This window comes from Aliiroseovarius sp. PTFE2010, assembly GCF_049943335.1.
Classification (GTDB): Bacteria; Pseudomonadota; Alphaproteobacteria; order Rhodobacterales; family Rhodobacteraceae; genus JBNFVY01.
On sequence record NZ_JBNFVY010000006.1, the window covers coordinates 57305 to 113947 of the forward strand.

Annotated in this window: 53 protein-coding genes (1 of these 53 running past the window's edge); 20 read left to right on the top strand and 33 right to left on the bottom strand. The window is 61.0% G+C overall.

Annotation, left to right across the window (positions count from 1 at the left end; genetic code table 11):
- From ACP2AV_RS10655 to ACP2AV_RS10680, 6 genes are all read right to left on the bottom strand, one after another.
- A protein-coding gene (locus ACP2AV_RS10655) for a TRAP transporter small permease (RefSeq protein ID WP_426372692.1) crosses the window boundary here: on the bottom strand, positions 1–461 show its 5' portion. The gene continues 109 nt to the left of window position 1, outside the view; 461 of the gene's 570 nt are visible here — the first part of the coding sequence; the start codon lies at positions 459–461; the stop codon falls past the left edge of the window.
- Between the two features lie 12 nt (positions 462–473).
- Positions 474–1517 carry a TRAP transporter substrate-binding protein DctP gene (gene dctP / locus ACP2AV_RS10660; protein ID WP_426372693.1) on the bottom strand — a complete coding sequence of 348 codons (1044 nt, stop codon included), beginning with the start codon at positions 1515–1517 and terminating at the stop codon, positions 474–476.
- 606 nt (positions 1518–2123) lie between these two features.
- Entirely contained in the window at positions 2124–2927 is an 804-nt protein-coding gene (locus ACP2AV_RS10665; protein ID WP_426372694.1) for an IclR family transcriptional regulator, read from the bottom strand.
- Positions 2928–3066: 139 nt separating this feature from the next.
- Positions 3067–5139 carry an acetate--CoA ligase family protein gene (locus tag ACP2AV_RS10670; protein ID WP_426372695.1) on the bottom strand — a complete coding sequence of 691 codons (2073 nt, stop codon included), beginning with the start codon at positions 5137–5139 and terminating at the stop codon, positions 3067–3069.
- A gap of 65 nt (positions 5140–5204) precedes the next feature.
- The gene (locus ACP2AV_RS10675; RefSeq protein ID WP_426372697.1) at positions 5205–6371 is read right to left on the bottom strand and encodes an acyl-CoA dehydrogenase family protein; all 1167 of its coding nucleotides are present in this window, start codon (positions 6369–6371) and stop codon (positions 5205–5207) included.
- A 30-nt stretch (positions 6372–6401) separates the two neighbouring features.
- Entirely contained in the window at positions 6402–7610 is a 1209-nt protein-coding gene (locus ACP2AV_RS10680) for a CaiB/BaiF CoA transferase family protein (RefSeq protein ID WP_426372699.1), read from the bottom strand.
- Between the two features lie 165 nt (positions 7611–7775).
- On the opposite strand from ACP2AV_RS10680, the gene ACP2AV_RS10685 reads away from it, so the two are divergent.
- From ACP2AV_RS10685 to ACP2AV_RS10710, 6 genes are read left to right on the top strand one after another with little or no spacing between them, the layout of a single operon-like run.
- Positions 7776–9191 carry an acetate--CoA ligase family protein gene (locus tag ACP2AV_RS10685; protein ID WP_426372700.1) on the top strand — a complete coding sequence of 472 codons (1416 nt, stop codon included), beginning with the start codon at positions 7776–7778 and terminating at the stop codon, positions 9189–9191.
- Complete coding sequence (locus tag ACP2AV_RS10690; protein ID WP_426372701.1) at positions 9188–9859, top strand: acetate--CoA ligase family protein; 672 nt, start codon at positions 9188–9190, stop codon at positions 9857–9859. The genes ACP2AV_RS10685 and ACP2AV_RS10690 overlap by 4 nt, the downstream gene beginning before the upstream one ends.
- Positions 9856–10356 carry a MaoC/PaaZ C-terminal domain-containing protein gene (locus ACP2AV_RS10695; RefSeq protein ID WP_426372702.1) on the top strand — a complete coding sequence of 167 codons (501 nt, stop codon included), beginning with the start codon at positions 9856–9858 and terminating at the stop codon, positions 10354–10356. Before ACP2AV_RS10690 ends, ACP2AV_RS10695 begins: the two co-directional genes overlap by 4 nt.
- The gene (locus tag ACP2AV_RS10700; RefSeq protein WP_426372703.1) at positions 10353–11495 is read left to right on the top strand and encodes an acyl-CoA dehydrogenase family protein; all 1143 of its coding nucleotides are present in this window, start codon (positions 10353–10355) and stop codon (positions 11493–11495) included. The genes ACP2AV_RS10695 and ACP2AV_RS10700 overlap by 4 nt, the downstream gene beginning before the upstream one ends.
- 46 nt (positions 11496–11541) lie before the next feature.
- Positions 11542–12714 (top strand): acetyl-CoA acetyltransferase, encoded by a 1173-nt coding sequence (locus ACP2AV_RS10705; protein WP_426372704.1) that lies wholly within the window; start codon positions 11542–11544, stop codon positions 12712–12714.
- Positions 12715–12718: 4 nt separating this feature from the next.
- A complete protein-coding gene (locus ACP2AV_RS10710) occupies positions 12719–13123 on the top strand; it encodes a Zn-ribbon domain-containing OB-fold protein (protein ID WP_426372705.1) in 405 nt (134 codons plus the stop codon).
- A 91-nt stretch (positions 13124–13214) separates the two neighbouring features.
- On the opposite strand, the gene ACP2AV_RS10715 is transcribed toward ACP2AV_RS10710, so the two are convergent.
- From ACP2AV_RS10715 to ACP2AV_RS10735, 5 genes are all read right to left on the bottom strand, one after another.
- Positions 13215–15158, bottom strand: coding sequence for a TRAP transporter permease (locus ACP2AV_RS10715; protein ID WP_426372706.1), 1944 nt, complete (start codon positions 15156–15158; stop codon positions 13215–13217).
- 82 nt (positions 15159–15240) lie between these two features.
- The gene (locus ACP2AV_RS10720; RefSeq protein ID WP_426372707.1) at positions 15241–16212 is read right to left on the bottom strand and encodes a TAXI family TRAP transporter solute-binding subunit; all 972 of its coding nucleotides are present in this window, start codon (positions 16210–16212) and stop codon (positions 15241–15243) included.
- 43 nt (positions 16213–16255) lie between these two features.
- Positions 16256–17023 (bottom strand): hypothetical protein, encoded by a 768-nt coding sequence (locus ACP2AV_RS10725; RefSeq protein ID WP_426372708.1) that lies wholly within the window; start codon positions 17021–17023, stop codon positions 16256–16258.
- Positions 17020–17958, bottom strand: coding sequence for a CoA transferase subunit A (locus ACP2AV_RS10730; protein WP_426372709.1), 939 nt, complete (start codon positions 17956–17958; stop codon positions 17020–17022). Before ACP2AV_RS10730 ends, ACP2AV_RS10725 begins: the two co-directional genes overlap by 4 nt.
- A 172-nt stretch (positions 17959–18130) precedes the next feature.
- Entirely contained in the window at positions 18131–19540 is a 1410-nt protein-coding gene (locus ACP2AV_RS10735) for a hypothetical protein (protein ID WP_426372710.1), read from the bottom strand.
- A gap of 524 nt (positions 19541–20064) precedes the next feature.
- On the opposite strand from ACP2AV_RS10735, the gene ACP2AV_RS10740 reads away from it, so the two are divergent.
- The 3 genes from ACP2AV_RS10740 to ACP2AV_RS10750 are packed head-to-tail and all read left to right on the top strand — an operon-like array spanning position 20065 to position 23698.
- Complete coding sequence (locus tag ACP2AV_RS10740; RefSeq protein ID WP_426372711.1) at positions 20065–21495, top strand: MmgE/PrpD family protein; 1431 nt, start codon at positions 20065–20067, stop codon at positions 21493–21495.
- Positions 21495–22553 carry an acyl-CoA dehydrogenase family protein gene (locus ACP2AV_RS10745; protein ID WP_426372712.1) on the top strand — a complete coding sequence of 353 codons (1059 nt, stop codon included), beginning with the start codon at positions 21495–21497 and terminating at the stop codon, positions 22551–22553. The genes ACP2AV_RS10740 and ACP2AV_RS10745 overlap by 1 nt, the downstream gene beginning before the upstream one ends.
- Positions 22550–23698, top strand: coding sequence for an acyl-CoA dehydrogenase family protein (locus ACP2AV_RS10750; RefSeq protein WP_426372713.1), 1149 nt, complete (start codon positions 22550–22552; stop codon positions 23696–23698). Before ACP2AV_RS10745 ends, ACP2AV_RS10750 begins: the two co-directional genes overlap by 4 nt.
- 55 nt (positions 23699–23753) lie before the next feature.
- Here the strand turns inward: ACP2AV_RS10750 and ACP2AV_RS10755 are convergent, their stop codons facing one another.
- Both ACP2AV_RS10755 and ACP2AV_RS10760 read right to left on the bottom strand, forming a co-directional pair.
- The gene (locus ACP2AV_RS10755) at positions 23754–24581 is read right to left on the bottom strand and encodes an IclR family transcriptional regulator (protein ID WP_426372714.1); all 828 of its coding nucleotides are present in this window, start codon (positions 24579–24581) and stop codon (positions 23754–23756) included.
- 98 nt (positions 24582–24679) lie between these two features.
- On the bottom strand, positions 24680–25162 hold the full coding sequence (locus ACP2AV_RS10760) for a MaoC family dehydratase (protein ID WP_426372715.1): 483 nt from the start codon (positions 25160–25162) through the stop codon (positions 24680–24682).
- A 323-nt stretch (positions 25163–25485) separates the two neighbouring features.
- Between ACP2AV_RS10760 and ACP2AV_RS10765 the strand changes: the two genes are divergently transcribed.
- From ACP2AV_RS10765 to ACP2AV_RS10800, 8 genes are all read left to right on the top strand, one after another.
- Positions 25486–26598, top strand: a complete 1113-nt coding sequence (locus tag ACP2AV_RS10765; RefSeq protein WP_426372716.1) for an acyl-CoA dehydrogenase family protein — start codon at positions 25486–25488, stop codon at positions 26596–26598.
- Positions 26599–26614: 16 nt separating this feature from the next.
- Positions 26615–27841, top strand: a complete 1227-nt coding sequence (locus ACP2AV_RS10770) for an acyl-CoA dehydrogenase family protein (RefSeq protein ID WP_426372718.1) — start codon at positions 26615–26617, stop codon at positions 27839–27841.
- Between the two features lie 49 nt (positions 27842–27890).
- Positions 27891–29039, top strand: coding sequence for a TAXI family TRAP transporter solute-binding subunit (locus tag ACP2AV_RS10775; protein ID WP_426372719.1), 1149 nt, complete (start codon positions 27891–27893; stop codon positions 29037–29039).
- 68 nt (positions 29040–29107) lie between these two features.
- Positions 29108–31075, top strand: a complete 1968-nt coding sequence (locus tag ACP2AV_RS10780) for a TRAP transporter permease (RefSeq protein WP_426372721.1) — start codon at positions 29108–29110, stop codon at positions 31073–31075.
- A 1-nt stretch (position 31076) separates the two neighbouring features.
- On the top strand, positions 31077–31517 hold the full coding sequence (locus ACP2AV_RS10785; protein WP_426372722.1) for a PaaI family thioesterase: 441 nt from the start codon (positions 31077–31079) through the stop codon (positions 31515–31517).
- A gap of 33 nt (positions 31518–31550) precedes the next feature.
- Positions 31551–32327 carry an SDR family NAD(P)-dependent oxidoreductase gene (locus tag ACP2AV_RS10790; RefSeq protein WP_426372723.1) on the top strand — a complete coding sequence of 259 codons (777 nt, stop codon included), beginning with the start codon at positions 31551–31553 and terminating at the stop codon, positions 32325–32327.
- A gap of 1 nt (position 32328) precedes the next feature.
- A complete protein-coding gene (locus ACP2AV_RS10795; RefSeq protein ID WP_426372724.1) occupies positions 32329–32724 on the top strand; it encodes a Zn-ribbon domain-containing OB-fold protein in 396 nt (131 codons plus the stop codon).
- The gene (locus ACP2AV_RS10800; protein WP_426372726.1) at positions 32721–33866 is read left to right on the top strand and encodes a thiolase; all 1146 of its coding nucleotides are present in this window, start codon (positions 32721–32723) and stop codon (positions 33864–33866) included. The genes ACP2AV_RS10795 and ACP2AV_RS10800 overlap by 4 nt, the downstream gene beginning before the upstream one ends.
- 70 nt (positions 33867–33936) lie before the next feature.
- On the opposite strand, the gene ACP2AV_RS10805 is transcribed toward ACP2AV_RS10800, so the two are convergent.
- The 8 genes from ACP2AV_RS10805 to ACP2AV_RS10840 form a co-directional block, all read right to left on the bottom strand.
- The gene (locus tag ACP2AV_RS10805) at positions 33937–35070 is read right to left on the bottom strand and encodes a C4-dicarboxylate TRAP transporter substrate-binding protein (RefSeq protein WP_426372727.1); all 1134 of its coding nucleotides are present in this window, start codon (positions 35068–35070) and stop codon (positions 33937–33939) included.
- A gap of 65 nt (positions 35071–35135) precedes the next feature.
- Positions 35136–36443: a TRAP transporter large permease gene (locus tag ACP2AV_RS10810; protein ID WP_426372728.1), complete on the bottom strand. Its 1308-nt coding sequence runs from the start codon at positions 36441–36443 to the stop codon at positions 35136–35138.
- A 10-nt stretch (positions 36444–36453) separates the two neighbouring features.
- Positions 36454–36975 (bottom strand): TRAP transporter small permease subunit, encoded by a 522-nt coding sequence (locus tag ACP2AV_RS10815; RefSeq protein ID WP_426372730.1) that lies wholly within the window; start codon positions 36973–36975, stop codon positions 36454–36456.
- Between the two features lie 42 nt (positions 36976–37017).
- On the bottom strand, positions 37018–37794 hold the full coding sequence (locus ACP2AV_RS10820) for an enoyl-CoA hydratase/isomerase family protein (protein ID WP_426372732.1): 777 nt from the start codon (positions 37792–37794) through the stop codon (positions 37018–37020).
- Between the two features lie 29 nt (positions 37795–37823).
- Complete coding sequence (locus ACP2AV_RS10825; protein ID WP_426372733.1) at positions 37824–38978, bottom strand: acyl-CoA dehydrogenase family protein; 1155 nt, start codon at positions 38976–38978, stop codon at positions 37824–37826.
- 5 nt (positions 38979–38983) lie between these two features.
- On the bottom strand, positions 38984–40159 hold the full coding sequence (locus tag ACP2AV_RS10830) for an acyl-CoA dehydrogenase family protein (RefSeq protein WP_426372735.1): 1176 nt from the start codon (positions 40157–40159) through the stop codon (positions 38984–38986).
- 1 nt (position 40160) lies between these two features.
- Positions 40161–41351, bottom strand: a complete 1191-nt coding sequence (locus tag ACP2AV_RS10835) for a CaiB/BaiF CoA transferase family protein (RefSeq protein ID WP_426372736.1) — start codon at positions 41349–41351, stop codon at positions 40161–40163.
- Positions 41348–42118 carry an enoyl-CoA hydratase/isomerase family protein gene (locus ACP2AV_RS10840; RefSeq protein ID WP_426372737.1) on the bottom strand — a complete coding sequence of 257 codons (771 nt, stop codon included), beginning with the start codon at positions 42116–42118 and terminating at the stop codon, positions 41348–41350. The genes ACP2AV_RS10835 and ACP2AV_RS10840 overlap by 4 nt, the downstream gene beginning before the upstream one ends.
- A gap of 216 nt (positions 42119–42334) precedes the next feature.
- On the opposite strand from ACP2AV_RS10840, the gene ACP2AV_RS10845 reads away from it, so the two are divergent.
- Entirely contained in the window at positions 42335–43300 is a 966-nt protein-coding gene (locus ACP2AV_RS10845) for an NAD(P)H-dependent flavin oxidoreductase (RefSeq protein ID WP_426372739.1), read from the top strand.
- A 73-nt stretch (positions 43301–43373) separates the two neighbouring features.
- Here ACP2AV_RS10845 and ACP2AV_RS10850 read toward each other — a convergent pair whose 3' ends face one another.
- The 11 genes from ACP2AV_RS10850 to ACP2AV_RS10900 all read right to left on the bottom strand — a co-directional run bounded on the left by ACP2AV_RS10850 (position 43374) and on the right by ACP2AV_RS10900 (position 52042).
- Complete coding sequence (locus tag ACP2AV_RS10850) at positions 43374–44570, bottom strand: phenylacetate--CoA ligase family protein (RefSeq protein WP_426372740.1); 1197 nt, start codon at positions 44568–44570, stop codon at positions 43374–43376.
- Positions 44571–44597: 27 nt separating this feature from the next.
- Complete coding sequence (locus tag ACP2AV_RS10855; protein WP_426372741.1) at positions 44598–45407, bottom strand: enoyl-CoA hydratase/isomerase family protein; 810 nt, start codon at positions 45405–45407, stop codon at positions 44598–44600.
- A 33-nt stretch (positions 45408–45440) separates the two neighbouring features.
- Positions 45441–46592, bottom strand: a complete 1152-nt coding sequence (locus ACP2AV_RS10860; RefSeq protein WP_426372742.1) for an acyl-CoA dehydrogenase family protein — start codon at positions 46590–46592, stop codon at positions 45441–45443.
- The gene (locus ACP2AV_RS10865; protein WP_426372743.1) at positions 46592–47713 is read right to left on the bottom strand and encodes an acyl-CoA dehydrogenase family protein; all 1122 of its coding nucleotides are present in this window, start codon (positions 47711–47713) and stop codon (positions 46592–46594) included. Before ACP2AV_RS10865 ends, ACP2AV_RS10860 begins: the two co-directional genes overlap by 1 nt.
- Entirely contained in the window at positions 47700–48149 is a 450-nt protein-coding gene (locus ACP2AV_RS10870) for a MaoC family dehydratase (RefSeq protein ID WP_426372744.1), read from the bottom strand. Before ACP2AV_RS10870 ends, ACP2AV_RS10865 begins: the two co-directional genes overlap by 14 nt.
- The gene (locus ACP2AV_RS10875; protein ID WP_426372745.1) at positions 48146–48865 is read right to left on the bottom strand and encodes a transglutaminase-like domain-containing protein; all 720 of its coding nucleotides are present in this window, start codon (positions 48863–48865) and stop codon (positions 48146–48148) included. Before ACP2AV_RS10875 ends, ACP2AV_RS10870 begins: the two co-directional genes overlap by 4 nt.
- Positions 48866–48929: 64 nt before the next feature.
- Positions 48930–49148, bottom strand: a complete 219-nt coding sequence (locus ACP2AV_RS10880) for a hypothetical protein (protein ID WP_426372746.1) — start codon at positions 49146–49148, stop codon at positions 48930–48932.
- A gap of 233 nt (positions 49149–49381) precedes the next feature.
- The gene (locus tag ACP2AV_RS10885; protein WP_426372754.1) at positions 49382–49558 is read right to left on the bottom strand and encodes a hypothetical protein; all 177 of its coding nucleotides are present in this window, start codon (positions 49556–49558) and stop codon (positions 49382–49384) included.
- 70 nt (positions 49559–49628) lie between these two features.
- The gene (locus ACP2AV_RS10890) at positions 49629–50486 is read right to left on the bottom strand and encodes a MaoC/PaaZ C-terminal domain-containing protein (RefSeq protein WP_426372747.1); all 858 of its coding nucleotides are present in this window, start codon (positions 50484–50486) and stop codon (positions 49629–49631) included.
- 23 nt (positions 50487–50509) lie between these two features.
- Positions 50510–51661, bottom strand: coding sequence for a thiolase (locus tag ACP2AV_RS10895; RefSeq protein WP_426372748.1), 1152 nt, complete (start codon positions 51659–51661; stop codon positions 50510–50512).
- A gap of 3 nt (positions 51662–51664) precedes the next feature.
- The gene (locus tag ACP2AV_RS10900) at positions 51665–52042 is read right to left on the bottom strand and encodes a Zn-ribbon domain-containing OB-fold protein (protein WP_426372749.1); all 378 of its coding nucleotides are present in this window, start codon (positions 52040–52042) and stop codon (positions 51665–51667) included.
- A 104-nt stretch (positions 52043–52146) separates the two neighbouring features.
- Here ACP2AV_RS10900 and ACP2AV_RS10905 point away from each other — a divergent pair, with 104 nt between their 5' ends.
- Positions 52147–53292: a CaiB/BaiF CoA transferase family protein gene (locus tag ACP2AV_RS10905; RefSeq protein WP_426372750.1), complete on the top strand. Its 1146-nt coding sequence runs from the start codon at positions 52147–52149 to the stop codon at positions 53290–53292.
- 18 nt (positions 53293–53310) lie between these two features.
- Complete coding sequence (locus ACP2AV_RS10910) at positions 53311–54477, top strand: CaiB/BaiF CoA transferase family protein (RefSeq protein ID WP_426372751.1); 1167 nt, start codon at positions 53311–53313, stop codon at positions 54475–54477.
- An 11-nt stretch (positions 54478–54488) separates the two neighbouring features.
- Here ACP2AV_RS10910 and ACP2AV_RS10915 read toward each other — a convergent pair whose 3' ends face one another.
- The gene (locus tag ACP2AV_RS10915; RefSeq protein WP_426372752.1) at positions 54489–55646 is read right to left on the bottom strand and encodes an acyl-CoA dehydrogenase family protein; all 1158 of its coding nucleotides are present in this window, start codon (positions 55644–55646) and stop codon (positions 54489–54491) included.
- Positions 55647–56643: the final 997 nt, after the last annotated feature.

The following is a 56643-nucleotide window of genomic DNA, read 5'->3' on the forward strand; positions in this document are numbered from 1 at the left end:
GTGACGAGCGGCGCGTCGATGTCGCCAGATGTGCGATATCCGTAATCCCACGCCTTGAGCGCTTCGCGCGAGGCGCCGTAGCAGACCAGCGCGAAAAACGCGGCCGCCGCCAGTCGCAAGACCACGTTGAAACCCGCCCGCAACTTGTCGGGCAGAGCTTCGAACAGGATTCCCACCCGCACATGGCCATCGTACATTTCAAGATAGCTCAGGCTTCCGAACACGATGATCGGCATCAGATAAAGCTCTGTGGCGCCGATGACCCCTTCGATCGGGTCGTTCAGGATATAGCGGGTAAAGACCTGGATAAGGATCAGCACCAGCATGATCGTCATCGCAGCGCGCGACAGAAAGTTCGCCCAGGTATCTACCCGGTCCATCGCACGGCCCAGGGGGCCGTGCAATCCAACGCTTGGCGACAGCACGCCGTCCTCTTGCGGATCAAGATCATTCGGGGGCACGGTTAGGTACCCTTACTGCGCCTGGTGCTTTTCGATATTCGCGCGAAAAGCCTCCAGTACTTCGCCTGCGGGCAATCCACGATCTTCCAGGCCAGAGACCCAGGCATCAAAGACAGGCGCTGTGGCCGTCTTGACCTGTTCGCGCTGCGCTTCGTCCAGGACGATAACCTTGATACCACCTTCTCGCATCTTGCTTTCAAGCTCGGCTGCCGAGCGGTCGGTTTCTTCGGCCGAGCGCTGCATCGCCTCCTGCGAAGCTTGGTTGATGGCCTGCTGATGTTCGGGCGAAAGGCCCTGCCAGACTTCTTCGCGGATCACGTAGGGCGCCCAATACACAAAGACATCCAGCCCCAGCACGGCGGTATCGATCACCTCGTCGAGCTTGTATGAATAGACGCTGGTGGTGGGAAAGATGGTGCCGTCGACCGTGCCGGTGCGGATGGCCTGATAGGTTTCCGGGCTGGGAATGTCGACCGGCGCGCCGCCCAGGGCCTTGACCGATTCCGCCATGTTTCCAGCGATGGTTTTCAGCTTCAGCCCCTCGATGTCTTCAAGGCCATCAACGTCCTTGCCGCGGGTAAACAGGTTGTAGGTCGACGTCATCACACCCCAGACCGGGCGCATCCCGTTGCCCAGGAAATCGTTCTCCAGGATCGGGCCTGACGTCACCGTATCGAAAAAGGCCGGCGTTCCGACTGAGCTTTGCGAGAACAGACCGGGAAGCGTGTGGACGCCTGCCAACGGCATCGTGCCCCCGTTATAGGCCGGCGGAACATAGCCGACGTCGACGACACCCGTTTGCACCATCGAGAACATGTCGCGCAACGACCCCAGTTGCCCAGCGCCGAAATACTGGAACTTGATCTCTCCGTCGGTCAATTCGGTCACACGGTCCATCCAGTAGGCGGTGCCGGTCTCGACGATATAATGACCCGGCGGAAAGGTATCTGCGACCTTGAGCGTCACCTCGGCCATCACGACCTGCGGTGCCACTGCGCCCGCGATCACCAGCGCCGCGCCCGCGGCAATCCGATCCAATTTTGTGTTTATTGTCATGGCAGACTTCCTCCCTACGGCCTTTTTTGACCGTGCTCCCTTCGGCCTTGTTTGGCCTTGTTTGGCCTTGTTCGGGCAGCCGAGCATGGTGCCCCGAACCGGTCAACGCAATTGGACGGCCGAGCGCGCTTCTGTCGCCAGATCGCACATATATGCGATTTCGCGAACCGACACGGCGACGGCGCCCATGCGCAAATCGCGGGTCAATCGGATGTCGGAATCCGCAACGTATTTCCGGCTATGCGGAAGAGGCCCAGATGGGCAACTTGATCCATAAATGCTGGGAACGGCTATAGTCAGAACACGGGCAAACCTGTGAACCGAAAGGCGCGCCGGTCGAGAAAATCTGGCCCATCATAAACGGCCCGCAATTTTCGTTTGTATGCGCAGTGCGCGACGCAAACCAGGCCGTCAACTACTTCAAATCGCGCGCCCCGCGCCCGCAGTCAATCTTGCCCAAACACGGCGCAGCCGGGTGAACCCCGGCTGAAACCGCAGGCCATTGCCCTGCGTGACTTTTTATAGGGATTGGACAACAAACCTGCGCTGCCAATCCCCTTTGCGACCGATCAAACCATTGATCGTAACGCTTGCTGGACCTGTCGTTCAGCAGGCGACAGTTCGTTGGCCTATCTTGCTCAGATTTTGAACGATCTCTTCACGCATGATTTTCACGATCTCTTTTTCGGACCGCAGGATGACATCCGTGGGGGCGCCAACACCGACGGCAAAAAGCCGCGAACTCAAGTGATTAGGGAACGGCATTGAAATCAAGCCGCATCCTTTAACAACCTGATCGGTTGACAGGTAGTAGCCCTTGGCACGGGTTTCTGCCAGCGAGGCGACGAAGGCCTTCACGTCGACTGCCGGTTCGTCGGGCGCGCGATAGGCGTTGATCTTGCGGAACAGGCTGCACACCTCTTCGTCGCTGAAGCGACTCATCAGAACGCGCCCCACGCCCGAGTTGCCCAGCGGGCGACGTGTCCCGAGTGATATGTGGTGGATGGGCGATTTTTTCGGACGGATGACTTGCACATATTCGGCCTCGTCGCCGTTCTTTATTGCCAGCACCACCACGTGCTGCGTGCGCTGCGAAATCGTCTTGAGCAGCCGGTGGATTGTCCCTTCGCCAAACAGATCGGGATTCATCCACGACCCCAAAAGCGGCACGCGCTCGGTAGGAAAATAGTTCTTTTTGCGGGCATCGTGCGTCAGGAACCCAAGTTTGACCAAGCTTTTCAGCAGCGCCGAGGTGCTCGACTGTGGATACCCAAGTTCTTTAGAGACCTCGACGACAGATAGCGGTCGCCGCACCTCGTCGAAATACACCAACGTGTGACAAGTGCGCGCGACCGATTTCACGATGTGGTCCCCGCCTGCCTTCACCGAAGTCTGATGCGCGTCTTCCATGATCCCCTCCCTGCGTGCAATTATGTGAACAGTATTCATAAAGAAGAATGGCCGCGCACATAATTTCTGTCAACTCTTAGAAAATCGCAGAGGGCTTGCCGCACGCGAGTTGGGATCGGGACGATGTCTGGATCGGTTGTCAGTGACCTCCTGGCTTGGTGGGGATGATGACGCCGTCAGCGGCAACAGCGCCCTTGCCATTTGCGCCGACGATCAACGGATTGACATCGATGGCCTCAAGCGCTGCCCCATGATGGGCGGCAAAGGCTGACAGGCGCGCAAGCGCGTCGGCGAGCGCGTCGATGTCGCGTTCCGGCGCGCCCCTGAATGCGTCCAGCAATTTGCGGCTGCGGATTTCGTCGATCATGCGGCGTGCTTCGGCAGGCCCAAAAGGCGCGACGCGGAAGGACACGTCCTCCAGGGCCTCGACAAACACCCCGCCCAGGCCGAACATGACCACCGGGCCAAAGGCCGGATCCTGCGTCACGCCAAGGATGGCTTCCAGACCGGGTTCGGCCTGCTCGGCGACCACCAGCCCGTCAATCCGGGCGTCGGGCATTTTCTCGGACGCCAATTTCAGGATCTGCGCTCCGGCGGCGCGGACATCTTCGGCTGAACGCAGGTCCAGCGCGACGCCCCCGATATCGGATTTGTGCAGGATGTCGGGCGAAGCAATCTTCAGCACAACCGGAAAGCCCATCTCTTGCGCCGCCTCGGCTGCCGCCTCGGGCGTCTTGGCCAAGGTTTCACGTACGATCGCGATGCCGGCTTCTGCAAGCAGGGCCTTGGCCTCGATCTCATTCACCATTGCGTCGGGCAACGGCGACAAGTCAGATAGTTCGGGTATCGGATCATTTTCGCCAGCCCGTGCGAAGGACCGGGCGAAATAGCGCAACGCGGCCATCGCGCGCACAGCACGGGTCGGTTCTTCGAACACGATGAACCCTGAGCGTTCGTACGCCGCGCGGCCCTCAGGTTCCGTCAGCGAACAAAACAGCATCGGGCGGCCGGGGTACTTTTCGCGGATGCGCTCAAGACCGGTTCGAATGGCTTCGTTCAGGTCGGCGACAAGACCGACGGTAGACATAAAGATCACCGCCCCATCGATTTCGCCGTCACCAAACAACACATCCATGTTAGTTTCCAGCAGGTCGATCTGGTTGACCAGTTGCGCCGTCACATCAACCGGGTTGCGAACCCCTGCAAAAGGCAGCACCTCTTTCAACTTCTTCTGTGCATGATCGGGAAGGGCCGGTACGTCCAGGTTCAGCTTTTCGGCTTCGTCGGCCATCATAACTCCGACGCCGCCGGACACCGTCACAAGGCCCAGGCGATCGCCCTGCATCATCGAACCGGATTCGGCGCAGGCATAGGTCACATCGAACATTTCATCGACCGATTGCGCCCGGTAGACGCCGTACTGGCGAAAAGCGGCATCATAGACCGCATCGGCCCCCGCCAGCGAAGCGGTGTGCGACTGCGCGGCCTCGGCGCCGACCGCGCTACGCCCGACTTTCATCATGACCACCGGCTTTTCGCGCGCGCGCGCCAATTCCAGGGCTTCGACCAGCCTGTCGCGGTCGGTCGCGCCTTCGAGGTATCCCATGATCACGCGGGTATCGTCATCCTGCGCGCAATAGGCCACGGCATCGGCGAAATCGACATCGCAGGAATTGCCCGTCGTCGCCCAGATGTTGACGCCCAGTCCGCGCATCCGGACCAGCGTCATGCAATACGACCCAAAAGCGCCGCTTTGGCTGACGATCGACACGCCGCCCGGCTTTGGCAGGTGCTGTTCGACCCCGGGCGTGAATGTTGCATAGAGGTTGTGGCGCACGTTGGCGATGCCAAGGCAGTTCGGCCCCACAAGGCGCATCCCGCCTTCGCGCGCGATATCCACCATGCGCGCCTGCAGCGCGGCCCCGTCGGCATCAACCTCGGAGAACCCCGAGCTGAAGATCACCGCCCCCCGCACGCCGCGGGCCGCGCATTGCTCGACCGCCTGAACTGCCAACGGCGCGGGCAGCGCGATCACGGCCAAGTCCGGTGTCGTCGGCGCCTGCGCGATCGACGGATACGCTGTCAGGCCCTGCACCTCGGCCGATTTGGGGTTGATGGGCAGGATCGGGCCGGCGAACCCGTGCCGTTTGAGAAAATCCACCGGCCGTCCGCCGATGCGCTTGGGGTCACTCGAGGCGCCAATCACTGCCACAGATCTTGGGGAAAAAATGGCATCCATTCCGTCAATTCGCATGGGTCTTCCTTTGATTTTCGAAACTAGTAGGATTTTGGCAAGCCGAGCGCGTGTTCCGCGATGAACGAAAGCACCAGTTGCGGGGTGACCGGTGCGATACGGAACAGGATGGCTTCCCGAACCAGGCGTTCGACATGGTATTCCTTGGCATAGCCAAACCCGCCGAATGTCAGCTGCGCAGTCTGCGTCGCCTTCACCGCCGCTTCACCGGCCAGGTATTTGCCTGCGTTGGCTTCGCTTCCACAGGGCTTGCCGGCGTCGTACAGCGCGCCTGCGTGCATGGCCATCAGATTGGCCGCTTCCAGTTCCGCCCAGCTCGCGGCAAGGGGGTGCTGCACACCCTGGTTCTGACCGATCGGCCTGCCAAAGACGACACGCTCATTGGCATAATCCGCCGCGCGCCGAAGCGCGTTGCGCCCGATCCCGACCGCTTCGGCGGCGATCAGGACCCGTTCAGGGTTCAGCCCGTGCAGGATCTGGCGAAAGCCCTGACCTTCTTCGCCAATCAGATCCTCGGCCGGGATCGGCAGCCCGTCGATGAACAGCTCGTTTGAATCGACGCATTTGCGGCCCATCTTTTCGATCTCGCGCACTGTGACGAATGTGCGATCCAGATCGGTGTAGAACAGGCTCAAACCTTCGGTCGGTTTCTTGACGTCCTCAATTGGGGTGGTGCGCGCCAGAAGCAGGATCTTGTCGGCCTCTTGGGCGGTCGAAATCCAGACCTTTTGCCCGTGCACGATATAGCGGTCACCCTGTCGCACGGCGCGTGTTTTCAGCTTGGTCGTGTCCAGGCCGGTGGTCGGTTCAGTCACCCCGAAACACGCACGCTCTTCGCCCGCGACCAAGGGCGGAAGGTACTTCTTTTTCTGGTCATCGGTGCCGAATTTCACGACCGGGTTCAGGCCGAAGATGTTCATGTGGATCGCCGAGGCAGCGCTGTTGCCGCCGCCGGATTCCGCAATGGCCTGCATCATGATCGCGGCATCGACGATGCCAAGACCGGCGCCCCCGTATTCTTCGGGGATGGCGATCCCCAGCCAGCCATCGCGGGCCAGCTTTTGGTGCAACTCGCGCGGGAAACCGCCTTCGCGATCACGGGTCAGCCAGAATTCGTCATCGAATTCTTCGCAGATCCGCAGGACCGCATCGCGAATTCCCTGCTGCTCGGATGTCATCTGATAGGTCATGAGTTCCTCCTCAAGTCTTGCAGACCCAGCTCAGTGGTCTGGTTCGGCCACTGCGCCTTTTTCGGTCAGTTTGTCGATTTGCCCGGCGTCATACCCGAGCTCTTTCAGAATCGTGCGGCTGTCGGCGCCCAATTCGCTGCGCCCAAGCCAGCGCAGCCGGCCCGGCGTCTTGTCCAGTTTTGGCACCGGCCCGACCACCTTGGTGTCGTCACCTTCCACACCGACGATGTCCCCTCGTGCGGCGATCTGGGGATCGGCCAGGATATCATCGACGTCATAGACCATCGCCGCCACGGCATCGTGGGCGCTAAAGATGTCGATCGCCCCCTGCGCATCATGCTGCGCCACAAAGGCCCCAAGGCGCTCAACAATTTCGTCCATATTCTCGGCAAAGCCGTCAAGGCTTTGGAACTGCGGCTGCTCGGCCCATTCCTTTCCGCCAGCCGCCTCTAAAAGACGCCGCCCGGTGGCCGCGCTGCCCGCGCTGACGGTGACCCATTTCCCGTCCCGCGCGCGAAATACCCCGGCGGGGGCGTAGGAATTGGGGGCCTGAAGACCGTTTCGATCAACCGGCAGGCCCGCGCCAGTGCGCGTCGGGATGTGGTAGTCGATCAAACGCAACAGCGGCTCGAATATCGCCAGATCCACCACCTGGCCCCGCGCGCTGCCGTTTCGCACTGCATGCAGCGCCATCATCGCGCCGTAGGCCGCCATCAGGCCGGTGGTTGAATCGGCGGCGGGAAAGCCGGGGTGCATGGGTGCGTTGTCGGCAAAGCCCGTGATATGGGCCAGCCCGCTCATGGCTTCGCCGGCGCGACCGAACCCCGGCCACGAGGCGCGCGGCCCGGTCTGCCCGTACCCCGAAATCCGCACGATCACCAGATCGGGGTTCCAGTCGTGCAACACCTCTGGCGCCAACCCTGCCCTTTCCAGCACACCGGGGCGGAAATTTTCGATCAGCACATGAGCGTTTTCGACCAGGCGGCGCAAAACCGCGCGACCGTCTTCGCTCTTCCAGTCCAGCGCCAAAAGACGTTTGTTTCGGGCCAAGGTCTTCCACCAGGCGCCCACGCCATCGCTGGCGCGCGCGCTCAGCACCCGCAGCATGTCGCCCTGCCCCGGACGCTCGATCTTGATCACGTCAGCCCCGAAATCCGACAGCAATGCGCCGCACATGGGTGCGGCGATCACATGGCCCAATTCAATCACCCTGACGTCGCTCAGTGGTCCGTTATCCATGTTCACGCGGTTTGCCTCACTTTGCGCTATTTTTCTGTCGTCAAGCCCTAGTTTTCGGCCCTGACGGACTCAGTCTGTTCGGAACCGAAATCAATTGCGAGAATAATCGAACAACCGTTAGATCGCCAAAACAAGCAGAGATTTTTTCACTTGACGGAGGAAAGCATGGCGGACCCAAACTCGAATCGAGCGGCAGCAAGCCGGCCTTCGGTTGCCGAGGCATTGGACGGTTTGTTCGATCCCCGCACCATCGCGGTGGTCGGGGCGTCCCGCACCAAGGGCAAGTTGGGACAGGCCGTGATGGCCCTGCTGAAGAGCAACGGCTACAGCGGCACAATCATCCCGGTGAACCCTTCAGGCGGCGAGATCGAAGGCTTGCCGGCGGTGCGCAGTCTGGAAGAGATTGACGGCCCGATCGACGTGGTCGTTCTGGCAACCCCGGTCAGTGTCGCACTGGACGCTCTGGAAACCTGCACGCGGCTCGACGTGAAGGTCGTGGTCGGGGTGACCTCGGGTTTTTCAGAAGCCGGGGACGATGGGCATGAAAATGAAATGCGGCTGCGCAGGGTGATGCAGGACGCGCCCTTTCGCCTGATCGGGCCGAACTGCGAAGGCGTGGTGCGCCCGGCCTCGGATCTGCAACTGACCTTCAGCCCGATGTTCAACGGCCTTCGCCCCGGTCCGGTCGCCATGATTTCCCAGTCCGGCGCGCTTGGAGGCCTTATGGCGTTGCGTCTGGGCGAACGCGGCGTGGGGATCAATGCCATCGTGTCCAGCGGCAACGAGACCGATCTGACCGCCGCAGATCTGCTCGACTATCTGGGCAACGACCCGCAGACGCGCGTGGTTCTGTGCTACGTCGAAGAACTGCGCGACGGGCGTCGGTTCGCCGAAGCGGCCCAACGCCTGACAAAGGCGGGAAAGCATGTCGTGGCGGTCAAGGGCGGGCGCAGCCGCGCCGGATCGCGCGCGGTCCAATCGCATACCGGCGCGATGGCCGGGGACGATCGGGTGATCAGCGCGGTGTTTCGCGAAACCGGGGTTATCCGCGCGCGGGAATCCGTGGCTGCCGTTGATGCTGTAACGGCCCTCGCAGCGGGGCGGCAGCCTGCCGGGAACCGGGTCGGTATCATCTCTGTCACCGGCGGGCTTGGCGTCGAAATGACCGATCTGGCCGAGAGCGCCGGCTTCGAGGTTCCGGTCCTGGACGAGGCGACGCAAACCGCGCTGTCGCGCTATGTGCCGTTCTACGGGTCGGTCGCAAACCCGGTCGATCTGACCGGCGTGGTTCTGGCGAATCCCACGTATGTCGGCCGCTGTCTCCAGGCCGTTGCCGCCGATCCGGGCGTGGATATCGCCATCGCAATTATCACATTTGTGCCGGATCAGCAGTTCATCGAAGCCTTGGCCGAGGCATTCGACAGCACTGACAAGCCGGTCCTGATCGTCTGGACCGGTGCAGCGCGCAGCAATGCATCGGGCGAGGCCCTGCGCGAGCGGGCTGTTCCGGTCTATGATTCGCCCGCGCGGGCGGCGTCGGGCCTTGCCGCACTGGCCGCCACAACAGGAGAAGTGGCATGACCCCGAGGGAAACACTGGAAAACTGGCACCGCGCCGGGCGCAAGGTAGTCCATGAGGCGGACGCGAAGGACCTGCTGCAACGGATGGGCGTGCCGGTGCCAAAACGCAACCCCGCCGAAGGGCGCTGCGTCGCCAAGCTGTGTCACGACGACTATCCGCATAAGTCCGATCATGGTCTCGTCCGATTGGGCCTGTCGCCCGACGAGGCGAAACAGGCCGCCGCCGAAATGGCGCAACGGTTTGCGGGCGGCACAGCGCTGATCGAAGAAATGGAAGAAGGGTCGGTGGCCGAATGGATCATCGGCTGCAAACGCGACGACACGTTCGGGCCGATCGTTCTGGCCGGTCCCGGCGGCATTCTGGTGGAACTGATCGATGCGGCCGAAATCCGGCTTGCCCCTGCGTGCCTGCAAACCGCCGAGGCGATGGTGCGCTCGGGTCCGGGGGCGCGGTTGCTGACGGGATTGCGCGGCGCCGAGCCGGCCGACCGGGATGCGCTGGCAGACCTGATTTCACGCATATCTGTTTTCTTCGCCGAAAACGCCGATCTGATCTCGGAAATTGAAATCAACCCTGTGATGGTTCGGGCCGACGGGAAAGGACTGGCCGCGGCCGATGCCTTGATCGTGCTGACACCCAACGCGGACCAACAGGAGAATTTCACGTGATACGTCACCCATTCGGAGAGTTGTCACTGGGCCAGACCGGCGTATCCAGCGGGCGGACGATGACGGAAACCGATGTCGTCAACTTCTGCATGCTGACCGGGAACTGGCTGGAACTGCATTCCAACATCGAGCATGCCAAAGAAGCGATCTACGGCCAGCGCCTTGTTCAGGGCAGCCTGGTGTTTTCCATCGTCAACGCGATGATCCCCTTCGACAGCTCCGTTCTCGCCGCCTTTTATGGCTGCGACAAGCTGCGCTTTCTGCGGCCCACATTCATCAACGACACGCTCTGGGCGCGCGTCGAAATCATCAATCTGAAAGACCACGACGAAAAGCACGGCGTCGTGACCAGCAAGCTGGAAGGCATCAACCAACGCGACGAAACGGTCCTGCGCTGCGAATTCAGTCTTCTGATCCGCAAGACGCGTCTGGACCGGCCCGGAGAGCCCGCCAAGATCCGCGCCGCGCACGAAAAAATACACGGAGAGAACGCATGAACTTTCTGACACCCGAACAAGAGATGTGGCGCCAAACCGTCGAGCGTTTCGTCGACGAAGAGATTGGCCGCGACTACATCCGTAAATGCGACCGCGAGCGCGAATACCCCTATGAGGCCTATGAAAAAGTGGCCAAGCAGGGCTGGCTGGGCATTCTGTTTTCCGAAGAAAGCGGCGGGCTTGGCGGCGACATCATGGACTATGCCCTGATGTGCGAAGGGCTGGCCAAATACGGCTTCGACTTCTCGACCGGTCTGATGGTGGCCACTTTCACCGCGATGAACGTCGAAAAATTTGGCACGCCCGAGCAGAAAGAGCGGTACATCCAGCCGTTCCTGGATGGCGACATCCGTTTTTCGATTTCAATTTCCGAACCGGGCGCGGGATCGGATGCGGCATCGACCAAGACCCGCGCGCGGCGCGACGGCGACGGCTGGGTCGTCAACGGGCAGAAACTGTGGTGCTCGGGGGCGAAGGCTGACAATGCGATCCTTGCGATGCTGACCCGGACCGATCCCGATGCGCCCAAGCACAAGGGGCTTTCGGTCTTCCTGATCCCCAACGACACCGAAGGGCTCGATATTCGCAAGCTGCCGACAATGGCGCGCCGCGCGACCGGCACCACCGAGATATTCGTCGACGATGTGAAACTGCCCCCCGAAGCGCTGCTGGGCACGGAAAACGACGGCTGGAAGATCATCACCGACCATCTGGAACTGGAACGTGTGGCCGTCGCCGCCGCCTATGTTGGCAATGCCCAGACAGCGGTCGACGATGCGCTGCGCTACGCCCATGACCGGATCCAGTTCGACAGGCCGATCTTCGACTTTCAGGTCATCCGCCACATGCTGGCCGACATGCAGACCCAGGTCGACGCAGCGCGCTTGCTGGTCTATCGCGCCGCCAGCATGGCCGCGGCCAAAACGCCCTGTATGCGCGAAGTGTCGATGGCGAAACTCTATGCCTCAGAAACCCTGCAAACAGTCACACGCAACGGAATGCAGATCCTCGGTGGCCATTCCATGTTGCCAGAGGCGGACATGGAACGGTATTTCCGCGAAGGGATGCAGAGCACCATCGGTGGCGGGACGTCGCAGATTCAGCGTACGCTCATCGCCAAGACCATGCGTCCGAGCTGACATTGGGGCCGCATCGCAACGACGGGACAAGAAGGAGAAAGAACCCATGAAGAATGCACGCGATCCGGTGATCGTCGGCCTTGCCGATGCACCTATCGAGGACGGAAAATTTGTTACAAAGGCGTCAGTCCTGGGCCATGCCGCATTGGTGGCAAAGGCCGCCGTCGAAGAAGCCGGACTGAAACTGAGCGATGTTGACGGTCTTCTGACCGCCGGCATGTGGGGCGTACCGGGCCCGGGGCAACTGCCCACGGTGACGCTGGGCGAATATCTGGGCATCATGCCGACCTTCGTCGACGGCACCAATATCGGCGGCTCTGCGTTCGAGGCGCATGTCGCCCACGCTGCAATGGCGCTGCGCGAAGGCTATTGCGAAGTGGCGCTGATCGTCTACAGCTCGGACCAGAAATCCCTGCGCAGCCGCAATCTGGGCGGGCGCCCTTCGGTTCTGTCGATGCAGCACGAAACGCCCTACGGGATGCCGACGCCAGTGGGCGGCTACGCGATGGCGGCGCAGCGTCACATGCACGAATATGGCACCACGTCCGAAAACCTGGCCGAAATCGCCGTTGCCACCCGCAAATGGGCGCAGATGAACCCTGCCGCAACGCGGCGCGATCCGCTGTCCATCGACGATGTCATGTCCAGCACGATGATCTCAGAGCCACTGCACCTGCTCGATTGCTGCCTTGTCACTGACGGCGCGGGCGCCATCGTGATGACCACCGCTGAACGGGCCAAGGATCTCAAGACCGAACCTGTCGCCGTCAAGGGATATGGCGAAGCGCACACCCACTGGGCCATCGGCGAAATGCCCGACCTTGCCCGCCTGCTGCCCGCGCAGAAGGCCGGCGAAAATGCAATGAAAATGGCAGGGGTCAGCCACGCCGATATTGACGTGGTCGAGGTCTATGACAGCTTTACCATCACGGTTCTGCTGACGCTCGAAGCGCTCGGCTTTTGCGAAATCGGCGAAGGCGGCGCTTTCGTGTCCGGCCAGCGCACGGCGCCCGGTGGCGCCTTTCCGATGAACACCAATGGCGGCGGCCTGTCCGCGCTGCATCCGGGCATGTACGGCATGTTCCTGCTGATCGAGGCCAGCCGACAATTGCGCGGCGACTGCGGCGAACGGCAAGTCAAGGGCGCCGAAACCGCGCTGGTGCATGGCACGGGGGGCACGCTGTCCTCTGGCGCGACCGTAATTTTGCAGAAGGACTGATCCGATGAGCATTGAAAAACCGCTTCCGGTGATCGACCACGACAGCGCGCCCTATTGGGAGGCCGCGCACGAAGGCCGCCTTGACATCCCGCTCTGCGGCGATTGCGGCAAGCATCATTTCTATCCACGCGCGATCTGCCCGTATTGCCATTCCGACAACCTGAGTTTCGATACGGTCAGCGGGCGCGGCGAGGTGCATACCTTTACCATCGCCCGCCGCCCCGCAGGCCCGGCCTTTGCCGATGACGTGCCTTACGTGGTGGCGTTGATCGAACTGGAGGAAGGCCCCCGAATGATGAGCCGGATCCAGACGGATGACCCTGAAAAAGTGTATATTGGGGCCAAGGTCGAGGTCACCTTCGTGAAGGCCTCGGACGAAATCAGCTTTCCCTATTTCAAGCTGACCTGACGCAAAGGGGCCCCGGCCCCACCTGACGCTTATTGAAGGGCCGCCGCGGATCGTTCGCGGCGGCCCTTCTTTTGTGTGAAAAGGCCGGGCGTCACCCGGCGCCGAGTGTCTGCCGCTCGCCGCGAAGAAACCGCCATACCAATAGCGCCGCAAGGGCCATTCCGCCCACGACGTCGGCCATCGGCGCGGCATAGAACAGCAGCGCAGCGACGGACAGGAACAGGACGCGGCCGATGGGCGGTATCTTTCCGCGGAACCAACCGCTCATGCCGACGCTGACAGCAAAGACCGCTGCGCTGGCCACGCCCAGGTCCAGAACGATCTGTCCTGCCCCACCCTGCGCCAGAATGCCCGGCCGAAATACAAACAGAAACGGCACCACATAAACCGCGCCGGCCAGACTCAGCGCGCGGCCCGCCACTTTCCAGAAGCTGGCCCCGGCCAACGCGGCCGCCGCATAGACGCTGGCACAGACCGGTGGCGTGATGGCCGACAAAATTGCGTAGTAGAAGACGAACAGGTGCGCCGTCATTTCCGGCAGCCCCAGCCGCACGAGGCTGGGTGCAGCCACCGCCGCCGCCAGAACGTAAGAGGCCGTGGTCGGCACATCCATGCCCAGCACAATTGATAGCACGGCCGCCAGCAGCAAGGCGACGATCAGGCCTTGGTCGGACACGGAAAAGAGCAGGTTCGAGATTTTCACCCCTGCGCCCGTGGCAGTCAAAACCTTGACGACAATGGCCGCGCAAGCCAGCAACGCGGCGATCATCACCAGCGCCCTGCCCGCTTCGACCATCCCGCCGTATACATCGCGCGCCAAGCCAGCCCAACAGTCCCGCAGGCTTTCGCCGCGGGCCTTGCTCCCGAAAGGCCGAACCACCAGGCACGCCAGGACCAGCACGATGATCGATGCGGCACCGGCAAAGCTTGGGGTATACCCCTGGAACAGGAAATAGATCACCGTCGCGATGGGCAGGAACAATGGGATGGCCTTGTCGGGCGCCAGGAAATCCGCCGGGTTGGGCATTTCGTTCCTGGGCGTAGGCTGAAGGTTCGTGCGCCGTGCATAGAGATCCACCCCCAGCCATATCGCGAGGTAGTAGAGAAACGCCGGGCCGATCGCCGCAACGGCAATCTGGGTATAAGGGATATTCAGAAACTCGGCCATGATGAAGGCGCCCGCCCCCATCACAGGTGGGGTCAGTTGACCGGCCGAAGATGCGACGGCTTCGACCGCGCCGGCAAAGGCCGGCGGATAGCGCAGGCGCTTCATGGTGGGAATGGTGATGGACCCGGTCGCCATGACGTTGGCCACCGCCGATCCGGTGACCGTCCCGAACATCGCCGAGGACAGGGCGCAGACCTTGGCCGGACCACCAAATGTGCGCCCGGCGATCCATGTGGCCATCTTCATGAACACATCGGTGGCCCCGGTGGACAGCAGTAGGGCGCCCAAGAGTACATAGATCGTGATGACCCGCGCGCCCACGTCCGCAAGATATCCAAAAATACCGGTGGTCGAACTATAGAAGGTTTCGACAGCCGTGCGCGCCGACACGCGCGGCGGGCGCCAGCCGCCATCAATCACATCGTACCCAAAGTAATAATAGAGCACGGTTATCAGCGCCAACAAGGGCAGGAACCAGCCAATCACCCGCCGCGCCGCTTCCAGCGTCAGCAGCACGGCCAGCAGTCCGGCGGTCTTGTCCATCGGGCCGTAGCGCACCATGATGTCAGAAAAACGATCCCGATTGAGGATCACATAAAGACACACGGCGAACGCCAACAGCCCCAGCGCGATGTCGATGGTGCGCCCCAGGACGCTTCGCCCCCCGGTTTGCGACGCCCGCGCGGCATAAAGGAAAAACGCGCCGCCCAGACCGAAGCCCACAAAGATCGGCCGCTGGACCAGCGGTTCGAACTGTCCAAACAGGGCATTGTAGAAATGAAGCGCGACAAATGCCGCGAACAACGCACCGAGCGCCTGCGCGCCGCGCCGCTCCCAGGGCGTGGAACTGTTCGATGTCAGTACCATGATCTCTCCCGAAACGGCAGGGCGCGCGCGGCGCCCTGCGTGACCGGTCCCAGCGACCGGTCTGACCTTCTGCGCTTAAAGTTCAGCCGCCAGCGGCTTCTTTCCAGTAACGCACCGCGCCCGGATGATAGGCGATACCGGCGTCCATCGTCGCAAGGGCGTCGGCGGCAATGTCGTAGTCCCCCAGTTGCGGCCAAGCCTCGACCAGCAACTCCATATTCTGGTGAATGCTGCGGGCGATGCCATACGCCGTATCGTCATCCATTACGCCGGTGCGGGTCAGAAAGAAGACGTTGAGCTTGGGTACCCGGATTGCCTCGGAATCCGCGATCAGCCCTTCGGGCAGGGTCGTAAAACCGACACCCTCCATCGCGTCCTTCGCGGCCGTCTCTTCTTCTTGGGTGAACCCGAGTAGCCGCATCTTGGTGCTGGTCATCAACTCTTGCAGGGTCGAGTCCACAGAATTGGCCGCGCCGTATTTGCTGTACCCGACGAGTTGCCTGTTCTTGATGCCTTCCACCGCGTCACCCACGGCGCCATGCACGAGATTGGCATCGACGTCGAACATCGACAGCACGTTGGTTGTCAGGGTTTCGGCGGCCGACCCCCGGATGCCGGGATTGAATTTCTTTCCGGCCAGTTCCCTGAGCGTGGTCACGCCAGAATCCTCGGTGACGGCGATCAACAGGACCGATGCGCTGTAGGGATAAAGCGCAACCGTGTCAGGAATAGCGTGGCCTTCGAATTTGCCGGTTCCATTGCGCGCAGAAATCAGAATATCGGTTGTGGCAAGTCCGAGATCGATTTCGTCCCGCGCAAGACGCAGGACATTGTCCACGCTGGCGCCGGTTTCGATCACGTTGACAGTGGCATCTTCCAAGCCGGACTCGATCGCCTTGCTCATCGCGACCGAGATCGTAAAGTGGCTGGACGTCGGGCTTGTGGTGCCCATGGTAAGATCCTTGGCGGAAACAACCCCGGCCACAAGCGTGGCACTCAGGGCTGCTGCGCTACCCAGTGCCGCCCTTTTTGCGATCATATTACGTTTGAACATGTCTACCTCCCAGTCGTTGTTCAACGATTTTGACACCCGCGCTTCAGGCGCGCAGAGTGCCGGATTTGTCGACCCGCTCTCGCAGGACGCTCAGTTCCTGCTGTGTTGGCGGCGGTGTCTGCGGCACATCCCCCGTGATGTTCAAATCGAATCCTGTGTGGCGCTGAACCTCTTTGGCCGTATTGCCCGCGTGAACGGATTTCAGCCGCATTCGCAGCGTCGTCTTGTCGAAATCCAACACCGCGCGCGGTGTCACCACCAGGCGCGGTCCTTCATTGACCAGGCCAGCGGCCCGTTTCGCCTCGGGTCCGGAAAGATGTCCGGGTATGGTGATAAAATCGACGGTCTCGACGAAATTTCGCGCCGTGTGGACGGTTGGACAAATGTAAAACCGTGTAGACGTATGGCAGTACGACAAATTGGCCGCCCCCGGCCCGCGCATCCTGGGCGCGTGCAACGTTCCGCCGACATGATGCAAGTTGATGTTGCCGTACACATCGTGCTGCAACCCGCTGTGAAAGAAAAAATCCAGCCCGTGATGGCTGTGGCCGAACAGCTCGATGAACGTTTCAGCGGCCTCGCATCGGCCCAAGGCACGGTCGTCCAGCATTGACGGATAGAGACGTCCCGGCTCGGGGTTGAAGAACATCTCGCCGCCGATTGTCAGGTTGGGTGCGTGCAGTTCGCGCGCCAGTGCGATTGCCGCCATCGGCACCAGGGCCGCAGCCCCCGCCGCGCCCAATTCGCCATCGGCCAGGTCGCGGGCCAGCACGACAACCATCTGTTCAAGTGGGGAAACCGCCGCGCTCATTCTTTTCGCGCCTCCGGTTTGAGCCGGGCAAGTGCGTCTGCGCCCCCGACCGCTTTGATATAATCTTCTTGGCTTTTCGGCCCGGTCACATGGCGCGCGATATAGGCGTCCAGACCCGTGCGGTCGCCAGTCCGGGCAGCATCGCCCAGATCGGCGTAGGCGTCGATATGTTCTTCATCCATCGCATAGTTGGGAAAGCTTGCGGTCGGGTGCGCGCCATAGGGCAGCTCAACCACGGCATCGATATAATGGGAAGGCACCGTGACCCGCGCGGGATCGTCCAGAACGACCTCGTCGGGCACGATCCTGTCCACACTGGCAATGACCATGTCCGAGGCGCGCGCCATCAACTGATCGGCGTAGACCATCGTGCTGAGATGGCGCAGGTTGCCCCAGCGATCCGCTTCTTGCGCGTGCAAGAATGTGACGCGGGGCCGGATCGGTCCGACGGCATGAATACGGCGCCCCGAAAAAGGGCAGTCGATTTCGCGCAAGAGGGGATTGTGTTTCAATACGTCCGACCCGCGCAGCGCGTCGATTGGCTGGAACGGCACACCATGGGCCGACGCCATAAGCCCACCAACCACGGTCAGCGCATCCAGCGCATGGGCGGTCACCTGCCCAGACTCGACCGCGCTTCGGAAATTGGGGCACAGGCGGTTTTCCAGCGTGACGCCAGGAATGAACACTTGTTCAACTGCGCCTGCCGCGATCATCAGGTCGATGTCATACCCCGCGCCGGGCGAGGAATAGACATGCAGGCCCTCGGCGCCCGCGGCCAGCAACCCGCGCACCAATGCGACCGGCCGGCCCTGTTTGAACAGCCCGCCGAGACAAAGTTCGGGGCGTTCTTCCAACGCACCTTTTGCCATGAGCGCCGCGTCTTGCAGGCCCGTAATCTTGCTGCGACGTGTTGGTTTCGTTTGGCCGTCCATCGTTTGGCTTACTGCTCCGATGCATACTATTTTCGGCAGATCGCTGAGGGATTTGCGCAAGCCAACTCTACTGAACGGCACGCGATCCAGCACCTTCGCGCAGGCGCAAAGCCTGATCGAACACATATGTGCGAATGCTCGCTACTGGGCCGTGAAAGGGAATTGAGACCGCTCAGAGCAGCCCTGTCGCGACACCGCCGCCAACGATGAGCGTGATGAGCAGGATACTGACAAGCCCAAATATGCCGTTCCAGCGCACACCGATTGTCATCGGCCGTTCCCCCACGATAGACGACGCATATACGACAGCCGTGATGGCCGGGCCCATACAGATGATGCTGCTCCAGCCGCCAGCCAACGCAAGACCCAGCGCAAGCGGCGACAAGCCATCAACGCCGACGCGGTTGACCACTTCTGCCAGCAGCACCACCGAGATCATCGGGTGCACCCCCAGCAGCCCGGTCAGGAACACCGTCATGATCAAAAGCACAACGGTCAAGACTGGCCGCACGGCAATCCAACCAAGGTGATCCGCGATCCATTCGACCGGAACAACTTCGAGCGCAACAAGTCCGATGAACCCAGCCGAAGCAATAACGCTCATTTCGGTTGCAAAGCCGGGTGCCTGTGTCACGAACCGGCGCGACATGTCGCCAATGCTGCCAATGCCGCGGCGCAGGCCCGCCCAGAGAAACGCGTAAATCGGAACAATGGTGATCAGGACGGTCTGAAAACTGTATTCCGTCGCCCTGTCCAGTGCCACGACCGTTACCCCCAGAACAAGGACATGACCGGCGACGACCACGGCGGACCAGTGGGCCCAGCTTGGCAAATCCCCGGTCAGGGCCGGGGCCCGGCCGCGCGACGAGGGCGGGCGCCACCATTCCACCGTGTCGAACAGCCATCCCAGTAGAAACAACACCCCGGCCAGCGCAATGCCATAGGGGGCCAGATGCGCCCATTCGAGCCCCGGAATAGTGAGAATCATCAGGTTGAGCGCAATCCCGAACGGCGTCCAGAAAGCGATTGATGAAAACCCGCGCATACAGGCGCTCACCATGCGCCGCTTGCGGGCCTGGTACACGAAGTCGTCCATTTCATGGCGATGCGACTCGAGCCCTTTCATGATGACTTCAAGCATCACGCCCAGTCCGCCAAGGTTCAAAAGAACGCCGAACAGGTGGCCCCCTGCACCCAGCGAAGCGTAGCGGCGGGTCGGGGGCTGAAGCGTCAGGAATTCGCCGGCAACCGCAACAACCGGATCCTGGGTCGCCGCGATGCGCAGGAAGGCGACGGCTGTCAGCAGCGCGGCCAGGAACACAACGCGCCCCGCCGCTTCGATAAAGATGTGTGTTTCTACCCCCTTGGCCAGCGCCGCAACGGCTATGGCGGCCGAAAAGAACAGCAGCACCCATCCAACGCGCGCAATGTAGCGCGATGAGATAGCCAGATAGATCGCAAACAGGGGCACAGCCACGATAGCGGCACCGTTGAATTGAAAGAATCCCTGCGCAATGGCGCCGCCAAGGCAACACAGCAGACAGACAGCGGCGATCCCGTTGCGCGTACCGAAACGTCTCAAGGCGTCACTGGCAGATATCCGCCCCTACTCTTGCGCAGGCGACCCATCTGTATGCAAACCGACGAGAGCAGCCGCGAATACGATGCCCGTGACCCCGTGTCGTCTGTTGCGTCGTGATCGGCGGCGACGCGCAATGCGTTGCCCTTACCATGGCAAAGTCGGCACGCCAGACTGCTCGGCAAAGCCGAGCCCCCCGTTTCCAGGTGTTTGCGGATATGTCGTCTGACGGATAATGACACAGCGGTGCCTCGACTTGTCTCTTTGCGCTGGCGCGCTTTACTTTTCGGCTTTTCAGGCCGAAACCCTCACCCACGATTGCCTTTGCGTTATCCGTGGCTTTCCCGGTCAAGTCCAGTCCCCGACCGGCATAGGTACAGATGAAGGGTCTCATTCCAGAATGTCCAGCGGCCGCAAGGATCACAACGCGAAGCGCCTACTCCAACACATATGTGCGAAAGGGTAGTGCCGAGTGTTGATAGCGCCTTCCAATTTGGGGCAATATGCAGCCTCAGCGAGGATACCACATGATCGGTGATTTTACCGCCCGTTTGACGCAGTTCGTCGCCGCGCCGCATCGGCTGAGCGAGGCAGACGCCGAACAGGCCGCACTTTGCGTCGAGGACACCGTAGCCGTCATCTATGCCGGGTGGCACGAACCGGTGGTGCGCCAACTTGCGGCACTCGACGGGGACAACCCGGCAACGCCAGAGGGGGCGTTCGAAAACGGGGGCGTCGAACGCGCCACGTTCCTGACCGCGGTCGCGGGTCACGCGCTCGACTTTGACGATGTCCACACGATCAGCGTCACGCATCCCAGCGTGGTGTTGGTGCCTGCACTGCTGGCCATGGCGCATGCGCGCCCAGACACGGCCGGGCGCGTTGCGTCTGCGCTTGCGGTGGGAACGGCGGTGAATGTCGCTCTGGGCCAGGTTCTTGGCTTTGCTCACTACGACAAGGGCTGGCACGCCACATCGACCATCGGGCCTCTGGCGGCTGCGGCAGCGGTCGCGCATCAGCTCGACCTCGACGAAGGCGCCATAGGAAACGCCGTGTCTCTGGCGGCGTCGCTTGCCGGAGGATTGCAGGCCAATTTCGGCACGATGGCGAAACCGATCCAGGCCGGCAACGCCGCCCTATTCGGGTTGCGCGCTGCCCGCATGGCCGAGGCCGGCATCACCGGCGCCCCCGATATTTTTGCACCGCGCGGCTTTTTCGATCTTTATTCAGGCGCGGACGGTGTGAATGGTGACCCGGCAGAGGTGGAACCGCGGATCGTTCTGAGCACGGTGTCCCGCAAGCTGTACCCGTGCTGCTATCTCACGCACAGGATGATTGCCGCCGGGCGACATCTTTATACTGGACGCGGCGGCGAAGCAGTGCCCGACGGGTCGGTGATCGAAATGACGGTGCCCGAGGGCGTCATGCTGCCGCTCCACGTCACCGACCCCAAAGATGGAATGCAAGCCAAGTTCTGCGCGGCCTATACCCTTGCCGTGGCGTTGCACCAAGGCCAAGTCGTGCTCGCCGATTTCGAAGGCGACAATCCGCACCGCCCGGCAGTGCGCCGTCTGATGGACATGGTGGCCATCGAAACCACACCCGACCCAAGGCACGAACGCACTGGGGTGGATCACGGCACCGTCCATGTCCGCCTTCGCAAAGGCAACGCAACCCTGTCCGAAATTTCGGTCGCCGCGCATCCCGGGTCACCCTCGGACCCGGCGACGCCTGCCGAAATCGGGGACAAGATTGCCGATTGTCTTCAGAAATACCGCAGGGACGGCGGCGTGCCGCCCGCTGCCGGGGCGTTCCGTCAGGATCTGCGCGCCCGGTTGCATCTGCCACAACTGCGCGGCGCGATGCCTGACGGGGAAGAAGCATCCCAAGCGCTGCAAGATAAACCAGAACACGGCACATCAGCCGCCAACCTAGCAACGTCTGAAAGGACCACCTGATGGAATCGATGATCCATGATATGGCCGAGCGGCTATTCCGCGACCATGTCACCCACCGCCTGCGCGAGGACGCCGCCGGCGGGCAATGCCCCGACGCCCTGTGGACGCGCATCGAAGAGGCCGGGCTGGCCATGGCGCTGGTCCCCGAAGCTGCGGGCGGTTTCGGCGTACCCGCTGCCGAAGCGCTGGGGCTGGTGCGCATTGCCGGGGCACATGCCCTGCCCCTGCCACTGGCCGAAACCCTTATTGCCAACGCGGTGCTGGCGGGCGCGGGTCTGGCCCTGCCAGGTGGCAGGCTGACCATCGCCGAGGGCACGGCGCTGCAGCTGGAACGGCGCGGCACGGCAATACATGCAAGCGGCCACCTGACGCTGGTGCCCTTTGCCCGCTGGGCGGACCGGATCGTGACCATTGCCGAACTGGATGGGGCTGAACACGTCCTGTCCCTGCCGGTGAAGGATCTGACTGTCACCGCAGCGCAGGATCTGGCCGGGATGCCGCGCGACGACGCCGACGTTGATCTTGTGCTGACAGGGGACGATCTGGCCCCCCTGCCCCGGTCGATGGGCGGGATGCGCGGGCTTGGCGCACTGATCCGCAGTCTGGCAACCGCCGGCGCGATGGAGGCGATCCTGGAAATGAGCGTTCAATACGCGAACGACCGGGTGCAGTTTGGGCGGCCAATCGGCAAGTTTCAGGCGATCCAGCACAATCTGGCAACCATGGCCGGGGAAACCGCTGCCTCGCGTACCGCGGCCGAAATGGCCGCCGACAGCTATGACACATCAGCCTTCGCGCTGACCGTTGCCGCCGCCAAGAGCCGCGCGGGGGAAGCCGCGGAAACGGTCGGGGCACTGGCCCACCAGATTCATGGGGCCATCGGGTATACCCAGGAACATGCGCTGCACCATTTCACAAAACGGATCTGGAGCTGGCGCGACGAGTTCGGCACCGAACTTGACTGGACACAGGAACTGGGACAGGCCGCACTGTCGAGCCCCCACGACACCTTCTGGCACTTCATCACTGACAGCACAGCACAAGGCGCAACGGCATGACACTCACCGCGTTTCCTTCACCCCCGCCCGGCGCCGACTATGACGATCTGCGGCAAGAGGTCCGTGCGTTTCTAGCCGAAGAATTGGCCGATTTCCCGCCCGAAAAACGCGCAGAGTCGTGGAATGGGTTCAGCCGTGACTTTTCACGCAAGCTGGCGCAACGCGGCTGGGTCGGCATGACTTTTCCCAAAGAATACGGCGGCCACGCGCGCAGCGCACTGGAACGCTATGTCGTGTCCGAAGAACTGCTGGCTGCCGGTGCGCCGGTCATTTCGCACTGGATCGCCGATCGTCAGAGCGGCCCGCTGATTCTTGCCAAGGGCACCGAAGAGCAGAAACGCGCGATCGTACCGCGCATCGCCGCGGGCGAGCTGTGTTTCTGCATCGGGATGAGCGAACCGGATTCCGGCTCGGACCTTGCGGCCACGCGCACCGTCGCCACCGAGGTTGAAGGTGGGTTCCGGGTCAATGGCACCAAGGTCTGGACGACCTATGCGCATGTGGCCGATTACATGATCCTGTTCTGCCGCACCGGCAAGAGCGATGACCGCCACGGCGGGATGAGCCAGTTTCTGATCGATCTCAAGGCCACCGAGAACATTCAAATCAGCCCGATCATCGATCTGGGCGGCGAACATCATTTCAACCAGGTGATCTTCGACAACACCTTCCTGCCGTCCGACGCCCTTCTGGGGGAAAAAGGCGAAGGTTGGTCCCAGGTCATGAGCGAACTGGCCTTCGAACGCAGCGGGCCGGAACGGTTCCTTTCGTCCTTTGCCCTGATCGAGGAACTGATCCGCTTGCTGCGCCAGGACGCCACCGAAGCGCAGCAGGCCGAAATCGGCCGCCTGTCCGCGCATCTGATGGTGCTGCGGCAGATGTCACGCTCGGTCGCCGGGATGCTGAACGAAGGCAAGAACCCATCACTGCAGGCCGCCATCGTCAAGGATCTGGGCGCGCTCTATGAACAGGATATCCCGCGTCTGGCCCGCAGTCTTGTATCGCGTCCGGCCGTGCCCGGGGGGCGCGACAGCTATGCGGCAGTTCTGGCCTATACCGAACTTGCGGTGCCGTCATTTTCGCTACGCGGCGGCACCCGCGAAATTTTACGTGGTATCATCGCGCGCGGGCTGGGACTGAGATAAGTTCATCGTGTGCGCTAAAGGTGCGCGCTAAAGAAAACCGGGGAACCGCACGCGCCTAGTGCAGGGCGGTTCCTTTCAGGCCCGAACGATAGCCAAGTGCCCTGGACAGCCGTTCAGCGCCCGTCTTGGCCGCGGCCACGTACTGCTTTTTGTTTCGGTTGGCGCGTTCCAAGGGGGCGCCAATCACCAAGGCGCCCGCCAGGTGGCCGTCGGCGCGAAAGACGGGAACCCCGAAACCCGCGGCATCGACATGCGCCGTTCCGGCCGTACTGGCATAACCGGTTTTGCGGATCTGTGATATCAGGAGCCGCAGTTCTTTTTCGTCGGTGATCGAATTGGGCGTAAGCGGCGTCAATTCGGTGCGCCGAAAGTAATCATCCAGGTCCTGCGGCGTTTCATAGGCCAACATGACCAACCCCGATGCCGAACAGAACAATGGCCGGTTGATCCCCATCTGGGCGACGTACCGGACCGGCTGCGGGCTTTCGACGACCGCTGAATAAACGACATTTCCGCCATCGCGCACCGCGAACAGGACGGTCTCTCCGGTCTGGGCGACCATGTCGCTCATCACCGCGCGCAGGGCGGATTCGAACGGGTGATTGGTCAGGATCGACTGGGCGAACTGAAAGATCCTCGGGCCGAGAAAGTAATTGTCTTCCTCGCGCATCAGGTACCCCTTCTCGGTGAGAGGGCGAAGAAGCACCAGCAAACTGCTCTTGGGACAATCAATCGCGCTACTGAGTTCCGACAGCGACATGCGCTGGTCGCTACGTGCCAACAAATCGAAGAGCGCAAGGATGCGCGTCAGCGACCGTGGCCCACCCGATGTGGCGCCGGCAGCCTCAGCTCGGTCAGATTGCGCGGTTTTCATAATCAACATCTCCAGTTTCGCGATCCGACCGGGTACTAGCAAAACCAAGGCTGCAGTCCAGCGCTAATCGGCCTGGAAAGAATGGCCAGGACGCATCCGAAACTGGTTTACTTCACACTTGGCTCGCCATCCGTTGTGCGTGCCTTGATCATCCGCAACGGCGTGTATTCCAACACCTGCTCTCCTGTTTGCTTGAACACCTTGTTCCGGGTCCGGACCAGGCCGCGGTTCGGCCGGCTCTTCGAGCGGCGCGACTCGATCACCTCAACCTCACAATGGATGGTGTCGCCGGCAAACGTGGGCCCCATGACCTTGAGTTCCATGTCCAAGAAGGCAAAGCCTGTGTGTTGCATTGTGGCTTGGGTCAAGAGCCCTTCCATAAAGGTATAGACCAGCGCGCCCGGCGCGGCAAAACCGGGCATATTGGATTCCTTTTCGCGAAAATCACTATTGATGAACAAGACCTCAAGCATGCCGGTGACGCTGACAAAATTCGTGATGTCGGTGTCGGTCACGGTGCGGCCAATGGTCCGAAACTTGCGCCCCACGGGCAAATCTTCATAGCAAAACCCCAGCCCTACAGTTTCCATGACGCGCAATTCCCTTGGTCAGTCCAATTTTCAGCGAGGGTTCGGCCATACCTATCGGGCGATCCGAACATGCCCCGGTCTTTACAGGTTAGGGGGCGGGCGCGACGGGAATCAATTGACGGGCCCTTTTTTGCGGCTCTCGCGGCGATTGAGCACATTCATGATGAATCACGCCTTGCGGTCCAATGGCGATTTTGCCGGTGCCATTTCACATATGTGGTTTTGCGCAACGAGTCCCCAATAGCATTTGGGACGGGCCGACCGGCGATCTACCCTTACCAAGATGGGCAGGCGATGCCCATGACCTAGAGGAGGGGTCCAGCATGAATTTCGGTTTCTCCGAAGAGCAGGATGCCATACGCGACACGCTGGCACGATTACTGAGCGATCACGCCACTCTCGCGGTTGGGCATGAGCGTCTCGATACTGGCGAAGGGTTCGATACCGCAACATGGGCCGCGTTGGCCGATGGCGGGTGGCTTGGCCTTGCCATGCCCGAAGAAGACGGAGGCTCGGCCATGGGGGCCGTTGAGCTGGCAATTGTCGCCGAAGAAATCGGCCGCAGCCTGGCCGCCGTCCCTTTTGCCCCGGTTCTCAGCCTGGCCATCCCGGCGCTCCAGACCATGGGTACGCAAAGCCAAAGGAAACAGCTTTTGCCCGGGATCGCGCAAGGCCGCGTGATCGTTGCCGCCGCGCTTGCTGAAGGTGGGGGGCTGGCACCGGACAAGGTATCGGCAAAGGTGGTGCAGGATCGCCTGTCGGGACGAAAATCGCCGGTTTCCTTCGCAGCCGATGCGGCACATGCGCTGGTCGCTGCGATGGACGAAGGCGGCACCGCGCGCCTCTACCTCGCGGATCTTTCCGACCCGTCGGTGACGATCAATGCGCTGGACCCGATCGATCGCACCCGCCCCGCGGGCGAGATCGTCTTTGACAACACGCCGGTCGAATTGCTGCCCGGCTCTGATCCCGAAGCGATCCGGGCCCTGCTGGACGGTGCTGCAGTGCTGGCGGCGTTCGAACAGATCGGCCTGGCCGAGCGCGCGCTTTCCATGACCACGGCCTATGCTGGCGAGCGGCGGGCGTTTGGACGTCCGATCGGCAGCTTTCAAGCGGTCAAGCACCGGCTCGCGGACATGTTCGCCAAGATCGAACTGGCGCGATCCAACGCCTTCTTCGGCGCCTGGGCGCTGGCGAGCAGAGACAACCGCCTGGGCGAAGCGGCCGCCGTGGCGCGCCTAACGGCACTTGATGCGGTGCAGTTCACGACCGAGGAATCGATACAACTTCATGGCGGTATCGGATTCACCTGGGCCGCCGACCCGCATTTGTTTCTGCGGCGAGGCTGGCAGTTAAAGGCGGAACTCGGCCCGACCGATCTATGGCGCGAACGGCTGCTTGGGGATCTGACAGACGCCCCACAGGCCGCAAGCTGACAAGGGAACTGGACAGATGGATTTTAGCGACAGCCCAGAAGAAGCCGCCTTCCGCGCAAAAGCGCGGGACTGGTTGGATGCCAACGCAACCCTGCGCGATGGCAGCGAAAAGGCACAGGACCATTTCATGGCCCGCGACGCCGACGAAGTTGCGCGTGCGCGCGACTGGCAAGCGCGCAAGGCCGAAGCGGGCTGGGCCGGACTGACATGGCCCCGCGCTTTCGGCGGCCGCGACGCCACCCCGATTGAACAGGTGATCTGGAACCAGGAGGAAGGGCGCTACGCCGTACCGCCCAACGTCTTTCTGATCGGGATCGGGCTGGTCGGGCCGACGGTCATGATGCATGGCACGGACGACCAGAAAATTACGGTTTTGCCCCGTGCCCTGACGGGCGAAGACATCTGGTGCCAGTTGTTTTCCGAACCCGCCGCCGGATCCGATCTGGCTGGCATCCGCACCCGCGCACGCCGCGACGGCGACGACTGGGTGATCTCCGGTCAGAAGGTCTGGACGTCGGGGGCGCATTATTCCACCCACGGCATCCTGCTGGCACGCACCGACCCACAGGTGCCCAAGCACAAGGGGATGACCATGTTCCTTGTGGACATGTCCGACCCTGCCATCGAAACCCGTTCAATTCGCCAGATTTCCGGCAGTGCCAGCTTTAACGAAGTGTTCATCGACGATCTACGCGTGCCGGATAGTGCCCGCTTGGGCGGCGAATCCGAAGGGTGGAAGGTGGCCCTGACCACGCTGATGAACGAACGGTTCAGCATTTCGGTCGGCCGCGCCAGTGGGGGCGCGCGGGCAGAAGAATTGATCGATCTGGCCAGCCGTGTCGAACGGAACGGGCGCCCGGCCATCGAAGACGGCGAAGTGCGCGCGCGCATCGCCGATTTCATCGCACGCCAGCGCGGGCTTGAATTCACGTCCTACCGGGTCATGACATCGCTGTCGCGCGGCGACGCGCCGGGTGAAGAGGGCTCGATCGGCAAGCTGCTGCTGGGCAAGCTGCGTCAAGAAATGGGCGCTTTCGGGATGGAACTGGCGGGAACTGCGGCGGGCATATCGGCCAAAGCAGGCGATGACGTGGCGCGCTGGCGCAACGAATACCTGACCGCGCCGGGCAACCGCATCGCTGGCGGATCCGACGAGATCCAGCGCACGATCATCGGCGAACGTATTCTCGGACTGCCCCCGGAAATACGCGTGGACAAGGATGTCGCGTTTTCGGAGCTTTGATCTGAATGGCTGATTTCCGGGAATAATAACCAACAAGGAGGAGAAAGTCATGAGTTTCAAAACGACAAGTATCGCTGCGGCCGCCTGTCTGGCGGTTGCCGCGTCGGCCAGCGCACAGGACATCAAACTGCCGGACGTGATCGCGTGGTCAGCCTATGACACGGGATCGGCCGGCCATGCGCATTCCATCGCCATCGGCAACATGATGCGCAGCAAATATGGATCGACAGTCCGCGTGCTGCCTGGACGGAACGATGTCTCGCGGATGACGCCCCTCAAGAACGGGACGGTAGATTACTGCCTGTGCGGCATCGCTTCGTATTTCGCGGGCGAAGGGGTGTTCCTTTTCGCTTCACCTGAATGGGGGCCGCAGCCGATCCGGGCAGTTCTTCAGGCGGTTGGCGATTATGGTCTGGGCGTCGCTGTCGCCGCTGATGCGGGCATCGATACAATCGAAGATCTCAAAGGGAAACGGGTGGGTCGCGCCGCCAGTTCGCCCGCGATTGACAACAACATGGAAGGTCTTCTGGCCTTTGCAGACCTCACATGGGACGACGTCGAGCCTGTGGAGTTTTCGGGGTACGTGAATTCTCTCAAGGGCATTCTTGAAGATCGCGTGGATGCCGCCTTTGCGCTGACAACAACCACGGTGAACTACCAGATCGAGGCGAGCCCGCGCGGCCTCAAATGGCTTGAAACACCAGCGGACGAAAGCGAAGCATGGGCACGCTATACCAGTGTGACACCTTTCGTGACACCGCACATGGTGTCGGTGGGGCCAGCCATCGATCCTGATTCTCCGCTGCGCATGGCGCTATACCCCTATCCGATCCTTGTGACGGTCGCCGATCAGGATAGCAGCGAAGTGCGCAACATCGTCGCCGCGCTTGACGAAGGGTTCGACGACTACAAGGACGCCGCCCCCGGCGCCAATGCTTACGCGATTGATCGCCAGATCCTGTCCTGGGTGATGCCATGGAGCGATGGCAGCGTCGCCTATTTCCAGGAAAAAGGTCTTTGGACCCCGGAAGCCCAGGCAAATCAGGACAAACTGGTGGCACGGCAAAACGTACTCGCCGAGGCTTGGAGCGGCTTTGTCGATGACGCACCTGACGGTGAAGAAGAATTTACCGCCGCATGGATGAACGCCCGCGCCCAGGCACTGGAAGCGGCCGGCCACGAGGTCTTTTTCCGCTGAGACGATGCTGCGCGGCGTCCAGGCGGCGCCGCGCGACAACCAACGCTGTACACAACGGGGAAACGGGCATGTCACAAGAAACACAGGACGCACCGGCACAACCGGCCGCCATGGGCATTCTGCCCGTTTTTGTTCGCTGGCTGCTTGTCATCTCGGCGGTGCTCTTGACCGCGGCATCGGTCAACCATCTCTTCAATCTCGGGTTCTTCATGAACATCCGGTTGCTTGAGATTCACTACCTGTACGTGATGCTTCTGTTGACGTTGCCGCTGGTGTATCTTGTCTTTCCCTGCTCCAAGTCCGACCCATACGGATCGACCCGCTGGTGGGATTATTTCCTGGCCCTGCTTGCCCTGATCACCTGTGCATTCTTTGCTTATTATGGGCGCAGCGTCGTGAACAAAGGGTGGGATTTCGCCGCCCCGCTTCATGCCGTGATCGCCAGCTTCGCCTTTTGGTTCCTGCTGCTGGTGGCAGCACGGCGCACCGGCGGCTGGGTGCTGTTCGCCGTTATCCTGGTGTTTTCCATCTACCCCATGATTGCCAGCTATGCGCCCGGCCCGATCCAGGGGTTCCAGCGCACGCCGGTCGAGACGGCGATCTTCCACGCAATGAGCGGTGAAAGCGTCCTGGGCATACCGATGCGCAGTTTCGTCAACCTTGTCGTTGGGTTCATGATCTTCGGGGTCGCGATGCAGCACACCGGCGCCGGGCCGTTCTTCATCGACATCGCCTTTGCCGCGCTCGGGCATGTGCGGGGCGGGCCGGCCAAGGTGGGCGTTCTGACCAGTGGGCTGACAGGTTCGATGAGCGGCAGCGTGATCACCAATGTGCTGACGACCGGTTCGATCACCATTCCCGCCATGAAAAAGGTGGGCTTTCGGCCCAGTTACGCAGCGGGGATTGAAGCGGCAGCTTCGACAGGGGCGGTCCTGATGCCCCCGATCATGGGCGCCACCGCCTTTGTCATGGCGACATTCCTGATGACGGACTACACCAACATTGTGGTGGCGGCGGTGTTGCCCTCGCTGCTCTACTTCTTCGGCCTGTTCGCCCAGATCGACGCCTACTCAGCGCGCAACGGGCTGAAAGGCGTGCCGCGCGCCGATCTTCCAAAGATCGGCAGGGTGCTGCGCGAAGGTTGGTATTTCCTCGCTGTCTTTGGGCTTCTGATCTGGATGCTGCTCTATCTCAAACGCGAGGCCATCGCCCCCTTCTATGCAACTGCGCTGCTTATCGTTCTGAACCAGCTGCTCTCCAAGTCGCGGTGGGGGCGCAAAGAGCTGATGAATTTCCTGATCGCCACAGGCCGTCTGTTCGTTGAACTGGTCGCGATCCTTGCGGCGGTCGGCCTGATTGTGGGCGGGCTGGCGGTGACCGGCATGTCCGGCACGATCTCTAACGATCTGCTTTACATTGCGGGCGGCAATACCTTCTTTCTGCTGCTTCTGGGCGCCCTGACCAGTTTCATCCTTGGAATGGGCATGACGGTGACGGCCGCCTATGTCATCCTGGCTGTGTCTCTGGCCCCGGCCCTGATCGCCGGCGGGCTCGACCCGATCGGCGTGCATCTGTTCATCCTTTATTGGAGCATGCTGAGCTATATCACGCCGCCCGTGGCGCTGGCAGCATTCGCCGCGGCGGCCATTGCCCAGGCCAAACCCTTTGCGGCGGCCTTCGAAGCGATGAAACTGGGCACGATCATCTATGTCCTTCCCTTCTTTTTCGTTCTCGATCCCGCGTACACGCTGCAGGCGGGCTTGGTCGACAGCGTGTTGACGATCGCGCGTGCGGGCGTCGGCGTCTTGCTGATATGCGCCGGATTGCAGGGGTATCTTATGGGGGTCGGACGTATCGAAGCTGGTCCGACGGGCGCGATTGCGCGACTGCTTCTTGGGGTTGCCGGGCTGGCCATCGCCTTGCCCTCGACCGCGATGCTGGCGGTTTCGATCCCCGGCGCGGTCGCCGCCGGAACCGCGCTGGCGCTCGTGGCCGCGCTCATCGTGACATTCGCGCGGAACCGGAGGACCGCCTGAGATGAGCGCGCAGGACGGCAGACCGGACATACCCGCCCCGTTCAACGCGTTGCTGGGCGTGCGCTTTGTTTCGTGGTCCGACGGCAAGGCCGAGCTGCAATTGCCGATCACCCACGATCACCTGAACGGCGCTTTCGCGGTGCATGGCGGGGTCTACGCGACAATGCTGGACAACGCGGTCACCTTTTGCGCCGCCTACGCCGGCGAAGGCCGCCCCGGTCATCGCTGCTTGACGCTTTCGCTCACCACCAGTTTTGTCGGCCCGGCAGCCGAAGGTGATACGCTGACGGCCCGCGCGCGCGTTGTCGGGGGCGGGCGCAAGCTGGTATTTGTTCAGGGTGAGATTTTTAATCAGGACGGGCAACGCCTGGCGCATGGCGATGCCGTGATCAAGCGGATCACACCGCCGCCTGGCCAACCAGCGCCGGACGACAGCGAATAAATTGAAACATGCGAATGAAGTGAGGAGATAGATATGATCAACCCGATGACATTGGAAGATCAGGTGATTATCGTCACCGGCGCCGGACAGGGTATCGGCCGCGGCGTGGCCACGCTGGCGGCAGAACTGGGCGCCAAGGTCGTGGTGAACGATCTGAACGAAGACGGCGTCAAGGAAACTGCCGAACAGATCGGCGGCAATGCCCGCGCCATCGTGGGCAATGTAGCTGATCCGGAATTTCCCGAAAAACTGGTGAAATTCGCGCTGGACGAATTCGGAGACATCAACGGGCTGGTGAACAACGCCGGAATCGTGCGCGCCGCCATGATTCACAAGATGGACCGCGCCACATGGCAGCAGGTCATCGATGTGAACCTTACCGGCGTTTTCGCCTGCCTGCAGGCCGTGGGCACCTATTACAAAGAGCAGGCCGAAAAGGACCCGGAAAGCGCTGCACGCCGCGCCATTGTGAACATTTCATCTGATGCCGGGCGTCGCGGCACAATCGGCCAGATCAACTATGGCGCTGCCAAGTCCGGCGTGCTCGGCCTGACGATGAGTGCGGCGCGCGAATGGGGCCGGTACAGGATCAACGTCAACTCGGTCTGTTTCGGAATGGTCGAAACACCGATGACTGAAACGATCCGTTCGGACAAGTTCGTCGACAGGTACATGGCGCAGATCCCGATGGGCCGGATGAGCACCCCTGAAGAAGTGGCGCAGCCTGTCTGTTTCCTGTTGTCCAACGCGGCATCCTATATCACCGGCCAACACCTGAGCGTGAATGGCGGGTTCCACATCGGGTTCTGACATGACAGGTATAAAAAAGGGCCCTGGGCCGGATGCTGTCTTTGCCGGGAAACTGGCCAACGGCGTCTTCGAAATTCAGAAATGCGGCAGCTGCGGCGCGCATGTGTTTCATCCGCGCGTGATCTGCCCGGCCTGTGGCAGCGCGGATCTTGAATGGGTCGCGCCAACCGGCAGTGGAACGGTCTATGCGCGCACAGTCGTGCGCCGAAAGCCGGAACGGGGCGGCGATTACAATGTGGTGCTGGTGGATCTGGATGAAGGCGTGCGAATGATGTCGCGCATCGACGGCATCGAGCACGACAAGATTGTTGCCGGGCTGAAAGTGAACGCTTCGGTCGGCGAAGGCGCAGATGGTGAACCCGCCGTGGTCTTCCGACCAGAAGGAGATGCACAATGAGTTTGCGGGGAAAAGCCGCCATTGTCGGTGCCGCGCTAGCCGGCTGCGGCGAGGCCCATGGCAAAAGCTCGATGGAGATCACCGTCGAGGCCGCGTATGGTGCGCTGGCCGACGCGGGGATCGCATTGGGCGAGGTCGATGCCATTGCCACTTGCCAGCCGCTGGACATGCTGTCGGGGCTGACCCTGGCGCAGGAACTTGGGCTGAATCCCAAGTTCACCATGAACAACCGCATGGGCGGCTCGTCGTTCCTGTCGCACACGCTCTGGGCCGCGATGCTGCTTGAGTTGCGGCTCGCCGATACGGTGCTGATCTGCTACGGGTCGAACCAGCGCACCGCCTCGGGCAAGTTGATGACCGCGCTTGGCCTGCCGACCTATGAAGCCCCCTACAAGCCGATGTTCCCGCTGTCGTCCTACGCGCTGGCCGCAGACCGTCACATGACGCAATTTGGCACCACGCGCGAACAGCTGGCCGACGTGGCGGTGGCTGCCCGCGCCTGGGCGCAAAAGAACCCCGAGGCGTTCATCCGCGATCCCCTGACGCGCGAGGATGTCATTGCCTCGCGGTTGGTTTCGGACCCGCTGCGGGTGCGCGACTGCTGCCTGGTCACCGATGGCGGCGGCGCGATCGTGATGCGGCGGGCCGAGACGGCCAAGGATCATCCCAAGCCCCCGGTCTATCTGCTGGGTGGCGGCGAAGGCACGACGCACCGCGACATTTCCGAAATGGCGGATCTGACCGTGACCGGCGCCGCGCAATCCGGCCGGACTGCGATGGACATGGCCGGCGTCAAACCCGCCGACATCGACGTGGTCCAGCTCTACGATGCGTTCACCATCAACGTGATCCTGTTTCTTGAGGACCTGGGATTTTGCAAGAAAGGCGAAGGCGGCGCCTTCGTTGAAAATGGCGGCATCGCGCCCGGCGGTCATCTGCCGGTCAATACCAACGGCGGCGGGCTGTCCTGCGTGCATCCGGGCATGTACGGCATCTTTACGCTGGTCGAAGCGGTGCGCCAGCTGCGCGGCGAGGCCGCAGACCGTCAGATCACGGGTGCCGAATTGGCAGTGGCCCACGGCAATGGCGGTGTCCTGTCCAGCCAGGTGACGAATATTCTGGGCACCCAAGCCACACTCTGACCAGACGATCAGTCATGAAAAAAGCGGCCCTTCTTGCGAAGGGCCGCTTTGCGTTGGGGCCAGAAATGGCTCAGTTCGGGTATGTGGTCAGGTCGATCTTGGTGTAGATCTCCTCACGCAGAAGATCCGCATAGGGCTGTGGATTGTCACGGATCGGTTGGAGCGGTTGCACCAGAGCGTGCCATTTTTCGATCAGTTCCCGGTATTTTGCGATCAGCGGTTCGGGCTCTTCGATACCGCGTTCCTCGCGCGAGATCTGGGCGATCGCTTCAAGGTCGGCGGTGCGGAAATCGACAAGATCCTGAAGAAACTCTGGCGAAGGTTCATGGACCTGCAGACCAAGTTCGCTTGCCTCTTTCAGCACATCAAGATCGTCGGTTTCGTAAAAAACCTCAGTCTGCGCAACGGCTTCGGGTACGTTCTTGACGAATTGCTCGCGTTGCTCCTGCGAAAGAGAATTCCAGAACTTCGGGCTTGCGGCAAAGATCGAGCCGGAATGATAGGTGCCCAGCGGCAATGCCGTCAGGTGTTTGGCAACTTCAATCAGGCTATGCCCTTTGAGCGCACCGATCGGCTGCACTGCGGCGGTGACGACACCATGACTCATCGTGTCGTACATCTCGCTCGTGGGCACGTTGACCGGCTCTGCCCCAAGGCGTGTCGCCCACCGGTCCCAGACCGACCCGCCAGTGCGCAATTTGACGCCTTGCATGTCTTTGATGTCGACGATTGGCTTGGTGGTCAGCAATACGTAAGGCGCCGTGCTGATCCCGCTTAGCGCCACCATGCCGTTTTTGGCGAACTCGTCCTTGCATGGCTGGCAGTTCAGCATCACGAATTCGCTGGTGGCACCGGCCATGGCATAGTGGTCTTCGCCCAAAAGCGCCATGTCGGCAACGAGCTGCGCGTAGGGCATTTCCGCCCGAAAATAGGTCAGCGCCAACAGGCCCATGTCCGCCACACCGTCGCGCAGGCCCGACAGCGTCGGCTTGGCGCCAAGCAAAGCGCCGCCCGCAAACAGCTTAAAGTCGAAGGCATCGGGAAATTCGGCTTCGGTCATTTCGGCAAAGGCGGCATGGCCGCGCGTCGTCGCATGATTGGGCGAGGTCCAGTTGGTTATCGTCACCCGTTTTTCGGCCAAGGCGGGCGTCGCAGAGATGCAGGCGCCTGTCGCCAGTATGGTCAGGATCTTCGTCAATTTCATGTGGTCTCCTCCTCTGTTTCGAAGTCCCGCTTTCGGGCGGGTTCAGCATGGCCAGGGTGGCCGTATCAATTGCCAAGCTCCGGCAGGAACATGACCGATTCAGGAAAGGCGACCATGATGATCAGAACCACCACATCTGCAGCCAAGAACCACAAAACGCCTTTGAAAATCAGTGAAATCGGAACCGCGTCTCCGACAATACCCTTGATCACGAAGACGTTGAGCCCCACCGGCGGCGTGATCAGCGCCATTTCGACCAGCTTGGTTGCAAGCACACCCAGCCAGATCAGGCTGATATGGTTCGCTTCGTAGATCGGCAGAAGGATCGGCAGCGTCAACAGCAAGATGCCCAGCGGGTCAAGGATCATTCCCAACACGCAAAACAGCACGGCAGTTCCGAAGACCAGCAACACATAGCTGGCGCCCAGATCAATCACCAGATCCGACATCGCTTCGGGAATTCCGCTGATGGCCAGGAACCGCGAAAACAGGTTGGCCCCGACCGCGATAATAAAGATCGCTGCGGTCATTTTCGCCGTATCCAAGAGCGCGATCTTCGTCACTCGCCAGTTCAAAGTACCGCGCGCGGCCGCAATCACAAAGGACAGCGCCGCCCCGACCGCACCTGCCTGTGTTGGGGTGAAAAACCCCGAAAACAGTCCGCCAAATACGCCCAACACCAACAAAAGCACTGGCCATGTTTCGCCCAGAGCTTCGAGCCGTTCCGGCCAGGTTGAGCGTTCATCCAGCGGAGGCGCAAGTTCGGGGTTGATCCGCGCCCGAATGATGATCACCGCCGCGTAGCCCAGCATCGTCAGCAAGCCCGGCACGATCGCAGCCAGAAACAGCTTGCTGATCGCGACTTCGGCAAAGATACCGTAAATGATCAAAAGGATACTGGGCGGGATCAGTGATCCCATGGTCCCGGCCGCAGCCACGACGGCCGTGCTCAATCCGGGGTCATATTTGCGCTTGAGCATTTCCGGCACCGCGATCCGCCCCATGGCCGCAGCGCAAGCAAGGCTGGACCCGGCCGCTGCCGAAAACAGCGCAGCCCCACCAACACTGGCCACCGCCAACCCTCCGGGCAGAAACGACAACCAGATCCGCGCCGCCTTGAAAATCCCGCGCGTGATATCGGTCTGATAGCAGACGTAACCCATCAAAAGGAACATCGGGATCGAACTGAGCGTCCAGTGCGCCGCAAAGTCATAGGGCACTGCCGTCAGCAGACCGAATGCCGCGCCGCTGCCCAACATGGCCCAGAACCCGAAGAAAGATACGATGCCCAGGGCGACCGCGATTGGAACGCGCAGCAAAACCAGTACGATCACAGAAACAATGCCGCAAAGGCCGATTTGAAAAAAGCTCACCGTTCTGCTCCTATTCGTACATGTCGTGGGTGGGACCGGCCATGCCGGCGTCGGTGAACGGCCGTTGGATCAGCTTGGCCAGCAAAAGCAGCACCATCAGACCCGCGCCAAGTGGCAGAAAGAAACGACCGGGCCAGACAGTCACCGCCGCCATGCCCATGGATTGTTCCCCAATGGTGTATTTTTCGACTGCGTCGATCCAGGTCTGCCAGGTCAGCAGGCCGTAGAACACTGCAGACAGCGCCAGGGCCAGCATATCCAGAACGGTCCTGCCCGCCGGCGGGATCAGATCGTGGATCAGGTCGACCTTGATGTGCTCGTTGGTGAATTCGACGAAAGGAAGCGGCAGAAAGACCAACCCGACCATATAATAATAGGATACGTAATCCACCGTTCCGGGCAGCGGCTCGGCGACAAACTGGCTCAGAATGACATCGAGTGTAACGTGGACCATCATCAGCGCCGCCAAGGCAGTCGCGACATAAGTGATGATCCGCGACACCCATCCAAGTCGTGCAATTACTGTTTCCATCGCTTTTTCCTCCCTGTCATGGTCAGGACGCTCACCGTTTGGTCAAGCCCCGCGGAAAATCGGTTTTCTCTTGTTCAGAAAGGCGTCGATACCTTCGGCGTGATCTGCGCTCTTGATGATTTGCCCCTGAATGATGGCTTCTGTGTCAAGGAAGTTCTCTAGCGACGGTTGCATCGCGGCGCGCATCAACCGCTTGGCACCAGCCAAGGCAAAGGTCGGACCCGCAGCCAGGTCCCCGGCATAATCCAGCGCCGCCTTGTCAAGGGCATCATCGGGATGAACCTGGCTTGCCAAACCCAGGCTGAGGGCTTCTTCGGCCGGCACCAGCCGGGCAGAAAAGGCAAGGTCCGTCGCGCGCTGCCGCCCGATCAGGTTTTGAAGGAAAAAGGCCGCCCCGCCATCCGGGGCCAGGCCGATCTTGCGAAAGACCTGACCAAGTTTCGCGGTCTCGGAAAGCAGCAGGACGTCGCAGGCCAGCGCCATGCTCAGCCCAATTCCCACCGCCGGACCGCGCACCGCAGCGACCACAGGCTTTTCACAATTGAAGATGGAAAGTATCATTTGATGCGCCTTGTACAAACGCGCGCGGTCGCCCCAGGCATCGTCTTTGCCCATGGTCGAAATATCCGCGCCCGCACAAAAAGCACGGCCCTCTGCCCGCAACAGAACCGCCCGGGTCTGCGGGTCGGTTTGAATTTCGCGAAACGCGTCCAAAACGTCGACCCGCATCTCAAGGGTCAGCGCATTCAGCTTGTCCGGCCGGTTCAACGTCACGACGGCCAGGCCTTCTTTGTGTTCAACTGTGATATCACTTGCCATGACCCGCCCCTCCCTGTGGCGAATAGTTGTCAGTCAGCGAATAGCGCCCGAGCAATCCCGTTCTTGTGGATCTGGGTCGTACCCCCGGTGATCGTCAGCATCCGCACATCGCGCACCATCCGCTCGAGCGGGAGCGAACCGAAATAGCCGTAGCCGCCGAACATCTGCATCGCATCGTGGGTCACGCGCTGCGCCATTTCAGTTGCCTGAACCTTGGCGATCGAAGACAGCGTCGGATCAGGCTGGCCCCGGTCGATCAGCGACAGCGCGGTGTAGCAAAGCGCCCGGGCGGCCTCGATCTGCACTTTCATGTCCGACATCATCCATTGCAGGCCCTGCATATCGGACAGCGCCTTGCCGAACTGACGGCGGGTTTTCATGTAGTCGCAGGCCAAGTCGAACGCACCTTCGGCCACGCCAAGCGCCAGAACCCCCATGCCGACGCGGGTACCGTTGTAAACGCCCAAGGGGCGGACAAAGCCGCTGGAATTGTCGGCCAGTCCTTCGGTCACGATGTTTTCCGCGGGCACGCGCACATCGTCAAAGTGGATTTCGCATTCGTTGCAGCCGCGCGCGCCCATCTTTTGTTCAAGGATGTTCACCGTCACGCCGGGGCTTTCGCGTTCCACCAGAACCGTGCCGATGCCCCGCGCGCCCTTGCTGTCGCAAAACCGCGCATAAACCAGAAGGTAATCGGCCCGGTCGCCGAAGGTGGTAAAGATCTTGCCGCCGTTCAGCACAAAATCGTCGCCGTCCTGGCGCAGCGAGGTCGTCACCGCCGTGGCGTCCGACCCCGCGCCGGGTTCAGTCCAGGAAATCGCGCATTCGATCTCGCCCGCCGCAAAGCGCGGCAGAAAGGCCTGTTTCAATTCGTCGCTGCCGCAGGTGGCGATGATCCGGGGCGAGACGTTCTGATCATGGACGATCAGCGCGGTGTTGAAATCCACCTTCGCCAATTCCTCGACCACCAGATAGCAATCGACCAGCGAAACGCCCCCCCCGCCATAATCTTCGGGGATGGTCATACCCAGATAGCCCAGGGCGCTCAGGCGGTGGTGGTTTTCCTCGGGGTATATGCCCTCGCGATCCCATCGCGCAGCACGATCCTTGAATTCGCCCTGAGCCAGCTTGCGCGCGGCGTCCTTCAACGCGATCTGTTCGGCGGTCAGCAAAGAGGGATGCATCCGCCCTACCCCCGCCGCTGATCGAAGCTATGGCCATAGACCATCGCGGCGATCGTGTTGCGCAGGATTTCCACCGTGCCCCCACCGAGCGCAAAGCCGCGCGCATCGCGCACCATGCGCTCCAGCGGGTATTCGCGTGTATAGCCGTTGTGGCCGTGAATTTGCAGCGCCTCGTTCGTGACCCGCTGCGCCATTTCATTGGCATAAAGCTTGGCCATGGTCGCGTCCATCGGATCGGGAAAGCCGTTCGGTGCGGGGTTTGTGGCGGCGCGATAAACCATCAACCGCGCGGCATGGATCTGCGTGGCCATGTCGGCGATCTTCCACTGCAGGCCCTGGAATTCGTTGATGGGGCGTCCGAACTGATGGCGGATTTCGGAATATTCCTTGGCCGCATCGAACGCGCCTTGCGCCAGCCCCACGCACATTGCCGCGTTGCCCACACGTTCGGGTCCGAAACTGCTCATCAGCAGCGCGAAAGAGCGTGAACTTTCCGGATCGCCTTCGACCAGAACGTCTTCGGGGCCGGCCTTGTAGTTTTCAAGAATGATCTCTGCCTCGGTCAGGCCCCGGCCACCCATTTTCAGCGATATGTGCCCGATCCGTGCACCGGGTTTCTTCAAATCGACGACAAAGGCGCCGATCCCCTTCGCACCGCTGGCCTTGCCGAAGCGGCAGAAGACCAGCGCATAATCAGCGACATGGGCGCCGGTCGACCAGCACTTGTTACCGTTCAGCACCCAGCCGTCGCCGTCCTTGGTGGCCGTGGTGCGCAGGTCGGTCACGGCCGACCCTGCCTCGGGTTCGCTGATGGCGATTGCGATGAATTTCTTGCCTGCGGCCATGTCGGGCAGAAACCGCTTTTTCTGTTCGTCGTTGCCCAGAACGCTGATCGCGCGCGATGGACCGTTCAGATAAAGCTGCGACACCAGCGCCGTGTTGAAACAGACCCGCGCCATTTCTTCCAAAAAGACCGTGCCCTGAATCACCGGCGCGCCGGATCCGCCGTATTCTTCGGGGACGAACATGCCCAGATAGCCAAGTTCGGCCAGCTTGTCGCGGTTCGCTGCCGGAAATTCCTCTTTTTCGTCCCAATAGGCGGCCTTGGGGGCGAACTCGCGTTCTGCCAGCTTGCGGGCCTCATTGCGAAAATCTTCCAATTCTGGATCGAGCTTGAACATGTCAGTTTGTGTCCTTTGTTTGAGCGGTAAGCCGGGCCTGATTCAGTGCGGCAAGGATGCGCACCGTATCGGCGCCTGCGGCTGGTGCGGGGATAGGTGCAACCTGAGCGTGCCCCGCGAAACGCATGGGCAGCCCTGGAACAGGGACTGTGCCCAGTTCTGGATGCGGAAGGTCATGGATCATGCCGCGGGCGCGCATGTCGTCGTCCGACACCACTTCCGCCAGATTGCGGACCGGGGCGGACGGCACATGTGCGCCGCTCAGGGCCGCGAAAATCTCGGCGCGGGTATGGCGTGAGGTCCACGCCGTCACCCAGCCATCGACTTCAGCACGCCGCGCGCAGCGCGCGGGCCCCTCGGCCAGGTCGGGATCTTCGGCCAGATCAGGGCGGCCCATAGTGCGGGCCAGCTGCTGCCAGTGGCGATCGTTCAGGCACATGATCGCCACCTGCCCGTCTTTCGCCGAAAACAGATCGTAGGGGGCGACCTTGAGCACGGCCTGACTGTTGCCGGCCCGGTCAGCGAACCCGTCAGGCGCCAGCAGATAGCTGGCGATATTCGACGCCAGCGCGTGGTGTGTGACGTCCTGCATGGCGATTTGGACAAAGTCCCCGCGCCCTGTCGCGCCGCGCGCGTGCAGCGCTGCCATAATGCCACCAAAAAGATGGATACCACCCAGAAAATCAGTGATCGCCGCGCCGCATTTCACCGGCGGACCATCGGGAAACCCGGTCACCGACATCAGCCCGGTCAAGGCCTGAATCGGAAAATCCATCGCCGGCGCATCGCGATAGACTGAATCGGCCGCGTAGCCCTTGCCCGACCCCATGACCAGGCGCGGATTGCGGGCCGAGAGCGTGTCCCACCCCAGACCTAGCTTGTCCATTGTTCCGGGGCGTGAATTCTCGATCAGCACATCGGCCGTATCTGCCAGGGCCAGCAACGCGGCGCGTCCGTCCTCAGTTGTCAGATCGAGCGTCACGCTCTGTTTGCTGGAATTGAGCATCATGGCGGCGGGGTTTTCCCGCCCGCCCGCTATGCCGCGGATACTGTCGCCGCCGGGCGGTTCGACCTTGATGACTTCGGCCCCCATGAGGGCGAACATCAGCCCGCAATAGGGGCCCAGATAGACCTGACCCAAGTCGATCACTTTCAGACCGGCCAGCGGGCCACCCACGGCCGGCGCGCTCATGATCCGCAAAAGCGCGGTTGGCGCTTTTCCCTGAATGCGGCCACGGCCTCGCGGTGATCGTCGGTCTGCATGATATGGGCTTCGGCGGTGGCTTCGATTTCAAGGTAGGTGGCGAAATCACAATCCATGCCGCGGTTCAGCATCGCCTTGCCCAGCCCGAAGGCGCGGGTTGGCCCTTCGGCCAGACGCGCGGCAAGCGCAGATGCTTCTGCGTCCAGCGCGTCTTCTTCGTAAATCGCATGAACAATTCCAAGGTCACACGCCTCTTGTGCGCCGATCACCTGGGCCGTCATGAACATTGCCTTGGCGCGCTGCGTGCCGACCACCCGCGCCAACAGGTAAAGCCCGCCGCCGTCGGGCACGATCGCCACCCTTGCATAGGCCTGGCAGAATCGGGCTGACGGCGCGGCAAGGATCACGTCGGCCAGCAGCGCGATATTGAATCCCACGCCAAACGCGGGCCCTGCAACGGCGGCAACCACCGGCTTTTCAAGATCATAGAGCGTCCGCGTCACGCGGTGCTGTTGTTTCATGCGGTCGCGCATTGCGGTGGGCGACGCGCCTGCAAACGTATTGATGTCACCCCCCGCGCAGAACGCGCCACCATTTCCGGTGATCAGCAGCGCGCGGACACGGTCGTCATCCCGCACCTCTGTGACGATGCGTTCCATTTCCTTGCGCGCGTCTTGGTCGAGCGCATTTTTCTTCTCGGGAAAGTCGAAGGTCATCCGACCGACACCCTCCGAGCGAGTATAGAGCAATGGCACCGCTTATTCCTCCCGAATGAGTCGGCTACCGATACGCTACGGCCGGGTGGGACCACCGCACATCCCCCAAGGCCGAAAAACAGACTCGTGTAAAATTCGCCCCATGCCCCTTTCCGATTGCGATCTGATTGCAGGAATGTTTGGCTCTGTCGGACTGCCTGACATATGCTTCAGGGAACTTCGCCAGACCTAGTTGAAATAACGAAGAAGTTGACCATGTATTCTGACTCTTCCCTTGGCCGCCTGCGCCTGCCTGTGATTTGTTCTCCGATGTTCTTGGTGTCCGGACCCGATCTAGTCATTGCTCAGTGCAAAGCTGGCGTGATCGGCAGCTTTCCGGCACTCAACGCGCGCGAAAGCGACGGAGAGCCCCCCCTGCTGGAAGCTTGGCTCAAGCGCATCACCGAAGAACTGGACGCGCATAATCAGGCCAACCCGGATCGCCCGGCCGCGCCCTTTGCAGTCAACCAGATTGTGCACCGTTCGAACGACCGTATCGAACGCGACGTCGAAATATGCGCGCGCTGGAAAGTGCCCGTCTGGATCACCTCGATGGGCGCGCGCGAAGACGTCAATCAGGCCGCGCATGACTGCGGCGGCGTCGTGCTGCACGACGTGATCAACAACAAATACGCCAGGAAAGCGATCGACAAGGGCGCCGACGGCCTGATCGCGGTCTGCGCGGGTGCAGGCGGTCACGCCGGTGCCCTGTCGCCTTTTGCGTTGGTTCAAGAGATCCGCGAATGGTTTGACGGGCCGCTGGCCCTGTCGGGATCCATCGCCACCGGAAGCTCGATTCTGGCAGCGCAGGCCATGGGTGCCGATTTCGGATATATCGGATCGCCCTTCATTGCCACGACCGAGGCTGTCGCGTCTGAGGCTTACAAGCAGATGATCGTCGATAGCGGCGCTGACGACATTCTATACACCAGCCACTTCAGCGGCGTGAACGCCAATTACCTCAAGCCTTCTGTCCGCGCGGTCGGGCTTGATCCCGACAACCTGACCGGCGACGGCAACAAGCTGGATTTGGCCACTGGCGACATCCGTCCCAAGGCTTGGCGCGACATCTGGGGCAGCGGTCAGGGGATCGGTGCGGTGCGCAGTGTGACAACCACTGCGGATTACGTCGACCGGCTGGACCGGGAATACCATGCTGCGAAGAACGCGCTCTGCGCTTAAAAAGAACAAGGGCGGCAGGTTGCCCAGCCGCCCTTCTGTTTCAGCCGCTTTCGCGGAAGCGTGACGAACGATCTCAGCCGTCTTTCTGGTTGATGATAAGATCTGCACTCTCGGGCAACTCTGCAACGACGCTCACCGCGTCGGCGCGGATTCTGGAATGCAGTTTGAAGGCCTCGGCAGCGGCCGTTTCCGCAGCCGACGCATCAGCGCCATCTTCCAGCACAAGTGAAACGCGGATCATGTCGCGGTCGTTTTCGCGGGTGACCACGGCCTGCGCGGCCTTTGCCCCCGGCGTCGCGATAACGACTTCTTCGATCACGCGCGGATATACGAATATTTCGCGCACTTTGACCGCCGCGCCAACCCGGCCCTGCAACGTGGAAATGCGGCTGACGCTGCCATCTTCTTTGCTTTCCAGCGCAAAGGCGCTGTCGCCGGTGCCAAACCGGATCATCGGCCAAGTGGCATCAAGCGCAGTGACGACAACCTCGCCCGGCTCGCCATGCGCGACTTGCTCTCCACTGACCGGATCGCAGATTTGAACCACGCGGTCGGGATGAACCACATAGCCTTCGCCGCCATCTTCATAGGCGACAAGGCCCAGATCGGCGGTGGCATAGGCGGCCCAGGTCGACACGCCGTAATCGGCTTCGATCCGGCGACGTTTGGCCATCCAATCGCCCATTTCGCCACCCAGGAAGGCGGTTTTGACCTTCCACGCGTCGCGTCCATAGGTTTCGATCACTTTATCCGCCAACGTCAGGAAAAACGCGGTCGAGGCGCAGATCGATGTCACGCCGGTCTCAACGATAATCTGTGCCTGCAGCTCGGTATTGCCTACGCCGCCAGGGATCACCGTGGCGCCCGCAGCCTGAGCCGCTTCGTCGAACAGCAAGCCCGCGGGCACAAGGTGGTACATCCAGGTATTCAGGATGATGTCCCCCGGGCCCACGCCGGCTGATTTGAACAGCAGGTCCAAGCCATGTCCGCCGCCGCCCGAAAGCGCCGGTTCGAAAATTGGGCCGGGCGACACGTATATCCGCCCGACATTCTTTAGATCAGAGGCGAGGAACCCGCCAAACGGCGGGTTGTCGCGCTGAATCTTCAAAAGCTCTTCTTTCTTCATCACCGGCAGACGCGATAGATCTGCCAGGGATGAAACGGCTGCCGGATCGAATCCGGCAGCTGCAAAGCGCGATTTCAGACCCGGTGCCTTTTCGGCCGCTGCGGCATAGGTTTTCGCGATGTCTTTATAGATGTTTGCTGACATATCTATGCCTCCTTGGCCTTGTGTTGCTTAAAGCGGGCAATCCTTACGGAAGTTCGGCGCGCGCTTCTCGCGGTGTGACAACACACCTTCTTTAACATCTTCGCTCATGAAGCCCAGCATTTCCAGTGCTGTCGAGGCATCGAAAATCGGACCAGCCTGGCGCAGCCAGTTGTTCAGCGAATATTTGGTCCAGCGGATCGCGCTTTGCGAGCCGTTGGCAAGTTCGACAGCCGTATCAAGCGCGATCTGCTGCAGTTCTTCGTCTTCGACGCACATCGACACCAGACCGATGCGCTCGGCTTCTTCGCCGGACACGGGCTTGCAGGTCATCAGGTAGTATTTTGCCTTGGCCATCGAGGTCAACAGCGGCCAGATGATCGCGGCGACGTCACCGGCAGCGACACCCAGACGCGGGTGGCCATCGACGATCTTGGCTCTCTTGCCGGCAATCGAGATGTCAGCGAGAATTGCAACGACAAGGCCAGCGCCCGCGGCCGGACCGTTGATCGCGGAAATGATCGGCTTGTTGCAGTTGATGATATTGTAGACAAGATCCTTGGCTTCTTTCCAAGTCTTCATGATCTCGTGCGAATTGCCGATCATATTTTCGATCAGGCTGAAATCGCCGCCGGCCGAAAAGGCTTTGCCAGCGCCGGTAACGATCACCGAGTTGATATCGGGGTCACGGTCGATGTCGATCCACATATCGGTCATCTGGGTGTGGGTTTCCGCATCGACAGAATTGAATGTCTCGGGCCGGTCGAACGTGATGCGCAGCACGCGATCCGCCGGGTAGTCAAATTTCAGTTTGTCGTACTTTGCATAACGCTCCGACATAGTTCTTTTCCTCCGTAGGGTGTGGGTATGGGTTCAGCCAGGCAGTCCGAGAACGGCCTTGGACAGGATGTTTCGCTGGATTTCGTTCGATCCACCGTAAATTGTTGTGGGCCGGGCTTTGTAAAAGCTGGCAAGGACATCGACACTTACATTGCCCACCTGCAGTGGGCCAACCGTGCCGCCATCCGGGCCGGCCGCTTCGATCATCAGCTCGGTGATGCGCTGGAAGCACTCGGTCACCCAGATCTTGAGCATCGAGACATCCGCGCCCAGCGTTTCACCGCGCTTGAGCTGATCGGCGAACCGGGCGTAAAGCGCCGCGTGATCTTCAACGTCCAGCGCAGCCTGGGCAAAGCGGTCGCGGAACACCGGATCGTCAAAAGCGCCTCGGCCACGGGCAAAGCTTTCCAGCTGCCCCAAAGCGTTCTGGGCCAGACTGGGCGAGCCGATGAAGATACGCTCAAAGCTCAAGAGCGCCTTGGCCATCGTCCAGCCTTTGTTCAGCTCGCCAACAAGGTTCTCGCGCGGCGTGCGGGCATTGTCGAAGAAGACTTCGCAAAACTCGGTCTCGCCCGACAGGGTGGTGATTGTGCGCACTTCGACACCGGGCTGATCCATCGGCGCAAGCAGGAAACTGATCCCCTGCTGTTTTTTCGGCGCGTCCGGATCGGTGCGCACCAACATGAAGATATGCGTGGCGTCATGCGCCATCGTGGTCCAGATTTTCTGGCCGTTGATGACAAACTCGTCGCCTTCAATCTCTGCACGTGTGCGCAGGTTGGCCAGATCCGACCCGGCACCGGGTTCAGAATAGCCCTGACACCAGATGTCTTCGCAGCTCAGGATGCGCGGCAGCCAGTAGTCTTTTTGCTCCTGGGTGCCGAACTTGATGATCAGCGGGCCGACCATCTGCACACCCATGTCACGGCCGCGGTTGACGCCCCAGCGTTGCTGCTCTTCGTAGAAGATCAGCAGCTTGGCAGCATTCAGCCCCATGCCGCCGTATTCCGCAGGCCAGGCAGGGGCGACCCAACCTTTGGCATGCAGCTTGCGGTGCCAATGTTCGATCTCTGCGAACTTGGGACGGTGCGCCAGATGGCGTAGTTCTTCGGGGTATTCGGCCTCAAAGAACCCGCGCACCTCTTTGCGGAAGTCCGCATCGCTCATAGCGTTCCAGTCGGTCATTATGCGGCTCCCTTTTCTTCACGTGCCTCGAACCAAATCCGCCGGTGATAGGCGTCATCACCTAGCCATGCCGACAAAACCAGGGCCCGGTTCAGGTAAAGGCCAATATCGAATTCATCGGTGTAACCGACCGCCCCGTGCAACTGGATCGCATCACGGGTAATCCTTTTGGCGGCCGTAACCGCACGCGCCTTGGCACGGCTGGCAAGCTGGGCCCGAACCTTGGGATCGGTTTCGCTGTCCATCTGCGCAAGTGCCTCGCGCACCCCGGCTTGTGCGACTTCGCACATCACGTTGAGGTCGACGGCGCGGTGCTGGATGACCTGAAAAGACCCGATGGGCTTATCGAACTGTTCGCGTGTCTTAATGTAGTCGAGCGCGATCTCGAAAGCGCGTTCGCTCAGCCCGACTATTTCGGCCGCGGCAAGCGCCGTGGCATCGTTGACCGCCTCGCCGAGCGCGTCCTGAACCGCACTGCCGCTGGCCAGTTCTTCGGCCGGGGCGTTCGAAAACGAAAGCTCGCCCATTGTACTGCCATCAGCCTGCGTGCGTTTTTCAACGGAAAGCCCGTCTGCGCCCGCGTCTGCCAAGACGAGAACCGGACCGGACTCCCCCTCGGCCACAACCAGAAAACCCTGTGCGCCGGACGCACCGACAACCCAGGCCTTGCTGCCTGTCAGCTTTCCGCCGGCATAACGACAACTGGCCTCAGCCGGGCCGCCATTCGGGCCACGCTCTTGCCATGCGACCGCCAGTGTAATGTCGCCGCTAATAAGCTGCTCCATTTTCGGATGGTCCGGGCAAAGGCGGCGCAACAGGCCAAGGGTCAGCCCGACCGTCGCCACCACAGGTTCCGGGGCAATCACACGGCCGACTTCCTCGGCGATGACGCCGCCGGCGGCCAGGCCCATGCCAAGCCCTCCGTGGTCCTCGGGTACGGTTACCCCGTAGACGCCCGCTTCGGCAAGTTCGCGGACCATGTCCGCGTCCCAGCCATTGCCGGCATCCCGTAGTTTTCTGGCGCGCCCGCTTCCGCCGGCACGGTCAAACAGTGTGCGTGCGCTTTCGCGCAGCAGACGAAGATCTTCCTGATCGCTGGAGTTCATGTCAGTCTGAGCCATTTTGTTTACGCTGGATCATCACGGGCGTGTCGGTTGTGAACACAACTTCGCCCTGGGGGTTCTTGGCGCTGAGCGTATAGTGCAAGACGCCTCGGTCGGGTTTGCTCTTGGACGGCGTCACAGAATTCACCGTCATCTCGATATCGAGCGTTTCATCCGGACGCACGGGCCGCAGCCAGCGAAGATTGTCAAAGCCCATACCGCCGATATTGGCGGTATCGACCATCATTTCCGTCATGATGGGTTTGAACACCTCAAGCATGGTCTGAAAGCCCGACGCGATAAGGCTACCGTGTATGGTGGCCGCATATTCTTCGTCAGTGTGCAGGCGCTGCGGATCCCATTCTTTGGCGAACGCCTTGATCGATTCCGCAGACATCGGGGTGCTGCGAAAGCGAAAGACCTGACCCGGCGAAAAATCGTCCAGATACTTCAAGATGCGCCCTCCTTGGAAAATCCGGCGTCATAGCCGCTGGAATCCTTGGAAATTCGCACGCGGTTGAATTCTTCCAATTTTGGGTAGGTTTCCTTGAAGGCCGCCAGGAACTCTTCCATCGGCGCGTCAAAATAGAGCCCCCGGTCATTCACATATTCCATGTGCCGGTGGTCCTGTTCGTCGAACTCGTGGAAGAGCGCATCGTGGTACCCGTCAAAGACCAGAGGTTTGACGCCGAATCGCTCACAAAGCTCCATGTTGAACGCGGGCGTGACCTTGTAGGTTTCCTCACCCAGCCATAATTGAACGTAGCCGTGATAGATAAACAGATCGGTTTCCATCAACTCTTGCAGCTTGGGCGTGTTCAGGTGGTTGCGTACATCCGCAAACCCCAGAGCTGCGGGAATGCCGACGGCACGCAAACAGGCTGCAAGCAGGATCGCCTTAGGCACGCAAAACGCCGCTTCGGCCCCTGCGATACGGCTGGCGCGATAGGAATCTTCGTCCAGCGCAAAGCAATAGGGATCATACCGAATACCGTCGCGAACCGCTTCGAACAGGCGGATTGCCTTGTCGCGGTTTGACGCATCTGCGGGAAGGTCACGCAAAGCCGATGATACGAAATCCTGCACTTCGAGGCTGTCGCTCTCGACAAAGCGCGATGGTAAGACAAAGCGTTCTGCCTCTGTCGGCAGGTCGTCTTTGGGCTGGGCCATTGGTTCCCCCCTTTTTTCTAACATTTGTTAGATTAATAGGTTAAGACTTGGCCGTCAACGGGTTTCATTCCGTCTTTCGCGGTTCGGCGCCGTAGTGAATATTGTTTTCGCCCAACGTGGCTGCATGCGCTTTTCTGCCCTTGCGCGCCCGGAATTCCAGCGTGTTCGGCAACGAAAGCCCCTGCTTGATCGTTCCAGAAATATCCAGTTTCCGGTCAAACACCCCACGCGCCGCAAAGGGCGGATCAACGGCTGATTCGGTGCGGTTTTCCCCACCGCGCATCAACAATCTGCCGGTCAGGTGTCTGCCGCCGCGGACGATCTGCGGGCGGACGATCGCGCCTGCGGCGTGCGACCAGTAGTCGAATGCGATGGCGCTCGCGGATAGAGCGACGTCAAGGCGAACGCCCGCGCCGCTACTTTGCTGCGCCGTCTGGACAAAAAATGGATATTGACCACCGCCGGGTAGGTGCTGCCCCGGAATCACCGACCAGCGCAAACAGAGCCGTAGGCTGCTCATCCGGTCCGCGGCACAGCGAGAGCCCCCCGCTTCCCCACGCAACTGAGATCGTGGCCGGCCATTGAGCTGAAAATGATACCTGGATTGATCGTGCGCACGGCGTCATCGCCCATCCCGGGCCGCTCGACCGTGATAGTTTCGCCCCCGGCCCAGGCGAGCATGAGTGTCGCCATCGGGCCGGGAAGAAGGGTGCTGAAGTCCAGCACCAAAATATCCTTGAACGGTTAGATCAAGGTTTGTGCCTTACTTGAAACGTGCAGCACCGTTGTTCAGAACCAATGCCTCACGGGCCGGGATCGACGCGCGGAACCGGGCCTCGCCGTCTTCTTCCCAGATTTCGAACCGGACGGTTTCGCCGGGATAAACTGGCGCCGAGAACCGAACATCCAACCCGACCAGCCGGGAGGAATCATAATCGAGCAGCGTCTTCAGGATCGCGCGCGCCGCCAGACCATAGGTCGCCAAACCGTGCAGGATCGGGCGGTCAAACCCGACCGATCGCGCCACATCAGGGTCTGCATGTAGCGGGTTCATGTCGCCGCTGAGACGGTAAATAAGGGCCTGACGCGGCAGAGTTTCAATATCACAGACATGATCAGGTGCGCGGTCAGGCAGCGCTGCGGGCGCGGGGCCGGCCTGGTTTTCGCCGCCAAAGCCCCCGTCGCCGCGACAAAACGCGGACATCGCAACGCGCGCCAGCTTGTCGCCGGTGTCCGCATCAATGATATCGCGGCTTTGGTAGATGACCGCGCCCTTGCCTTCGCCCTTATCCGAAATGAAATCGATCTTGCTGCGGCCGATAATCCGGCCCTTTGTCGGCAGCGGCTTGTAGACATCCAGCCATTGCTCGCCGTGCAGCACTTTTTGCCAGTTCACGCCGGTCTTGGGGTTGCGGAGCCAAAAGCCGGGATATCCCAAAATCACTGCCATCGACGGAACCGTTTTCAGGCCATCCTCATAGACATAGGCCAGTTCTTTTTTGTCGGTTGGGTCTTCGCCGAACCCCAAGCCGAGCGCGTAAAGGATCGTATCCCGCTCGGTCAGTGTCTGTTCGATCTCTTCAAATTCCCAATTCGAAAGCTCTTCGAAATCCAATGGCATGATCTTTCCTCCCTTGATTACATTCAGAGTGTGTTTTGTGACCCCAGAATGGCCGTGACCTGGCTGGACAGCACACCGCCGTTGCCATGCGCCAATGCCAGATCGACATCTTTCAACTGGATGCCGGGCGCATCGCCACGGATCTGGCGCGCGGCCTCGATCACGGTAAAGATACCGTACATCCCGGGGTGCACACAGGACAGGCCCCCGCCATTTGTGTTCACCGGCAAAACCCCGCCCGGCGCGATGCGCCCACCTTCGACAAAGGCGCCGCCCTCGCCCTTGGCGCAGAATCCGAGATCTTCGAGGAACAAAATCGTATTGATGGTAAAGGCGTCGTAGAGTTCCACCGCCTGAATGTCGCTTTGCGACACGCCTGCGGCGTCAAAGGCGCGCTTGCCCGACTCGCGGGCCGCCGTCACGGTGAAATCCTTCATTTGGGAAATCTGCCGGTGCGAGCTGTGCGCCGCACTGCCCAACACATAGACGGGCGCCTTGGGGAAATCCTTTGCGCGGTCCGCGCGCACCAACACGATCGCGCCGCCGCCATCGGTTACCAGACAGCAATCGCGCACCGTCAACGGATCCCCGACCATACGCGCGCCCAGCACGTCTTCGCGGGTCAGCGCGCCGCGCTCGAACGCTTCGGGGTTGTGCTGCGCCCATGCCCGCGCAGCAACGGCCACGTCGGCCAGTTGTTCGCGGGTGGTGCCAAATTCATGCATGTGGCGCGCCGCTGCCATCGCATAGGCAGAAATCGGGTAACGCGGATTATACGGTGCCTCATAGGCCGGCGGGCGCGAGGCCGTCACCAGTTTGCCCGACGCGGTGCGCTGGTTCGACCCATAGACGATCAGCGCGACATCACACAGGCCCGCATCAAGCGCCATGGTCGCGGAGGAAAGGTAGTTCACGAAAGAAGACCCGCCCAGCATGGTCCCATCGATGAAACGGGGCTGAATGCCCAGATATTCTGCCGCCATAAGGGCCGGCATGCTGTCTTCCATCATGGTGCAGAACAGCCCGTCAACGTCGGACAGTTTCAGCCCGGCATCGTCAAGAGCTGCAAGCGCGGACTGCGCCATCACATCATAGGCCGTCAGGCCATGGGCCTCGCCGAAGCCGGCGTGTCCGGTGCCCACAATGGCGGATTTTCCTCGAAGTTCGCTGGTCATGACCTATACCCCCACCGGCTTGAAGAGCACGGCCGGCGCCCCTTCGGCCTCGCCGACGAAAGCAGTCACTTCCATGTCGATCACAACATCATCGGGCGCGATGCCTTCGACCCGGCTCATCATCCGAACGCCTTCTTCCAGTTCGACCATGCACACGTTGTAATCGCCGCCGCGTTCCGGTTTGCGGCGCACGACCGTGGTGGTATGAACCCGACCCTTGCCGCTGGCGCGCTGCCACGAGATCGCGGCGCCATGGCAGTGGGGGCATAGAACCCTGGGAAAAAAGTGAAATGCCCCGCAGTCGTCGCATTTGGGCAGCAGGATTTCCTGATTGGCAAGTGCCTGCTGGAAAATCTGATCTGGTCCTGTGGCGTTTGGCACCCGTGCCCTCCTTCAAACGATCCAGTAACTGGTCAAGCGTGTTGATAATAATTCTAACATCTGTTAGATTTTGTCAACCTCTTAGGATCACCAGCGAGAAAGTCATGTCAGGTTCAAACCCCCTCCCCCTCTCCGGCAAACTTGTTATCGCACTCGAACAGGCAGTGGCCGCCCCTTTTTGCTCGTCGCGGCTGGCCGATGCCGGTGCACGCGTGATCAAGATCGAACGCAAGGGCGTAGGCGATTTCGCCCGCGCCTACGACAGTGCAGCAAATGGCGAAAGCGTTTACTTCGCTTGGTTGAACCGGGGCAAGGAATCGGTCGCCCTGGATATTAAAGACGACGAAGACCGCGAGATCTTGCTGAGAATGCTAGAAAACGCAGATGTGTTTATTCAGAACCTTTTGCCTGGCGCGCTGGCAAAGCTGGGGCTCGATTCGGCCACCTTGCGCGAAAGGTTCCCGCGCCTGGTGACCTGCGATATCACCGGTTACGGCGAAGACGGCCCAATGCGCAACGCCAAGGCCTATGACCTTTTGGTGCAATGCGAGAGCGGCCTGGCATCGGTGACCGGCACACCCGACGGGCCGGGCCGGGTCGGCGTGTCGGTCTGTGATATAGCCACCGGCATGACAGCCCACGCAGGGATCTGTGAAGCGCTGATCGGGCGCGAACAAACAGGCAAGGGTAGCGGCGTATCGGTGGCCATGTTCGACGTGATGGCCGACTGGATGGCAGTTCCCCTGTTATATCACGACTATCAGGGCCGTCCGACGCCCCGGGTCGGGTTGAACCATACGGTGATCTGCCCCTACGGGGCCTTTGAATGTGGCGACGGCCAGCTTGTCGTCATCACCGTGCAGCACGAAGGCGAATGGAAGAGCTTTTGTGAAAACGTCTTGGCGAAACCCGCCCTTGCAGCCGATCCGCGATTCGATAGCAATTCGAAACGTCTGGCAAACAAGGGCGAACTCGAAAAGGTCATCAAGTCGGTGTTCGCATCGCATGACCGCCCCGAGATTTTGAGGCTGCTCGACGCCGCAGGCATTGCATCGGGCGCGGTGAACGACGTGGCCTCGCTGTCCGAGCACCCGCAGCTTGACAGGTCCACCATCAGCACGCCCTCTGGTGACATCAACATCCCGGCACCGCCGATCCGGCGCAGCGCCGGCGACGCAGCTCTCGGCCCGCTGCCGGCCCTAGACGGGGAAGGCGAAGCCATTCGCGCCGAATTCGGAACTCGGTCCTAGCGCAGGAAACCAGCAGACATGACCACCGCGAAGAAACCCGCTATCCTGGATGGGGTCAGGATCATCGACCTGACGTCGATCATCTTTGGCCCCCTGGCAACCCAGATGCTTGGCGATCTGGGGGCCGATGTGATCAAGGTGGAAAGTCCCGAGGGCGATCTGATCCGACAGATCCAGCCGTCGCGCAACCCGATGATGGGGGCCGCCTATCTGGGGGCGAACCGCAACAAGCGCAGCATCGTTCTGGATCTCAAGACTGAACCGGACCGCGCGCGCCTGCGCAAGCTTCTGAAGGGTGCAGATGTGATGATTTCAAGCATCCGGCCCGCAGCGCTGGCGCGCCTGTCGCTTGATCCTGAAACGTTGCGGCGCGACAATCCCGACCTCATCACGGTTTTCGCGACCGGGTACGGGCAAGACGGGCCATACGCCGCGAAACCCGCCTTTGATGACATCGTTCAGGCGGTGTCTGGACTGGCCAGCCTACCGATGCTTCGCGATCCTGATGCCAAACCCGATTATTCCCCGACCATTCTTGCCGACAAGCTTGGCGGCGTGACCACGGCCTATGCTGTCATGGCGGCCCTGTTTCACCGTGAACGCACGGGCCAGGCCCAGCACGTCGAGGTGCCGATGTTCGAAACGCTGACGGCGTTTCTGCTGGCCGAGCATATGGACGGCGCCACATTCGATGACGTGCCGAAAGATTTTGGCTATGCGCGGATGTTGGTGCCGCACCGCCGCCCGCTTGAGACAAAAGACGGCTTCATAACGCTCTTGCCTTATACAAACCAACAGTGGACGCGGTTCTTCAAGGCGGTTGGGCGCGATGACATGGTCGCACACCCCTGGATTTCCGACATGGAGGAACGCAGCCGCAACATTGGCGCGCTGTATGACATGGTAGCGCAGATCGCCGTGACGCGAACGACACAGGAATGGATCGACCTGATGGAAGAGGTCGACATTCCGGCCATGCCCGTGCGCAACCTGGCGGACCTGCCAGCCGACCCGCATCTGGCGGCGACCGGCTTTTTTCAACAGATCGAGCATCCTACTGAGGGGCCGATCTGGACAACCAAACCGCCAATCCGGTTTTCCGAAACCCCGGCCCGTCATGATCACCGCCCGGCCCCCCACCTGGGTGAGCATACCGAAGAAATCCTCGGGCCGGACGGCGACTAAAGCTTATCTGATCAGATATCCAATGAGCGTGCGATCAGTTCCTTCATGATCTCGTTCGTGCCGCCATAGATCATCTGAACCCGGCTGTCGGCATAAAGACGTGCGATCGGGAATTCCATCATGAAGCCGTAACCGCCATGCAGTTGCAGACATTCATGCATGACTTCGTTCTGCGTCTGGCTGCCCCACCATTTCGCCATCGAAGCGGTGGCCGCATCAAGTGTCCCAGCTTCAAGCCGCGTTATGCCGTCATTGACAAAGCTACGCAGCAATTCGGCTTTGGTCTTGCATTCTGCAAGCTTGAACCGGGTGTTCTGGAAATCCATGATCCGGTTTCCGAACGCTTTACGGTCCTGAACGTATTTCACTGTCTCGGCGATGGCGAAGTCGATGAACCCAAGCGCGGTGACGCCGATCATCAGCCTTTCCCACGGCAGCTGCTTCATCAGCTGATAGAACCCCTGCCCTTCTTCCGGGCCAAGCAGGTTGGCTGTCGGCACGCGCACGTCTTCAAAGAACAGCTCGGCCGTGTCCGAACCCTTCATGCCCAACTTTTTCAGGTTGCGACCGCGGCGGAAACCTTCTGCACCTTCGGTTTCCAGAACGATCAGCGAAACACCCTTGGCGCCAGCGTTGCGATCGGTCTTGGCCACAATAATGATAAGATCGGCGGTATGACCATTCGTGATGAAGATCTTCGAGCCGTTGATCTTATAGTGGTTGCCGTCTTTTTCCGCGTGGGTTTGAACGTTCTGAAGGTCCGAACCCGTTCCCGGTTCGGTCATCGCGATCGCACCGACACTGTCGCCACTGATCAGCTTTGGCAGCCACTTTTTCTTCTGCTCTTCGCTGCCGTAGGCTTCGAGATAGTGGATAACGATGGACTGAATGCCATAGCCCCAGCCGGCGTCACCGGTGCGGCCCTGCTCATAAACAGTGATTGCATCGAACCCGAGGCCGCCACCAGACCCGCCGTATTCTTCGGCGACCGATCCGCCCATGACGCCATGCTGGCCGGCCGTGCGCCAGAATTCGCGGTCAACAATACCTTGTTCTGCCCATTTGTCACCGTTTGGGGCCATTTCGGCATCAAAGAGCTTGCGCGTGCTGTCCGCGAACATCCTGTGTTCATCTGAAGCCCAGGCCGAGGAATTTTGTATCAGAGACATGATCTACACCTATGGTCCTTTATGGTTTCACGGAATCTAACAATTGTTATTTTTTTTTACAACGGGCCACGCATGTCGGCAGACGTAGCGTCATTTACTCTCAAGCCTCTTTCATGGCCTGTACTGACGAGTTTACTCTTGCCTACAGTTGAAGCATCCGTGTGGGGTTATTAGGTAAATTACATCGGCCACGACCAGACTATCTGGCGCCAGCGCGACTGGAACTGTTCAAGTCCGGGCGGGTACAGGCGAACTGGTTGATCATAGCAGTTGAGCCCGACCTAGAGGGCCCATTTTGCGCGTTGGGCCACGTGTGGGCAGGGTTTCCGTCGGAATGATCGATCTTGGGGCGTAGCGCCAGTTCCAACAGTCAAATTGCTTGCCTTTTTTGATGTGTAGATGGGGCGACAAACACATCTGGCAGGGACTTTCGGGGCAGGGAATTTGAAAACGGCTCACGCGCTTGGCTACCGATGCGCGGGGGAAAGGGAGGAATTCACATTGGCAACATATCACGGCCCGGATTGTTCCGCGCGAGTCAGAGAAGAGTTCAGCCTGATCAGGCCAGCCCATCGGGCAATACCGCTTTCCTCCGGGCCAATGCCCCCGCACACTTTGAGACTTCTGCATCCCGATTTTAGGCGGCCTATCCGTCGACCGGAACGCTATGCAACATATGGTTTTGTGCCTCATGTAACACAGATCGTTATGTCAACGATGACCCCTCGGGCGGCGACGATGAAGGCGCCCCGCCGGAGCCGCGCCTCAACCAATTTGCCTTCGATCTATGCCGTTCAACTGCAACGCAACGTAGGCGCGCTATGTGCACTGCGTAGAGGAATAGGAACGCGAAGATGAACCAAGTCGAATCCCCCCGATCCAACACGGTCAGTCCCGCAGCTATCCGGTCGGCATTTGACGTTCAGGTGCAGGCTCAGCTTGCGCGGCGGGGCGGGTTTGACCGCAAGGCGCGCATTGCACAGTTGGATCGTCTGGC

What these genes read in the sequence shown, in the direction of transcription:
- dctP (WP_426372693.1), bottom strand. Translation starts at nt 1,517, where the DNA reads ATGACAATAAACACAAAATTGGATCGGATTGCCGCGGGCGCGGCGCTG.
- ACP2AV_RS10665 (WP_426372694.1), bottom strand. Translation starts at nt 2,927, where the DNA reads ATGGAAGACGCGCATCAGACTTCGGTGAAGGCAGGCGGGGACCACATC.
- ACP2AV_RS10675 (WP_426372697.1), bottom strand. Translation starts at nt 6,371, where the DNA reads ATGACCTATCAGATGACATCCGAGCAGCAGGGAATTCGCGATGCGGTC.
- ACP2AV_RS10680 (WP_426372699.1), bottom strand. Translation starts at nt 7,610, where the DNA reads ATGGATAACGGACCACTGAGCGACGTCAGGGTGATTGAATTGGGCCAT.
- ACP2AV_RS10685 (WP_426372700.1), top strand. Translation starts at nt 7,776, where the DNA reads ATGGCGGACCCAAACTCGAATCGAGCGGCAGCAAGCCGGCCTTCGGTT.
- ACP2AV_RS10690 (WP_426372701.1), top strand. Translation starts at nt 9,188, where the DNA reads ATGACCCCGAGGGAAACACTGGAAAACTGGCACCGCGCCGGGCGCAAG.
- ACP2AV_RS10700 (WP_426372703.1), top strand. Translation starts at nt 10,353, where the DNA reads ATGAACTTTCTGACACCCGAACAAGAGATGTGGCGCCAAACCGTCGAG.
- ACP2AV_RS10705 (WP_426372704.1), top strand. Translation starts at nt 11,542, where the DNA reads ATGAAGAATGCACGCGATCCGGTGATCGTCGGCCTTGCCGATGCACCT.
- ACP2AV_RS10710 (WP_426372705.1), top strand. Translation starts at nt 12,719, where the DNA reads ATGAGCATTGAAAAACCGCTTCCGGTGATCGACCACGACAGCGCGCCC.
- ACP2AV_RS10715 (WP_426372706.1), bottom strand. Translation starts at nt 15,158, where the DNA reads ATGGTACTGACATCGAACAGTTCCACGCCCTGGGAGCGGCGCGGCGCG.
- ACP2AV_RS10720 (WP_426372707.1), bottom strand. Translation starts at nt 16,212, where the DNA reads ATGTTCAAACGTAATATGATCGCAAAAAGGGCGGCACTGGGTAGCGCA.
- ACP2AV_RS10725 (WP_426372708.1), bottom strand. Translation starts at nt 17,023, where the DNA reads ATGAGCGCGGCGGTTTCCCCACTTGAACAGATGGTTGTCGTGCTGGCC.
- ACP2AV_RS10730 (WP_426372709.1), bottom strand. Translation starts at nt 17,958, where the DNA reads ATGGACGGCCAAACGAAACCAACACGTCGCAGCAAGATTACGGGCCTG.
- ACP2AV_RS10740 (WP_426372711.1), top strand. Translation starts at nt 20,065, where the DNA reads ATGATCGGTGATTTTACCGCCCGTTTGACGCAGTTCGTCGCCGCGCCG.
- ACP2AV_RS10745 (WP_426372712.1), top strand. Translation starts at nt 21,495, where the DNA reads ATGGAATCGATGATCCATGATATGGCCGAGCGGCTATTCCGCGACCAT.
- ACP2AV_RS10750 (WP_426372713.1), top strand. Translation starts at nt 22,550, where the DNA reads ATGACACTCACCGCGTTTCCTTCACCCCCGCCCGGCGCCGACTATGAC.
- ACP2AV_RS10755 (WP_426372714.1), bottom strand. Translation starts at nt 24,581, where the DNA reads ATGTTGATTATGAAAACCGCGCAATCTGACCGAGCTGAGGCTGCCGGC.
- ACP2AV_RS10760 (WP_426372715.1), bottom strand. Translation starts at nt 25,162, where the DNA reads ATGGAAACTGTAGGGCTGGGGTTTTGCTATGAAGATTTGCCCGTGGGG.
- ACP2AV_RS10765 (WP_426372716.1), top strand. Translation starts at nt 25,486, where the DNA reads ATGAATTTCGGTTTCTCCGAAGAGCAGGATGCCATACGCGACACGCTG.
- ACP2AV_RS10770 (WP_426372718.1), top strand. Translation starts at nt 26,615, where the DNA reads ATGGATTTTAGCGACAGCCCAGAAGAAGCCGCCTTCCGCGCAAAAGCG.
- ACP2AV_RS10775 (WP_426372719.1), top strand. Translation starts at nt 27,891, where the DNA reads ATGAGTTTCAAAACGACAAGTATCGCTGCGGCCGCCTGTCTGGCGGTT.
- ACP2AV_RS10780 (WP_426372721.1), top strand. Translation starts at nt 29,108, where the DNA reads ATGTCACAAGAAACACAGGACGCACCGGCACAACCGGCCGCCATGGGC.
- ACP2AV_RS10785 (WP_426372722.1), top strand. Translation starts at nt 31,077, where the DNA reads ATGAGCGCGCAGGACGGCAGACCGGACATACCCGCCCCGTTCAACGCG.
- ACP2AV_RS10790 (WP_426372723.1), top strand. Translation starts at nt 31,551, where the DNA reads ATGATCAACCCGATGACATTGGAAGATCAGGTGATTATCGTCACCGGC.
- ACP2AV_RS10795 (WP_426372724.1), top strand. Translation starts at nt 32,329, where the DNA reads ATGACAGGTATAAAAAAGGGCCCTGGGCCGGATGCTGTCTTTGCCGGG.
- ACP2AV_RS10800 (WP_426372726.1), top strand. Translation starts at nt 32,721, where the DNA reads ATGAGTTTGCGGGGAAAAGCCGCCATTGTCGGTGCCGCGCTAGCCGGC.
- ACP2AV_RS10805 (WP_426372727.1), bottom strand. Translation starts at nt 35,070, where the DNA reads ATGAAATTGACGAAGATCCTGACCATACTGGCGACAGGCGCCTGCATC.
- ACP2AV_RS10815 (WP_426372730.1), bottom strand. Translation starts at nt 36,975, where the DNA reads ATGGAAACAGTAATTGCACGACTTGGATGGGTGTCGCGGATCATCACT.
- ACP2AV_RS10820 (WP_426372732.1), bottom strand. Translation starts at nt 37,794, where the DNA reads ATGGCAAGTGATATCACAGTTGAACACAAAGAAGGCCTGGCCGTCGTG.
- ACP2AV_RS10825 (WP_426372733.1), bottom strand. Translation starts at nt 38,978, where the DNA reads ATGCATCCCTCTTTGCTGACCGCCGAACAGATCGCGTTGAAGGACGCC.
- ACP2AV_RS10830 (WP_426372735.1), bottom strand. Translation starts at nt 40,159, where the DNA reads ATGTTCAAGCTCGATCCAGAATTGGAAGATTTTCGCAATGAGGCCCGC.
- ACP2AV_RS10835 (WP_426372736.1), bottom strand. Translation starts at nt 41,351, where the DNA reads ATGAGCGCGCCGGCCGTGGGTGGCCCGCTGGCCGGTCTGAAAGTGATC.
- ACP2AV_RS10845 (WP_426372739.1), top strand. Translation starts at nt 42,335, where the DNA reads ATGTATTCTGACTCTTCCCTTGGCCGCCTGCGCCTGCCTGTGATTTGT.
- ACP2AV_RS10850 (WP_426372740.1), bottom strand. Translation starts at nt 44,570, where the DNA reads ATGTCAGCAAACATCTATAAAGACATCGCGAAAACCTATGCCGCAGCG.
- ACP2AV_RS10855 (WP_426372741.1), bottom strand. Translation starts at nt 45,407, where the DNA reads ATGTCGGAGCGTTATGCAAAGTACGACAAACTGAAATTTGACTACCCG.
- ACP2AV_RS10860 (WP_426372742.1), bottom strand. Translation starts at nt 46,592, where the DNA reads ATGACCGACTGGAACGCTATGAGCGATGCGGACTTCCGCAAAGAGGTG.
- ACP2AV_RS10865 (WP_426372743.1), bottom strand. Translation starts at nt 47,713, where the DNA reads ATGGCTCAGACTGACATGAACTCCAGCGATCAGGAAGATCTTCGTCTG.
- ACP2AV_RS10875 (WP_426372745.1), bottom strand. Translation starts at nt 48,865, where the DNA reads ATGGCCCAGCCCAAAGACGACCTGCCGACAGAGGCAGAACGCTTTGTC.
- ACP2AV_RS10880 (WP_426372746.1), bottom strand. Translation starts at nt 49,148, where the DNA reads ATGCGCGGTGGGGAAAACCGCACCGAATCAGCCGTTGATCCGCCCTTT.
- ACP2AV_RS10885 (WP_426372754.1), bottom strand. Translation starts at nt 49,558, where the DNA reads ATGGCGACACTCATGCTCGCCTGGGCCGGGGGCGAAACTATCACGGTC.
- ACP2AV_RS10890 (WP_426372747.1), bottom strand. Translation starts at nt 50,486, where the DNA reads ATGCCATTGGATTTCGAAGAGCTTTCGAATTGGGAATTTGAAGAGATC.
- ACP2AV_RS10895 (WP_426372748.1), bottom strand. Translation starts at nt 51,661, where the DNA reads ATGACCAGCGAACTTCGAGGAAAATCCGCCATTGTGGGCACCGGACAC.
- ACP2AV_RS10905 (WP_426372750.1), top strand. Translation starts at nt 52,147, where the DNA reads ATGTCAGGTTCAAACCCCCTCCCCCTCTCCGGCAAACTTGTTATCGCA.
- ACP2AV_RS10910 (WP_426372751.1), top strand. Translation starts at nt 53,311, where the DNA reads ATGACCACCGCGAAGAAACCCGCTATCCTGGATGGGGTCAGGATCATC.
- ACP2AV_RS10915 (WP_426372752.1), bottom strand. Translation starts at nt 55,646, where the DNA reads ATGTCTCTGATACAAAATTCCTCGGCCTGGGCTTCAGATGAACACAGG.